The organism is Streptomyces sp. NPDC021115, assembly GCF_044333065.1.
In the GTDB taxonomy this organism is placed as follows: domain Bacteria; phylum Actinomycetota; class Actinomycetes; order Streptomycetales; family Streptomycetaceae; genus Streptomyces.
In genome coordinates this window covers 878162-931782 of the sequence record NZ_JBIRQF010000001.1, presented here as the reverse complement: position 1 = coordinate 931782, position 53621 = coordinate 878162, and the positions used below count along the sequence as shown (strand labels likewise).

General features: G+C 71.7%; 62 protein-coding genes (1 of these 62 cut by a window edge). 29 read left to right on the top strand and 33 right to left on the bottom strand.

The window, feature by feature from the left end:
• Positions 1-110: 110 nt before the first annotated feature.
• Complete coding sequence (locus tag ACH4TL_RS04300; protein WP_398313682.1) at positions 111-2702, top strand: SUKH-4 family immunity protein; 2592 nt, start codon at positions 111-113, stop codon at positions 2700-2702.
• Between the two features lie 210 nt (positions 2703-2912).
• Positions 2913-3848, top strand: coding sequence for a cellulose-binding protein (locus ACH4TL_RS04295; RefSeq protein ID WP_398312388.1), 936 nt, complete (start codon positions 2913-2915; stop codon positions 3846-3848).
• 50 nt (positions 3849-3898) lie between these two features.
• Here the strand turns inward: ACH4TL_RS04295 and ACH4TL_RS04290 are convergent, their stop codons facing one another.
• Positions 3899-5509, bottom strand: a complete 1611-nt coding sequence (locus ACH4TL_RS04290; RefSeq protein ID WP_398313683.1) for an MFS transporter — start codon at positions 5507-5509, stop codon at positions 3899-3901.
• A 487-nt stretch (positions 5510-5996) separates the two neighbouring features.
• Between ACH4TL_RS04290 and ACH4TL_RS04285 the strand changes: the two genes are divergently transcribed.
• Entirely contained in the window at positions 5997-6785 is a 789-nt protein-coding gene (locus ACH4TL_RS04285) for an ABC transporter ATP-binding protein (RefSeq protein ID WP_398312391.1), read from the top strand.
• Complete coding sequence (locus ACH4TL_RS04280) at positions 6782-9352, top strand: ABC transporter permease (protein ID WP_398312394.1); 2571 nt, start codon at positions 6782-6784, stop codon at positions 9350-9352. Before ACH4TL_RS04285 ends, ACH4TL_RS04280 begins: the two co-directional genes overlap by 4 nt.
• 113 nt (positions 9353-9465) lie before the next feature.
• Here ACH4TL_RS04280 and ACH4TL_RS04275 read toward each other — a convergent pair whose 3' ends face one another.
• A complete protein-coding gene (locus ACH4TL_RS04275) occupies positions 9466-9882 on the bottom strand; it encodes an NUDIX domain-containing protein (protein ID WP_398312397.1) in 417 nt (138 codons plus the stop codon).
• A gap of 112 nt (positions 9883-9994) precedes the next feature.
• On the opposite strand from ACH4TL_RS04275, the gene ACH4TL_RS04270 reads away from it, so the two are divergent.
• Positions 9995-10996, top strand: a complete 1002-nt coding sequence (locus ACH4TL_RS04270) for an aldo/keto reductase (protein WP_398312400.1) — start codon at positions 9995-9997, stop codon at positions 10994-10996.
• A gap of 140 nt (positions 10997-11136) precedes the next feature.
• Here ACH4TL_RS04270 and ACH4TL_RS04265 read toward each other — a convergent pair whose 3' ends face one another.
• Positions 11137-12024, bottom strand: coding sequence for a helix-turn-helix transcriptional regulator (locus ACH4TL_RS04265; protein WP_398312403.1), 888 nt, complete (start codon positions 12022-12024; stop codon positions 11137-11139).
• Between the two features lie 177 nt (positions 12025-12201).
• Between ACH4TL_RS04265 and ACH4TL_RS04260 the strand changes: the two genes are divergently transcribed.
• The gene (locus tag ACH4TL_RS04260) at positions 12202-13182 is read left to right on the top strand and encodes an aldo/keto reductase (protein WP_398312406.1); all 981 of its coding nucleotides are present in this window, start codon (positions 12202-12204) and stop codon (positions 13180-13182) included.
• A 55-nt stretch (positions 13183-13237) separates the two neighbouring features.
• Positions 13238-14005 carry a glucose 1-dehydrogenase gene (locus ACH4TL_RS04255; protein WP_398312409.1) on the top strand — a complete coding sequence of 256 codons (768 nt, stop codon included), beginning with the start codon at positions 13238-13240 and terminating at the stop codon, positions 14003-14005.
• A 25-nt stretch (positions 14006-14030) separates the two neighbouring features.
• Here ACH4TL_RS04255 and ACH4TL_RS04250 read toward each other — a convergent pair whose 3' ends face one another.
• Both ACH4TL_RS04250 and ACH4TL_RS04245 read right to left on the bottom strand, forming a co-directional pair.
• Positions 14031-14663 (bottom strand): hypothetical protein, encoded by a 633-nt coding sequence (locus tag ACH4TL_RS04250; protein ID WP_398312412.1) that lies wholly within the window; start codon positions 14661-14663, stop codon positions 14031-14033.
• A gap of 11 nt (positions 14664-14674) precedes the next feature.
• Positions 14675-15730 (bottom strand): MerR family transcriptional regulator, encoded by a 1056-nt coding sequence (locus ACH4TL_RS04245; RefSeq protein ID WP_398312415.1) that lies wholly within the window; start codon positions 15728-15730, stop codon positions 14675-14677.
• 112 nt (positions 15731-15842) lie between these two features.
• Here ACH4TL_RS04245 and ACH4TL_RS04240 point away from each other — a divergent pair, with 112 nt between their 5' ends.
• Entirely contained in the window at positions 15843-16241 is a 399-nt protein-coding gene (locus ACH4TL_RS04240; RefSeq protein WP_398312418.1) for a VOC family protein, read from the top strand.
• Between the two features lie 3 nt (positions 16242-16244).
• On the opposite strand, the gene ACH4TL_RS04235 is transcribed toward ACH4TL_RS04240, so the two are convergent.
• Both ACH4TL_RS04235 and ACH4TL_RS04230 read right to left on the bottom strand, forming a co-directional pair.
• On the bottom strand, positions 16245-16460 hold the full coding sequence (locus ACH4TL_RS04235) for a DUF397 domain-containing protein (protein ID WP_398312421.1): 216 nt from the start codon (positions 16458-16460) through the stop codon (positions 16245-16247).
• Between the two features lie 10 nt (positions 16461-16470).
• The gene (locus ACH4TL_RS04230) at positions 16471-17325 is read right to left on the bottom strand and encodes a helix-turn-helix domain-containing protein (protein ID WP_398312424.1); all 855 of its coding nucleotides are present in this window, start codon (positions 17323-17325) and stop codon (positions 16471-16473) included.
• 182 nt (positions 17326-17507) lie between these two features.
• On the opposite strand from ACH4TL_RS04230, the gene ACH4TL_RS04225 reads away from it, so the two are divergent.
• Positions 17508-17843 carry a hypothetical protein gene (locus ACH4TL_RS04225; protein WP_398312427.1) on the top strand — a complete coding sequence of 112 codons (336 nt, stop codon included), beginning with the start codon at positions 17508-17510 and terminating at the stop codon, positions 17841-17843.
• Positions 17844-17845: 2 nt separating this feature from the next.
• Here the strand turns inward: ACH4TL_RS04225 and ACH4TL_RS04220 are convergent, their stop codons facing one another.
• The 8 genes from ACH4TL_RS04220 to gvpO are packed head-to-tail and all read right to left on the bottom strand — an operon-like array spanning position 17846 to position 21267.
• Positions 17846-18124 (bottom strand): gas vesicle protein K, encoded by a 279-nt coding sequence (locus ACH4TL_RS04220; protein WP_398312430.1) that lies wholly within the window; start codon positions 18122-18124, stop codon positions 17846-17848.
• On the bottom strand, positions 18121-18345 hold the full coding sequence (locus ACH4TL_RS04215) for a gas vesicle protein (protein ID WP_055548419.1): 225 nt from the start codon (positions 18343-18345) through the stop codon (positions 18121-18123). The genes ACH4TL_RS04220 and ACH4TL_RS04215 overlap by 4 nt, the downstream gene beginning before the upstream one ends.
• The gene (locus ACH4TL_RS04210; protein ID WP_398312434.1) at positions 18342-19109 is read right to left on the bottom strand and encodes a GvpL/GvpF family gas vesicle protein; all 768 of its coding nucleotides are present in this window, start codon (positions 19107-19109) and stop codon (positions 18342-18344) included. The genes ACH4TL_RS04215 and ACH4TL_RS04210 overlap by 4 nt, the downstream gene beginning before the upstream one ends.
• On the bottom strand, positions 19106-19438 hold the full coding sequence (locus ACH4TL_RS04205; RefSeq protein WP_398313685.1) for a gas vesicle protein: 333 nt from the start codon (positions 19436-19438) through the stop codon (positions 19106-19108). Before ACH4TL_RS04205 ends, ACH4TL_RS04210 begins: the two co-directional genes overlap by 4 nt.
• A gap of 19 nt (positions 19439-19457) precedes the next feature.
• Positions 19458-19712 carry a gas vesicle protein GvpG gene (locus ACH4TL_RS04200; RefSeq protein WP_398312437.1) on the bottom strand — a complete coding sequence of 85 codons (255 nt, stop codon included), beginning with the start codon at positions 19710-19712 and terminating at the stop codon, positions 19458-19460.
• On the bottom strand, positions 19700-20443 hold the full coding sequence (locus tag ACH4TL_RS04195) for a GvpL/GvpF family gas vesicle protein (RefSeq protein WP_398312440.1): 744 nt from the start codon (positions 20441-20443) through the stop codon (positions 19700-19702). The genes ACH4TL_RS04200 and ACH4TL_RS04195 overlap by 13 nt, the downstream gene beginning before the upstream one ends.
• A 3-nt stretch (positions 20444-20446) precedes the next feature.
• Positions 20447-20914 (bottom strand): gas vesicle protein GvpJ, encoded by a 468-nt coding sequence (gene gvpJ / locus ACH4TL_RS04190; RefSeq protein ID WP_398312443.1) that lies wholly within the window; start codon positions 20912-20914, stop codon positions 20447-20449.
• 29 nt (positions 20915-20943) lie between these two features.
• A complete protein-coding gene (gvpO, locus tag ACH4TL_RS04185) occupies positions 20944-21267 on the bottom strand; it encodes a gas vesicle protein GvpO (RefSeq protein WP_398312446.1) in 324 nt (107 codons plus the stop codon).
• 148 nt (positions 21268-21415) lie between these two features.
• Between gvpO and ACH4TL_RS04180 the strand changes: the two genes are divergently transcribed.
• The 5 genes from ACH4TL_RS04180 to ACH4TL_RS04160 all read left to right on the top strand — a co-directional run bounded on the left by ACH4TL_RS04180 (position 21416) and on the right by ACH4TL_RS04160 (position 26471).
• Positions 21416-21775 carry a hypothetical protein gene (locus tag ACH4TL_RS04180; RefSeq protein WP_123107740.1) on the top strand — a complete coding sequence of 120 codons (360 nt, stop codon included), beginning with the start codon at positions 21416-21418 and terminating at the stop codon, positions 21773-21775.
• Positions 21768-22031: a hypothetical protein gene (locus tag ACH4TL_RS04175; RefSeq protein WP_398312450.1), complete on the top strand. Its 264-nt coding sequence runs from the start codon at positions 21768-21770 to the stop codon at positions 22029-22031. The genes ACH4TL_RS04180 and ACH4TL_RS04175 overlap by 8 nt, the downstream gene beginning before the upstream one ends.
• A 151-nt stretch (positions 22032-22182) precedes the next feature.
• Positions 22183-25719 carry a transcription-repair coupling factor gene (gene mfd, locus ACH4TL_RS04170; protein WP_398312453.1) on the top strand — a complete coding sequence of 1179 codons (3537 nt, stop codon included), beginning with the start codon at positions 22183-22185 and terminating at the stop codon, positions 25717-25719.
• Positions 25720-25800: 81 nt separating this feature from the next.
• A complete protein-coding gene (locus ACH4TL_RS04165) occupies positions 25801-26079 on the top strand; it encodes a hypothetical protein (RefSeq protein ID WP_398312456.1) in 279 nt (92 codons plus the stop codon).
• Entirely contained in the window at positions 26076-26471 is a 396-nt protein-coding gene (locus tag ACH4TL_RS04160) for a type II toxin-antitoxin system VapC family toxin (RefSeq protein ID WP_398312459.1), read from the top strand. The genes ACH4TL_RS04165 and ACH4TL_RS04160 overlap by 4 nt, the downstream gene beginning before the upstream one ends.
• Positions 26472-26790: 319 nt before the next feature.
• Here the strand turns inward: ACH4TL_RS04160 and ACH4TL_RS04155 are convergent, their stop codons facing one another.
• The gene (locus tag ACH4TL_RS04155) at positions 26791-28284 is read right to left on the bottom strand and encodes a helix-turn-helix domain-containing protein (RefSeq protein ID WP_398312462.1); all 1494 of its coding nucleotides are present in this window, start codon (positions 28282-28284) and stop codon (positions 26791-26793) included.
• A gap of 69 nt (positions 28285-28353) precedes the next feature.
• Between ACH4TL_RS04155 and ACH4TL_RS04150 the strand changes: the two genes are divergently transcribed.
• Both ACH4TL_RS04150 and ACH4TL_RS04145 read left to right on the top strand, forming a co-directional pair.
• Positions 28354-28866, top strand: a complete 513-nt coding sequence (locus ACH4TL_RS04150; RefSeq protein WP_398312465.1) for a hypothetical protein — start codon at positions 28354-28356, stop codon at positions 28864-28866.
• 119 nt (positions 28867-28985) lie between these two features.
• The gene (locus ACH4TL_RS04145) at positions 28986-29366 is read left to right on the top strand and encodes a DUF1330 domain-containing protein (RefSeq protein WP_398312468.1); all 381 of its coding nucleotides are present in this window, start codon (positions 28986-28988) and stop codon (positions 29364-29366) included.
• Here the strand turns inward: ACH4TL_RS04145 and ACH4TL_RS04140 are convergent.
• From ACH4TL_RS04140 to ACH4TL_RS04130, 3 genes are all read right to left on the bottom strand, one after another.
• On the bottom strand, positions 29348-31207 hold the full coding sequence (locus ACH4TL_RS04140) for a gamma-glutamyltransferase family protein (protein ID WP_398312471.1): 1860 nt from the start codon (positions 31205-31207) through the stop codon (positions 29348-29350). The genes ACH4TL_RS04145 and ACH4TL_RS04140 overlap by 19 nt on opposite strands.
• Before the next feature lie 86 nt (positions 31208-31293).
• Positions 31294-32169: an alpha/beta fold hydrolase gene (locus tag ACH4TL_RS04135; protein ID WP_398312473.1), complete on the bottom strand. Its 876-nt coding sequence runs from the start codon at positions 32167-32169 to the stop codon at positions 31294-31296.
• Positions 32170-32274: 105 nt separating this feature from the next.
• The gene (locus ACH4TL_RS04130) at positions 32275-32859 is read right to left on the bottom strand and encodes a hypothetical protein (RefSeq protein ID WP_398312481.1); all 585 of its coding nucleotides are present in this window, start codon (positions 32857-32859) and stop codon (positions 32275-32277) included.
• 54 nt (positions 32860-32913) lie between these two features.
• On the opposite strand from ACH4TL_RS04130, the gene ACH4TL_RS04125 reads away from it, so the two are divergent.
• Together ACH4TL_RS04125 and ACH4TL_RS04120 are read left to right on the top strand one after the other, a co-directional pair.
• Positions 32914-33072, top strand: coding sequence for a hypothetical protein (locus ACH4TL_RS04125; RefSeq protein WP_398312484.1), 159 nt, complete (start codon positions 32914-32916; stop codon positions 33070-33072).
• The gene (locus tag ACH4TL_RS04120; RefSeq protein WP_398312487.1) at positions 33069-33461 is read left to right on the top strand and encodes a helix-turn-helix domain-containing protein; all 393 of its coding nucleotides are present in this window, start codon (positions 33069-33071) and stop codon (positions 33459-33461) included. The genes ACH4TL_RS04125 and ACH4TL_RS04120 overlap by 4 nt, the downstream gene beginning before the upstream one ends.
• Before the next feature lie 19 nt (positions 33462-33480).
• Here the strand turns inward: ACH4TL_RS04120 and ACH4TL_RS04115 are convergent, their stop codons facing one another.
• The 5 genes from ACH4TL_RS04115 to ACH4TL_RS04095 all read right to left on the bottom strand — a co-directional run bounded on the left by ACH4TL_RS04115 (position 33481) and on the right by ACH4TL_RS04095 (position 37779).
• Complete coding sequence (locus ACH4TL_RS04115; protein ID WP_398312490.1) at positions 33481-34086, bottom strand: ClpP family protease; 606 nt, start codon at positions 34084-34086, stop codon at positions 33481-33483.
• Between the two features lie 4 nt (positions 34087-34090).
• Entirely contained in the window at positions 34091-34744 is a 654-nt protein-coding gene (locus tag ACH4TL_RS04110; RefSeq protein ID WP_398312493.1) for an ATP-dependent Clp protease proteolytic subunit, read from the bottom strand.
• 134 nt (positions 34745-34878) lie between these two features.
• Entirely contained in the window at positions 34879-35700 is an 822-nt protein-coding gene (locus ACH4TL_RS04105) for an endo alpha-1,4 polygalactosaminidase (RefSeq protein WP_398312496.1), read from the bottom strand.
• Positions 35697-36599: a phosphorothioated DNA-binding restriction endonuclease gene (locus tag ACH4TL_RS04100; protein WP_398312499.1), complete on the bottom strand. Its 903-nt coding sequence runs from the start codon at positions 36597-36599 to the stop codon at positions 35697-35699. The genes ACH4TL_RS04105 and ACH4TL_RS04100 overlap by 4 nt, the downstream gene beginning before the upstream one ends.
• A gap of 43 nt (positions 36600-36642) precedes the next feature.
• Entirely contained in the window at positions 36643-37779 is a 1137-nt protein-coding gene (locus ACH4TL_RS04095; protein WP_398312501.1) for a substrate-binding domain-containing protein, read from the bottom strand.
• 329 nt (positions 37780-38108) lie between these two features.
• Between ACH4TL_RS04095 and ACH4TL_RS04090 the strand changes: the two genes are divergently transcribed.
• The 7 genes from ACH4TL_RS04090 to ACH4TL_RS04060 all read left to right on the top strand — a co-directional run bounded on the left by ACH4TL_RS04090 (position 38109) and on the right by ACH4TL_RS04060 (position 44053).
• On the top strand, positions 38109-40688 hold the full coding sequence (locus ACH4TL_RS04090; protein ID WP_398312503.1) for an ATP-binding protein: 2580 nt from the start codon (positions 38109-38111) through the stop codon (positions 40686-40688).
• Positions 40669-41142, top strand: coding sequence for a roadblock/LC7 domain-containing protein (locus ACH4TL_RS04085; RefSeq protein ID WP_398312506.1), 474 nt, complete (start codon positions 40669-40671; stop codon positions 41140-41142). Before ACH4TL_RS04090 ends, ACH4TL_RS04085 begins: the two co-directional genes overlap by 20 nt.
• A gap of 29 nt (positions 41143-41171) precedes the next feature.
• Entirely contained in the window at positions 41172-41627 is a 456-nt protein-coding gene (locus ACH4TL_RS04080) for a DUF742 domain-containing protein (RefSeq protein WP_398312509.1), read from the top strand.
• A complete protein-coding gene (locus tag ACH4TL_RS04075; RefSeq protein WP_398312512.1) occupies positions 41575-42195 on the top strand; it encodes a GTP-binding protein in 621 nt (206 codons plus the stop codon). Before ACH4TL_RS04080 ends, ACH4TL_RS04075 begins: the two co-directional genes overlap by 53 nt.
• A gap of 57 nt (positions 42196-42252) precedes the next feature.
• Positions 42253-42801: an MBL fold metallo-hydrolase gene (locus ACH4TL_RS04070; protein WP_398312515.1), complete on the top strand. Its 549-nt coding sequence runs from the start codon at positions 42253-42255 to the stop codon at positions 42799-42801.
• Positions 42802-42910: 109 nt separating this feature from the next.
• Positions 42911-43414, top strand: coding sequence for a hypothetical protein (locus tag ACH4TL_RS04065; RefSeq protein ID WP_398312518.1), 504 nt, complete (start codon positions 42911-42913; stop codon positions 43412-43414).
• 180 nt (positions 43415-43594) lie between these two features.
• Positions 43595-44053, top strand: coding sequence for a DUF3515 domain-containing protein (locus ACH4TL_RS04060; protein WP_398312521.1), 459 nt, complete (start codon positions 43595-43597; stop codon positions 44051-44053).
• A gap of 28 nt (positions 44054-44081) precedes the next feature.
• On the opposite strand, the gene ACH4TL_RS04055 is transcribed toward ACH4TL_RS04060, so the two are convergent.
• The gene (locus ACH4TL_RS04055) at positions 44082-45023 is read right to left on the bottom strand and encodes an aldo/keto reductase (protein ID WP_398312524.1); all 942 of its coding nucleotides are present in this window, start codon (positions 45021-45023) and stop codon (positions 44082-44084) included.
• A gap of 46 nt (positions 45024-45069) precedes the next feature.
• On the opposite strand from ACH4TL_RS04055, the gene ACH4TL_RS04050 reads away from it, so the two are divergent.
• Both ACH4TL_RS04050 and ACH4TL_RS04045 read left to right on the top strand, forming a co-directional pair.
• The gene (locus tag ACH4TL_RS04050; RefSeq protein WP_398312527.1) at positions 45070-46476 is read left to right on the top strand and encodes a PLP-dependent aminotransferase family protein; all 1407 of its coding nucleotides are present in this window, start codon (positions 45070-45072) and stop codon (positions 46474-46476) included.
• Positions 46477-46569: 93 nt separating this feature from the next.
• Entirely contained in the window at positions 46570-46938 is a 369-nt protein-coding gene (locus ACH4TL_RS04045; protein WP_398312530.1) for a hypothetical protein, read from the top strand.
• Between the two features lie 59 nt (positions 46939-46997).
• Here the strand turns inward: ACH4TL_RS04045 and ACH4TL_RS04040 are convergent, their stop codons facing one another.
• A complete protein-coding gene (locus tag ACH4TL_RS04040; RefSeq protein WP_398312533.1) occupies positions 46998-47882 on the bottom strand; it encodes an alpha/beta fold hydrolase in 885 nt (294 codons plus the stop codon).
• A gap of 85 nt (positions 47883-47967) precedes the next feature.
• Between ACH4TL_RS04040 and ACH4TL_RS04035 the strand changes: the two genes are divergently transcribed.
• The gene (locus ACH4TL_RS04035) at positions 47968-48495 is read left to right on the top strand and encodes a CGNR zinc finger domain-containing protein (protein WP_398312536.1); all 528 of its coding nucleotides are present in this window, start codon (positions 47968-47970) and stop codon (positions 48493-48495) included.
• Between the two features lie 35 nt (positions 48496-48530).
• Here the strand turns inward: ACH4TL_RS04035 and ACH4TL_RS04030 are convergent, their stop codons facing one another.
• Together ACH4TL_RS04030 and ACH4TL_RS04025 are read right to left on the bottom strand one after the other, a co-directional pair.
• Complete coding sequence (locus ACH4TL_RS04030) at positions 48531-48803, bottom strand: hypothetical protein (RefSeq protein WP_398312539.1); 273 nt, start codon at positions 48801-48803, stop codon at positions 48531-48533.
• Positions 48800-49105 (bottom strand): hypothetical protein, encoded by a 306-nt coding sequence (locus ACH4TL_RS04025; RefSeq protein ID WP_398312542.1) that lies wholly within the window; start codon positions 49103-49105, stop codon positions 48800-48802. The genes ACH4TL_RS04030 and ACH4TL_RS04025 overlap by 4 nt, the downstream gene beginning before the upstream one ends.
• 433 nt (positions 49106-49538) lie before the next feature.
• Here ACH4TL_RS04025 and ACH4TL_RS04020 point away from each other — a divergent pair, with 433 nt between their 5' ends.
• Positions 49539-50909 carry a sporulation protein gene (locus ACH4TL_RS04020; RefSeq protein ID WP_398312545.1) on the top strand — a complete coding sequence of 457 codons (1371 nt, stop codon included), beginning with the start codon at positions 49539-49541 and terminating at the stop codon, positions 50907-50909.
• A gap of 6 nt (positions 50910-50915) precedes the next feature.
• Here ACH4TL_RS04020 and ACH4TL_RS04015 read toward each other — a convergent pair whose 3' ends face one another.
• The 5 genes from ACH4TL_RS04015 to ACH4TL_RS03995 form a co-directional block, all read right to left on the bottom strand.
• Entirely contained in the window at positions 50916-51836 is a 921-nt protein-coding gene (locus ACH4TL_RS04015) for a phosphotransferase enzyme family protein (RefSeq protein WP_398312547.1), read from the bottom strand.
• A gap of 181 nt (positions 51837-52017) precedes the next feature.
• The gene (locus ACH4TL_RS04010; RefSeq protein ID WP_398312550.1) at positions 52018-52371 is read right to left on the bottom strand and encodes a DUF6247 family protein; all 354 of its coding nucleotides are present in this window, start codon (positions 52369-52371) and stop codon (positions 52018-52020) included.
• Positions 52372-52441: 70 nt separating this feature from the next.
• Entirely contained in the window at positions 52442-52798 is a 357-nt protein-coding gene (locus tag ACH4TL_RS04005) for a hypothetical protein (RefSeq protein ID WP_398312553.1), read from the bottom strand.
• 207 nt (positions 52799-53005) lie between these two features.
• Positions 53006-53317 (bottom strand): helix-turn-helix domain-containing protein, encoded by a 312-nt coding sequence (locus ACH4TL_RS04000; RefSeq protein WP_398312556.1) that lies wholly within the window; start codon positions 53315-53317, stop codon positions 53006-53008.
• A 53-nt stretch (positions 53318-53370) separates the two neighbouring features.
• Positions 53371-53621 carry the 3' portion of a GNAT family N-acetyltransferase gene (locus ACH4TL_RS03995; RefSeq protein WP_398312559.1) on the bottom strand. Its footprint extends 241 nt past the window's final position, so only the last 251 of its 492 coding nucleotides appear in the window; its start codon lies off the right edge, out of view; it ends in the stop codon at positions 53371-53373.

Genomic DNA, 53621 nt, shown 5'->3' with positions numbered 1-53621 from the left:
CGCGGGATGCGGTGCCCGCACCGGAGCCGGTGGACGACTGGCCGTCGAGTGGCGTGCCGTCACCGCGAAGTGACGCGCCGGGGTCCCCGTCGACACCCGCGTCCGCACCGGTGGACGACTGGCCGTCGAGCGGTGTGCCGTCGCCACGAAGCGACACGCCCGCATCCGGTTCGGCTTCCGGTTCGGGCGATGAGGGCTGGCGTCAGGCTCCGCCTCCGCCGCCCGCCGGGCCCGCGTCGGGGGGCGGTTGGCCGTCCGACGGCCTGGCGCCGCCGCGGCGGAACAGCGAGGACGACTGGCCCTCGGACGGTGTGGCACGGCCGCTCGCCGACGGGGCCGCGCCACCTCCGCCGTCGCCCGGGAGCGCTGGACCGTGGGCCCCGCCCCCGCCCGGCCCGGCGCCCGCTTCCGGTGAGACGCCGAAGCCTCAGTCCACGCCCGGCGGCGGTACGCCGTGGGCCGACACCAACTCCGCCAGCGACGACGGCGACCGCTCGGTCGCCCCGCCCGCCACGGTGTTCGCCCCGCCGCTCGCGGGCTCGGACGACGAGGACACCCCGCCCCCGGGCGTGCGTGCGGACGCCAAGACCGAGCTGATGTCGGCGGGCAGCGCGCTGCCGCCCACCGCCGTCTCTCCGCCGTTCGACTTCCCCAAGGCCGCGGGCGGTTCCGACGCGTCCTCGGGCGCGTCCTCCGGCTCGGGGGACATCGCGGACGCCGCCACTCACAAGGCGGGCTCGTCGGGCGGTCCGTCGACCCCGCCGCCGCCCGGTCCGTCGACCCCGCCGCCGCCCGGTGCGCCGGGCACGCCCGGCGCCCGGCCGAGCCCGTATGCCCCGGGCGCTCCGGCCGGGGGGTACCTGCCGACACAACTGGTCTCGCAACTCGACGCCGACAGCACGGGCGGCGGCGCCCCGGGCGCTCCCGGTGCTCCCAGTGCCCCCGGTGCGCAGGGCGGTCCGCAGACCCCGCCGCCGCCTCCTTCCGCCCCCGGCACTCCCGCCGGTGGGGTGCACGCGGCGGCGACGATGCTGGCCGGTGGCCCGGGCGCGCCCGCTGCGCCGGGTGCTCCCAGCGCTCCCGGCGCACCCGCTGCGCCCGGCCAGACACCGCCCGGTGGGCAGACCCCGCCGCCTCCTTCCGCCCCCGGCGCTCCCGGTGGTGGCGTGCACGCGGCCGCGACGATGCTGGCGGGCCCGGGTGGCCAGGCTCCGCCGCCCGGCCCCGGCGCCTCCGGCTTTCCGCCGCCGCCCGGCCCGCCCGGTACTCCGGGACAGCCCGGCCCGCCCGGACCGCCTGGAGCACCCGGGCAGCCCGGACAGGCTGGGCCATCCGGCCCGCACCCGCCCGGCCCTCCCGGGGTCCCCGGTGCGGGTGGTCCGCACACGCCACCGCCCCCGCCGAGCCCCTACCCGGGCGCACCCGGTGCCCCCGGCGCCCCGGGCGCTCCCGGTGGTGGGGTGCACGCGGCCGCGACGATGCTGGCCGGTCCGGGTGGTCCGGGTGGCCAGACCCCGCCGCCCGGCCCCGGTGCGCCCGGCGCCCCGGGCGCACCCGGCGTCCCCAACATGCCTCCGCCCTCCGGCCCGCCCGTGCCCGGCATAACGCCGCCGCACGGTGTCGCGCCGCCCGGGACGCCGCCCGGTACGCCGCCGCCCGGCATGCCGCCCGCCCCGGGCGCCCCGGGGGGCGGGTACGCGTACCCACCGCCGCCCACCGGGCTGCCCACGGTCGGCCCCGGCTACATGGCCGTCCTCCGCTACCGCGCGCAGGACGGCTCCGAGCAGCAGCTGATCCGCCGCTCCGCGCCGGGCACGCCGCATCCGGAGTGGCAGATCCTGCACGAGCTGCGCGCGATGAACGTGCCGCCGCAGCAGGTGCTGGAGCTGCACACCGAGCTGGAGTCGTGCGATCTGCCGGGCGGTTACTGCGCGCGGATGATCCGCGAGTCGTGGCCGCAGGTGCGGATCAGCCACACCGCGCCGTACGGACGCGACCACGCGACCCGGCAGCAGGGTGTGCGCCACCTCATCGAGCACCAGGGCGAGCTGCACCAGGTCGCGGACGGCCCGGCGCGCCCGGCGCCCAACCGGGTGCCGCTGCCGCACCCCAGCCAGGTGCAGCCGATTCCGCCGGTGCCGCCGGAGGGCCTCGCCCAGGAGCTGGGCCAGGCGTTCGGGCCGCAGGGCCTCGTCCGGTTCGACCAGCGCGCGGTGTCGCGGCAGGGCGTACCGGACGTGGTGGCGCAGACGCTGGTGTGGGCGGGGCTGCCCGCGGACTTCGGCCCGTTCTTCTGGGCCCAGGCGCAGGCGGGCCGCCCGGTGCCGACGCTCGCCGAGCTGGCGGCGGAGCGCGGCGTACAGCCCGCGGCCGACGCGGGGTCGTACCTGGTGATGGGCAACGACTTCGGCCGTCAGCTGTGCGTCCAGTACGGCACCGCGCACATCGTGGCGGTGCCGCTGGAGGCGGTGCCGCAGCCGGTGCCGCCGCAGTTCGTCAACACCGGTCTGCCGGAGTTCGTGCGCTGCATGGGGCTGCTGGGCCGTATGTGGCGGCTGCGGTACGGACTGACGCCGGACCAGGCGGGCCGCTGGACGGTCGACTTCCAGGCGCAGCTCGCGGCGCTGGACCCGGCCGCGCTGTCCGCGCCGGACAACTGGTGGGCGGTGCTGCTGGAGCAGATGTGGGACGGTCTGCTCTGACTTTCGTCCCGTAGGACCGCCGGAGCGCGCTGAGCGCGTGCCCCATCGAGGCGCCCGACCCCCGTGACGGGGGCGGGCGCCTTGTCGTTGTGGTACCCGGGCGGGCCCCGGCCGGGGAGATGGGCGGAGTGTCGCGTTATGGGCGATAAGACCCCATCCATCAAGATGTGCGCCGGAGCGCGTTGCCTACCGGACTAAGGGGTTCCAAGGATGGGCGCATCGGTGTCACGTCATGGCTTCACCATCGGCGGACGGGGCCGTGGCTACCGTCCCGCGCAGGTCGACCGCTATGTGGCGGAGCTGTCCGAGGCGCGTGACGCGGCGTGGGAACGCGCCGCACGCCTCACCGTTCTCGCCAACGAGCTGGCCGCCGACGCCGAACGGCTGCGCGAGGCGATCGCCCAGCTGGCCCCCCAGACGTACGAATCGCTGGGCGACCGCGCGCAGCTGATCCTGATGGCGGCCGAGGAGGAGGTGGGCTGTCTGCGGGCCGCGGCCGAGGCGGCGGCGCAGGAGGAGTGGGAAGCCGCGCAGATCGCCGCCCGGGCCGTCAGGGACACCGCCCGGGACGAGGCCGAGCGGGTGCGGGAGGCCGCCGAGGCGTCGGCGCGCAGCACCCTGGAGGCGGCTCAGGTGCAGGTGGAGGACCTGCGCGCGGACTCGCGCCGGGACGTCAAGGAGTGGCGCGGCGAGGCGCTGGCGGCGCTGAAGGAGATGCGCGGACGCGTCGCGGCGATCCTCGCCGAGCAGGAGCGGGAGCACGCGGACCGCTGGGAGGCGGCCGGTCATGAGCTGGTCGACCGCGATGCGGCGATGACGGTGCGGCTGGTCCAGCTGGAGGAGCACGCCCAGGCCAGGCTGGCGGAGGCCAAGCGGGAGTACACGATGGCGGAGCAGGCCGCGCGGCTGCGGCAGGAGGACGCGCAGGCGCAGGCGGCGGAGATCATCGCGCAGGCCAGGGCCCGGGAGGAGCGGCTGGCCCGGGAGACGGAGCGGACGCTGCGCGACCATGTGGAGCGGCGCGAGGAGCTGAAGGCGCATCTGGAGCACGTACGCGGCAGCCTGGCGGCCCTGACGGGCAAGCCGGTCACCGAGGACGCCCCCTCCGGTCCGCATCCGCAACCGCGCCCGCACCCCGAGAACTGAGCCCGGGACCTGGGTTCGGGAGTCGAAACCCGAGACCTGAGCCCGGGACCTCAGGTCTCCCGCGCGGGGTTCGCCGTCAGCGGGTCGGCGGCGGATTCCGCTTCCGCTTCCGTTCCGCTTCCCGTCTCCGTACGGACCGGGAAGCGGCGCGGGGCGAGGAACGTCAGGACCAGCAGGGCGAGGACCGCCGCGGCGGCTGCGCCCAGGTAGACGTGGTCGACCGCGGTGTCCACCGCGCGCCGCAGATAGTCGGCGCCCCGGGCGCTGAGCGCGCCGGAGTGGTCGAGGGCGTCGGATACCGAGTCGAGGTCGCCGGGCAGGCCGTCGCGGATGTCGGGCGGGGCGGCGGCGAGCCGGGCGGCGAGGGTCGCGTTGGCGACGGCGCCGAACAGGGCCGCGCCGATGGACTGGCCGACCTGGCGGCAGAAGAGGATCGAGGCGGTGGCGGTGCCGCGTTCGGCCCAGCCGACGGAGGACTGCACGCCGACGATCAGCGGAAGCTGGAAGAGCCCGAGCGCGGCGCCGAGCATCAGCATGATCAGCGCGGGCAGCCAGGCGGCGCCGGGGTAGGGGAGCAGCGGGAAGGCGGCCAGGATGAGCGCGGCGGCGCCGATGCCGATCATGGCGCAGCGCCGGAACCCGACCCGGTTGTAGACGCGGCTGCTGAGGGCGGCCGAGATGGGCCAGCTCAGCGTCATCACGGACAGTACGAACCCGGCGGGTATCGGCCCGAGGCCCAGCACCGACTGGGCGTAGGTGGGCAGGAAGACGGTCGGGGCGATCATGAGGAGCCCCAGCGCGCCGAGTGCGAGGTTGACCGCCGAGATGGTGCGCCGCCGCCACACCCAGCCCGGGATGATGGGTTCGGCGGCGCGCCGCTCGATCCACACGGTCAGCGCCGCGCATCCGGCGCTGGCCGCGAGCAGCGCGAGGGAGGGCGCGGAGAGCCAGCTCCAGGCGACTCCGCCCTGGACGAGCGCGGTCAGCAGCAGTCCGCCGCAGCCGAAGATGGCGAGGGCGCCCGCCCAGTCGATGCGGGCCCTGGCCGACCGCTGCCGGGCCGGTTCGTGCAGATGGCGCACGATGAGGGTGAGCGCGAGCACCCCGATCGGCAGGTTGATGAGGAAGATCCAGCGCCAGTCGGCGTATCCGGCGAGGACCCCGCCGAGCGCGGGGCCCGTCACCGCGGACAGGGCCCACACGGAGGACAGCCGGGCCTGGATCTTGGGGCGTTCCTTCAGCGGATAGAGGTCGGCGGCGACCACCTGGATGGTGCCCTGGAGCGCCCCGCCGCCCAGCCCCTGGATCACGCGGAAGGCGATGAGGGAGGCCATGTTCCAGGCCCCGGCGCACAGCAGCGAGCCGGTGACGAAGACGATGGTGCCCGCGACCAGGATCGGCTTGCGGCCGAAGGTGTCGGAGAGCTTGCCGTAGACCGGCAGGGTGACGGTGACGGCGAGCAGATAGCCGGAGAACAGCCAGGAGAAGACGGAGAAGCCGCCGAGATCGCCGACGATCTGCGGCACCGCGGTCGAGATGATGGTGGTGTCGAGGGCGGTCAGCGCCATGCTCAGCATCAGCGCGGCGACGACGGGGCGGCGGCCGCGGGGCGTGGCGGTGGCCGCCGTATGGGGAGGGGAGCTTTCGGGGAGGGGGGACATCGGGTCCGCGTCAGGTCCTTCTGCGGTGCCGCCCACCGTGGCGCACTCCCTCCGCCGGTCAGCGCCGGCTGGTGTCTCCAGTTCTTGTACGACCCACCATTCCATGCGGGATCGGGGCAGGGGAAGAACGCATCAGGGCTGTTGAGGCGCCGGACTCGCGCCTTCCGCTCCGAATGGGCGCAGGGTCGACCCCGAGACGGGTTCCACCCCAGGGCCTACTCCCCTAGGGGATCGCTCCCCCTTCCTCCTACCCGGGGTTCGTTCCGGGGAAGGACGAGCCGGGGCGTACCGCTCCTTACTGTGGTTACGGCCAGCAGGACCGAGGGGGGTAGGGCTGGCCCCACCCGAAGACGGTGCCGGACCTCATCGTCCCGGCCACCGGACTCCGGGAGGCTGAACGGGCGATCAGCCACGTGTGATCGGACACTTGTGATCGGGCACGTACGACCGCCCCGGGTCCGACATAGCCGAAAAAGAGGAGAACACCGTGACAACCGCCGTATCGATTCCCAAGACCGGGGGCAGCGGAGGACATACGGCCGTCGCTGCCCGCGCACGCCAGGTGGTCAAGGCCTACGGCTCGGGCGAGACCCGGGTGGTCGCGCTGGACCACGTCGACGTGGACATCGCCCGCAGCCAGTTCACCGCGATCATGGGCCCGTCCGGCTCCGGCAAGTCGACGCTGATGCACTGCCTCGCGGGACTGGACACCGTCTCCTCGGGCCAGATCTTCATCGACGAGACCGAGATCACCGGGCTCAAGGACAAGAAGCTCACTCAGCTGCGCCGGGACCGGATCGGCTTCATCTTCCAGGCGTTCAACCTGCTGCCGACGCTCAACGCGATCGAGAACATCACGCTGCCGATGGACATCGCGGGCCGCAAGCCCGACCGGGGCTGGCTGGACCGGGTGGTGCAGACCGTCGGTCTGGCCGACCGGCTGAAGCACCGTCCGAACCAGCTGTCCGGCGGTCAGCAGCAGCGCGTCGCGGTGGCCCGCGCCCTGGCCGCCCGCCCCGAGATCATCTTCGGTGACGAGCCGACCGGAAACCTGGACTCCCGGGCCGGTGCCGAGGTGCTGGGCTTCCTCAAGCGGTCCGTGGACGAGCTGGGCCAGACGATCGTCATGGTCACCCACGATCCGGTCGCCGCCTCCTACGCCGACCGGGTGCTGTACCTGGCCGACGGCCGGATCGTGGACGAGATGTACAACCCCACCGCCGATCTCGTGCTCGAACGCATGAAGCACTTCGACGCGCGCGGACGGGTGTCATGACCGTCCTCAAGACCTCCCTGCGCAACTTCCTCGCCCACAAGGGACGGATGGCGCTCTCCGCGATCGCCGTCCTGCTGTCCGTGGCGTTCGTCTGCGGCACCCTCGTCTTCACCGACACCACCAACGCCACGTTCGACAAGCTCTTCGCGAGCACGGCGTCCGACGTCACGGTCAGCCCGAAGGGCGCCGGGGACAGCGACACCCGGCAGGGCCGGGTCCGCACCCTGCCGGGCTCGGACCTGGCGAAGCTGAAGCGGGTCGACGGCGTCAAGTCGGTGGCCGGGGACGCCACCAGCCAGTCCGTCACCGTCGTCGACCGCAAGGGCGACAGCATCGGGCCCAAGTCCGGTGCCCCGACCGTCGGCACCAACTGGGACAACACCGAGCACCGCTCGGTGAAGCTCACCTCCGGCCACGCCCCGCGCGGCCCCACCGAGGTGATGGTCGACGCCGACACCGCCGACACCAAGCATCTGAAGCTCGGCGACGAGCTGCGGATCATCGCCGTGCCCGGCGAGTTCCGCGCGAAGATCGTCGGCATCGTCACGTTCCAGGTGACCAACCCCGGCGCCACGCTGGTCTACACGGACACCGCCACCGCGCAGCGGAAGCTGCTCGGCGCGCCCGGGACGTACACCAGCTACGCGCTGACCGCCCAGCCCGGCGTCAGCAACGACCAGCTGAAGAAGAGCGTCGTCGCCGACCTCGGCACCGGCCTCAAGGTGCAGACGAAGGCCGAGTCCAGCAAGGAGGCCGAGAGCGACATCGGCTCCTTCCTGGACGTCATGAAGTACGCGATGCTCGGCTTCGCCGGAATCGCCGTCCTGGTCGGCATCTTCCTCATCGTCAACACCTTCTCCATGCTGGTCGCCCAGCGCACCCGCGAGATCGGCCTGATGCGCGCCATCGGGTCGAGCCGCAAGCAGATCAACCGGTCGGTGCTGATCGAGGCGCTGCTGCTCGGCGTCGTCGGCTCGATCCTCGGCGTCCTCGGCGGCGTCGGGCTCGCGGTCGGCCTGATCAAGATCATGGGCAACGCGGGTCTGCACCTGAGCACCGACCAGCTGACGGTGAAGCCCGCCACGCCCATCGTCGGCCTCACCATCGGCATCGTCGTCACCGTCATCGCCGCCTACATCCCCGCCCGCCGGGCCGGGAAGATCTCCCCGATGGCGGCCCTGCGCGACGCGGGCACCCCGGCCGACACCAAGGCCGGATGGATCCGCGGTGCGATCGGCACCCTGCTCACGGCGGGCGGCGCGGCCGCCCTGGTCGTCGCGGGCAACGCCGACAAGGCGGTCGACGGCTCGATGTTCCTGGGCCTCGGCGTGGTGCTGACCCTCATCGGCTTCATCGTCATCGGCCCGCTGCTGGCCGGTCTCGTGGTCCGGGCCCTGGCCACCGTGGTGCTGCGGATCTTCGGCCCGGTCGGCCGGCTTGCCGAGCGCAACGCGCTGCGCAACCCGCGCCGCACCGGCGCCACCGGCGCGGCCCTGATGATCGGCCTGGCGCTGGTGGCCTGTCTGTCGGTGGTGGGCTCGTCGATGGTGGCTTCGGCCACCGACGAGCTGGACAAGTCGGTCGGCGCGGACTTCATCATCCAGTCCGACAGCGGTCAGCCGATCACCCGGCAGATCGAGCAGGCGGCGCACCGGGCCAAGGGGCTCGACCACATCAGCGACGCCAAGATGATCGACGGCGCCAAGATCACCTTGCCGGACGGCAAGACGGTCACCAAGGATCTGTCCGCGGCCGACCCGACATACGCGGAGGACCTGCGGACTCCGGTCGTCGCGGGCGACCTGGCCGCCGCGTACGGCAAGGACGCGATGTCGGTGCCGGAGGGCTTCGCCAAGGACCACGAGGTGAAGCAGGGCGACACCCTGACCGTCGCCTTCAAGGAGGGCCGTACCGCCAAGCTCAAGGTCGCGGCGATCACCTCGGACGACGTCAGCCTGGACAAGGGCGCGCTCTACACCAACATCGCCACCGTCGAGGCTTACGTCCCCGCCAAGCTGATGCCCGCGGACATCATGATGCTGGCGCAGGCGAAGGACGGCCAGGAGGCGGCGGCGTACAAGTCCCTCAAGGCCGAGCTGCACCCGTACCCGTCAGTCAAGGTCCGCGACCAGACCGACTACAAGAAGGAGATGAAGGACCAGGTCGGTCAGCTGCTCAACCTGGTCTACGGGCTGCTGGCGCTCGCGATCATCGTCGCCATCCTCGGCGTGGTGAACACCCTCGCCCTGTCCGTCGTCGAACGGACCCGGGAAATCGGCCTGATGCGCGCCATCGGCCTCTCCCGGCGCCAGATGCGCCGCATGATCCGGCTGGAGTCCGTCGTCATCGCCCTCTTCGGCGCCCTGCTCGGCCTCGGGCTCGGCATGGGCTGGGGCGCGACCGCGCAGAAGCTGCTCGCGCTGGAGGGGCTGAAGACCCTGGAGATCCCCTGGTCGACCATCGTCACGGTCTTCATCGGCTCGGCCGTGGTGGGCCTGGTCGCGGCCCTGATCCCGGCCTTCCGGGCGGCGCGGATGAACATCCTGAACGCCATCGCGACGGACTGACCGGAGCCAGAGCGAAGGAGCGGCTGCCCCTTTCTATGGGGGGAGGGGCAGCGAGGGACCGGCCCGGTGTGCGACGGGGGAGCGCACCGGGCCGGTCCTGTTTTCGTGGTGCGCTACGCCGCCGCCAGCGCGCCCCCGGTGCGGAGCAGGGGCACCACACGGTTGCGGATGGCCGCCGCGAGCCGGATATCGCTCTCGCCGCCCGCGATCCAGCGCATACGGGCCAGCTCGGCCGCAGGGTGGGGCTCCCGGTCGATCCGCGCCTCGAACACCGTCAGCCGCATCGGCACCCGCTCCAGGACGGCCACCCCCTCGACCTCGGCCAGCAGCCGCGGTTCCAGCGGGGCCACGCCCAGCTCCTCGTCCAGCTCCCGGGCCAGCGTCTCCAGCGGGCTCTCGCCCGGGTCCGGCTTCCCGCCGGGCAGATAGAAGATGTCGGGCGCCGCCTTCTTGCTCACCACCAGCAGCCGTCCCCGCTGTACGATCGCGGCCGCCACCACGGTCATGGGCTCTTCGTCCTCGTACGCCATGCGGGTGATTCTGGCAGCCGGGCCCACGCCTCTGGCCAGCGATTTTTCCCGGTTGACTTGGAGTGCACTCCAACTCCTAGCGTGATCGTCACGACCACGAAGGAGGCACCCGATGTCCGATCTGCCCACCAGCCTGCCCACCCGTCACCTGGGCGAACTCACCGTCGGCGCGCAGGGCCTGGGGCTCATGGGGATGAGCCACGGCTACGGCGACTCGGACGACGCGCAGTCGATCGCCACCATCCACCGCGCCCTCGACCTCGGCGTCACCCTGCTGGACACCTCCGACTTCTACGGCTCCGGCCACAACGAGGAACTGCTCGGCCGCGCCCTGACCGGGGCGCGCCGCGACCGGGCGGTCGTGGCCACCAAGTTCGGCTTCGCCAACCGGCTCGGCGAGCCCACCGCGATCCGGGGCGACGCCGCGTACGTACGCGAGGCGTGCGACGCGTCGCTGCGCCGCCTCGGCGTCGACCACATCGACCTCTACTACCAGCACCGCGTCGACCCCGACGTCCCGATCGAGGAGACCGTCGGCGCGATGGCCGAACTGGTCCGGGCGGGCAAGGTGCGCCACCTCGGGCTGTCCGAGGCGAGCGCCGAGACGATCCGCCGCGCCCACGCGGTGCACCCCATCGCGGCGCTCCAGAGCGAATGGTCGCTGTGGACCCGGGACCTGGAGCGGGAGACCGCCCCGGTCTGCCGGGAACTCGGCATCGGCCTCGTCCCCTTCTCCCCGCTCGGCCGCGGCTTCCTGACCGGCCGCTACACCTCGGTCGAGAACCTGCCGGAAACGGACATGCGCCGCACCCAGCCCCGGTTCGCGGACGGCAACCTCGAACAGAACCTGGCCATCGTCGACAAGCTGAACGAACTGGCCGCCGAGAAGGGCGTCACCGCCGGTCAGCTCGCCCTCGCCTGGGTGCAGCACCGGGGCGACGACGTGGTGCCGATCCCGGGCACCCGCCGCGAGAAGTACCTGGAGGAGAACCTCGCCGCGGCCGCCATCGAGCTGTCCGCCGCCGACCTGGCCGCGATCGACGCCGCCGCCCCGGCCGACCAGGTCGCCGGAACCCGCTACGACGAGAAGAGCCTCGCCTTCGTCAACCGCTGACCGCCAGCGCCTCGATCACCGCGCCCAGCGCCTGCTGCTCCCCGTCCGCCAGCCAGTGGGCGGCGTGCACCATGCGCAGCGCGGTGACCAGCCGCTCCCGGTCCTCCGCCGTGCCGAGGTCGCCGATGTGCGCGCGGGGATCAGCCGGCCGTGTTGGGTGTCTGGCCGGGACTGTGCCGGCCGGTGGGGGACGTGCCGGTCCAACTGGCCAGGATGTTGAGGGCTTCAGCAGAGGGTGAGCCCGGTTCCGGGGTGTAGATGACGAGTGTCTGCTCGGGGTCGTCTTCGACGGCGAGGACGACGTAGTCGAGGGTGAGGTCGCCGACGAGCGGGTGGTGCAGGCGTTTGGTGCCGGCGGTGTGGGCGAGGACGTCATGGTCGCCCCACATGCGGCGGAAGACGTCGCTGTGCAAGGACAGCTCGCCGATCAATTCGGTGAGCTGTGGGTCGTCCGCGTGGCGTCCGGCGTACAGGCGCAGGGTGGCGACGCAGTCGGCGGCCACCCGTTCCCAGTCTGCGTACAGCGCGCGGGCGGCTTCGTCGAGGAAGACGAAGCGTGCGGCGTTGCGGTCGCGGTGGGGGCGGGCGTCGAAGTCGGCGATGAGCGCGTAACCGGGCCGGTTGGCCGCGAGGATGTCCATGCGCCGGCCCTGGACGATGGCGGGGACGCTGAGCGCGTCCAGGGCGCGGTAGAGGGCGGGGCGGACCTTCTGCGGGGCGAGGGGCCGCTGACGGCGGCTGCGGCCGGTGGTGGGGCGGACGAGGTCGAAGAGGTGGGCGCGTTCGGTGTCGTCCAGTCGCAGGGCGCGGGCGACGGCCTCCCAGACGACTTCCGAGACGCCCTGGGTACGGCCTCGCTCCAGGCGGATGTAGTAGTCGACGCTGACCCCGGCGAGCTGGGCGACTTCCTCGCGACGCAGTCCCGGGACCCGGCGGGCCCCGGCGTGGGGGGCGAGGCCGGCCTGCTCGGGGGTGATCCGGGCCCGTCGGGTGCGCAGGAACTCGCGGATCTCGCTGCTGCGGTCCATGCCCCCACCGTACGGCGGGCCCGGGTGCCGCTCAGCCTGCGAAGGGGGCACTGGCAGACCCCCGGTGGAGCGGTGCCCCGTACGGGAGCCCGGGCGGGGCTGCCGGGTGGTTGCCTGGATATCGGGCCCCTGAGTCGCACCGATCATGGCGCTCGCCGCCACGACAAGGAGTATCCGATGAAGCACGTATCGCTGGGTGGGCTCGATGTCTCCCGCATCGGCCTGGGAGCCATGACCATGGCCGGCACCTACACCACGGGCGGGGGACTCGATGACGCCGAGTCGATCCGCACCATTCACCGGGCGCTGGACCTCGGGGTCACCCACATCGACACCGCCGAGATCTACGGCCCCTTCCACAGCGAAGAGATCGTCGGCAAGGCCATCAAGGGCCGACGCGACGACGTCGTCGTGGCGACCAAGTTCGGGCTGGTCTCCCACTCCGGTGGCGGTCCCGGGGTCATCGACAGCAGCGCAGACAATGTGAGGACCGCTGTCGAGGGCTCGCTCAAGCGGCTGGGTACCGACTACATCGACCTCTCATACCAGCACCGCGTCGACCCGAACATTCCCATCGAGGAGACCGTCGGCGCGCTGGCCGAGCTGGTCGCTGAGGGCAAGGTGCGCCACATCGGGCTGTCCGAGGCCGGCCCCCGGACGATCCGCCGTGCGCACGCCGTGCATCCGGTGGCCGCGCTGCAGACGGAATACTCGTTGTGGACCCGCGATGTCGAGGCCGAGATCCTCCCGCTCCTGCGTGAGCTCGGTATCGGCTTCGTTCCCTACTCGCCGCTCGGGCACGGCCTGCTGACCGGGCGGATCCGCTCGGCCGACGATTTCCCCGATGACGACTGGCGCAAGACCAACCCGCGTTTCACCGGTGAGAACTTCCAGCGCAACCTGCGCATCGTCGATGAAGTGCAGGCCATCGGCGCCGAGATCGGAGCAACGCCGGCCCAGACCGCGCTGGCGTGGCTGCTGACCCGCGGCGACGACATCGCCCCCATCCCCGGAACCCGGCGGGTCTCGCGCGTCGAGGAGAACACTGCCGCCGACGGCATCGAACTCAGCGCCGCTCAGCTTGACCGTTTGAACAACCTCACCCCGGCCTCGGGCGAACGTCACGACGAGGCGAACATGGCCAGCATCGACCGCTGACCGCCGTCGCCTCCTATTGGGCACACGCCGCACGACGGAGGAAGCCACGCATCCGATGAACATCACCTACAACTTCGAGGGCCAGGTGGCCCTGGTCACCGGCGCGGCGTCCGGTATGGGGCTCGCGACAGCCCAGGCCTTCGCCGCAGCCGACGCCGCCGTCGTACTCGCGGACCTCGACAAGGACGCCGTGCAGCGGGCGGCCGCGGAACTGACCGCAGCCGGTCACCAGGCGATCGGCATCGCGTGCGATGTCACGGACGAGGCGCAGACGGCCGCGATGGTGGAGCGCGCAGTCGCAACCTTCGGCCGCTTGGACATGGCGTTCAACAACGCCGGAGTACAGGCGCCGCCCAGCGACGCGGCCGACGAGCCGGCCGAGAACTTCGACCATGTGAACGCTGTCAACCTGCGCGGTATCTGGGCCGGCATGAAGCACGAACTTCGCCAGATGCGTGAGCAGGGCAGCGGTGCCATCGTCAACTGCTCCTCCCTGGGAGGGCTCCTGGGCATGCCGCAGCGTGCGGCCTACCACGCGTCCAAGCACGGCGTGATCGGCCTGACCAAGAGCGCTGCGGTCGAATACGCCCCCAGAGGGGTGCGCATCAACGCGGTGTGCCCTGGTGTGATCGACACCCCCATGGCAGCGGACATGGTCGAGAACCAGGCCGAAGCCATGGCAGAAATCATGAAGGAGCAGTCCATAGGCAGGCTGGGACGGCCGGATGAGATCGCCGCCGCCGTTCTCTGGCTGTGCAGCCCGGGCGCGAGCCTCGTAGTCGGCGTCGCGCTCCCCGTCGACGGCGGCTTCACCACTCACTGACCAACTGGCCAAGCGGGCGCCTTCGTCAACCGCTGATCAGTTCGTTGATCACCGCGCCCAGCGCCTGCTGCTCCCCGTCCGCCAGCCAGCGGGCGGCGTGCACCATGCGCAGCGCGGTGACCAGCCGCTCCCGGTCCTCCGCCGTGCCGAGGTCGCCCAGGTACGGCGGCAGGATCACCCCGAGCGCCCGCAGCTCGCGGCGGTCGCACAGCCTTCGCAGGAACGCCGCGAGCGGCCCGTCGTCGCCGGTGGTGCCCAGCCCGTCGGCGATGCCGAAGCGGGTCCAGTCCGCGTAAGCCCCGGCCGGTACGTCGCCGATGCGCGCGGCGGCGCGTAGGTAGTGCTCGTGCGCCGTCTCCATGTCGCCGAGCTTCGCGTACGCCCCGCCCATGTTGACGTGCAGCGAGGCGTAGAACCCGCGGACCCTCTCGTCGCCGACGGCGTCCGCGCGGTCCAGGCACTCCTGGTTCCAGCGGAGCGTTTCGGCGGGGGTGGGCTGGTGCCGGGCCAGATAGTGCGCGGCGACGCAGTGTTCGTAGTCGTCGGTGGCGGCGTCCCACGCCTGCTGGAACCGGGCGCGGGCGTCGTCGGCCCGCCCCTCGGCCTCGGCGGCCATGCCCTGCACGCACAGCCGCACCACGGTGTTCTCGGGATCCACGGCGGTCTCCTTCAGCAGCTACGAACGGGCATGACGAGCGTCGTGAAACTGCCCTGATCGGCGGACCGGACGACGACGGGCTCGGCCGCCGAGACGACCTCCAGCAGCACATCGGGCCCCACGCCCGCCTCCAGCGCGGGCAGCAGGACGGCCGGATCGAACGCGATCCGCAGCGGCGGCCCGCTGCACACGGCGGGCAGCACCGGCCCGCCCTCGACCGTCAGCCCGCCGTCACCGGTCCGCAGCACCACCGGCCCGTCACCGTCCCGCCCCGCGACGGCCGCGCACAGCGCCGCCCGGTCAGTGATCACCCGATGCCGGACGGCGCCGAGCCCGTCGAGCACCATGCGGTACGCGGGGAACACCTCGTCCGCGACAGCCAGCACCCGCTCCTCCCCGCCCCCGCGTACGCGTACGTCGTCCCCCTCCACCTCGATCACGACCTCCGCCAGCCCCCGAACCCAGCCCGCGACCTCCCGCAGCGCCTCCACCTCGACCGCCAGCCCGCACGGCTCACCGCCGATCGCGAGCGGCCGCAGCGCCCGTACCGACAGCCGGTAGCGGTCGGTGGCCACCAGCCGCAGCTCTTGGTCGGCGAGTTCGATCAGGACCCGCCCCAGCACCGGGAACTCCTCCCGCACCGCCCCCGCCGCCACTGCCGACCCCACCTGTCGCACCGCCCCCGCCAGCTCCGCCCCGCCGACCCGGACCTCGGCGCGGCGCACCCCGCCCGGCAGCGTGCGCAGCACGTCCTCGATCGCCGCGCGGGCGGCCGCCGCCGACTCCGTACTCCGCCGCAGCTGCTCCCGCAGCACCTCCCGGGCCTCTTCGGGCGGCCCGTCCAGCACCGCAGTCGCCTCGACCAGCGGCAGCCCGGCCTCCCGCAGCCGCCGCAGCAGCGTGGCGCGGGGCGCCTGCTCCGGCGCGTAGTACCGATACCCGGTGGCCGCGTCCACCCGCGCGGGCCGCAGCACCGCGCAGTCGTCGTAGAACCGCAGCGCGCTCGGCGCCAGCCCGACCCGCCGGGCGAAAGCGCCGATGCCCATCAGGGGCTCATCGTCGTCCATGGCCGCCATGCTCGGCGTTCATCCGGCTTGAAGGTCAAGCGGCACCGACCGATGAGTTTCGCCCCGCCCTCCGGTCATATCGGCATAACCCATTACCACCAGGGAGGTCGCCATGACCGACACCGCCAAGGGCACCCGGCTCACCGAGGTCGGCCGGGTCGCCGTCACCGTCGCCGACCAGGACCGCGCGCTCGACTTCTACGTCAACACCCTCGGCTTCGAGAAGCGCGCCGACATCCCCTTCGGCGACGGCATGCGCTGGATCGAGGTGGGCCCGGCGGGCGCCCCGACCGGCATCGCGCTCGTCCTCCCGCGCGAGGGCCAGCAGGCGTCGGCCTACGCGACCGGCCTGATCCTCACCTCCGAGGACATCGACGCCGACCACGCGACCCTGCGCTCCCGCGGCGTCGACACCGACCCGGAGGTCCAGCGCTGGGGTGCCCCGGTCCCGCCGATGTTCAGCTTCCGCGACGCGGACGGCAACGCCCTGATGGTCGTGGAGAACGGCTGAGGCTCAGTCGCTTGCGGTGGGGCGGGCGAGGGAGTCGAACTTGCCCGCCTTCGCCGCATGTATGAAGGCGCCGAAGGCGGCGGGGTGGGTGGCGAGGATGGTGTCGGGTGCGTCGCTCTCGCGTAGTCGGAGGGTGCCGTCGCGGTCGTTGCGTACGTAGACGCAGTTGGCCGCGTTCGGGCTGTACGAGGACTTGCGCCACTTGTGGGTGTTGGGCATGCCGGTTCCTTCAGAGGTCTTGCGCGATCCGGCGGATCGCGTCGCGGGACTCTGCCGGGTCGAGGGCGCACGCTTCCATCCGGTCCACGATGTCCCGGTAGTGGGCCAGTCGAGGCTGAGTATCCAGGAACTCGGAGCCGTGATCTGCGTCGAGTTGAACGGTGTCCAGGCGTGGGGCCTCGCCCCCGAAGTAGATGATGCCCTGCCCCGAGATCGGGAAGATGCCGGTGCCGAATGGAATCACCTTCAGGGTGATGTTTTCCCGTTCGCTCATCTTGAGCAAGTACTCGAGCTGAGCCTGGGACACCGCCGGACCACCGAACCCCATGCGCAGCGCGGCCTCGTGGACGACCGCCGTGAGCTGCGTTGGCTGCTCTCCGTAGAGCACGGTCTGCCGTTTGATGCGGTAGGAGACGCGGTGCTCCACCTCATGCAGGGCCAGCGCAGGCAAAGCATCGCTGATGAGTGCGCGAGCGTGTTCCGTGGTCTGGAGTACTCCGGGCATGTGGAAGACGGAGACGATGCGCATGTACGTCGCGTGGTGCTCCAACTCGGCAAGATCGAGCATCCCGGCGGGCAGGATCTCGCGGTATTCCTCCCACCAGCCCCGCGTCCGGCCGCCCGTCATCCCTGTGAGCGCTTCGATCAGTGCCTCGTCGGTGCATCCGTAGAGTCGGGCCAGGGCCCGTACCCGGTCGGCGCTCACCGCGTAGCCGCCTGCCTCGATGTTGCTGATGCGCGATTGGGTGGCGCCGAATAGCTCTCCCGCCCGAGTAGCGGATAGCTCCGCGTTCTCGCGTAGGCGGCGCAACTCGGCGCCGAGGCGCCGTTGCCGCATGGTGGGCGGGAGTTTGGTCCGGGCCATCGTGCCGTCTCTCCTTGTGTGCGCGTGCATCACCCGATCGGGTGGGGTTGGAATGAAAAGAAGTCGAGTGATGGACTGTAGTCCAACGCGATGGATACCGTGTAAATCACCTGCTGGGACGGGGCGTTGTCCGGATGTGGCACATGAGTCCTGCCCAACTCCACCTTCTGACGGGAGACTCCATGGTCACCGTATCGCCGGACCACTCCGCCTCTGAGCCGTTCGATTTCGACCAGGAAGTGCGCTCGCTCGTCCTCGACACCGCACCCCGCCTCTTCGCCGTCGTCCAGGAATTCGCTCTGGACGACGGCTGGCGGGACGCCGAGGTCGCGGCGTGGGGGATGGCGTACGAGGACGGGCACGCGGATGTGACCAGCATCGACGGGCGGCGGCGGTTCAGCTTGCCCTCGGCCGACCGTGCCATGCGGCACTTCGCGCTGCTGGAGGGCGTCACCGCGCGGCTGGTGTGGCTCACGCCGTCCCGCGCCGCCACTTTCGACCCGGCCGAGGCGGCCTGAGCCTAGTCGCGGGGGAGCAGGGTGCCGAGGGGGCCCAGGTCGAGGTTGAGGTCTTCGAGGGTGAGGCCGTGTTGGTCGCACAGCTCGGTCATGCGGCGGTCCAGGTGCATCAGGGTGGTGCCGATGTCGTCGATCTGGTCGTCGGTGAGGCCGCCCGCGTCGATGCGGCGCAGGGCCTGGCGTTCCATCAGCTGGCGGAGGAGTTCGACCACGGTCAGGACGAGGGCGACCAGGTCGCGGCCCATCGCGTCGGGGTCGAGGTCGACGCGGGTGTCGGTCACAGCGGGCCGCCGTCGGTCCAGGGGGCGGGGACGCGTTCGTTGACGGAGGACAGCAGGGCGTGCAGGGAGAGCCGGATGAGAGGGACTTCGGCGATGGCGATGACCAGGTCGCCGCTGACGACGACCCCGGTGGCGAGCACCCGGTCGAGGAGGTCGACGAGCGGCACGCCGATCGGGCCGTGGGCCTCGGCGGGGACGGTGCCCCAGGCGGCGGTGGTCATGCGAGGGCCTCGGTGTCGGTGAAGGAGTACGGGGCCCAGGGGCCCGACAGCTCGATCTGGATCGCGGGCTCGTCACCGCGCAGGGAGGCCAGAGCGGCGCGGAGTTCGCGTGTGCGGGCGGTGTCGAGGAGGTAGGCCGCGTTGAGGATGTGGGTGCGGTCCTTGCCCGTGACCTCGGCGCCGTGGGGGCGTAGACGGCGGGCGGCGACGGCGAGGCCGCGTACGACCGTGTCCACGCGCTCGGCGGCCTGAAGGGCTTCGTTCTGGCGCTGTTCGCGGCCCTGGTGGCGGGCGCGGGCTCGGTCGAGGTAGGCGCGGCCGGTGAGCGGAGCGGGGTCCGGGGCGGGGGTGGCGGGCGCGGTGGGGGCGTACACCTTGACGCCCCATTCGGCGCGGCCCGCCAGCCGGTCGAGTGCGGCCAGGAAGGCCGTCTCCTGCTCGCGCAGCGCCTCGCGGACCCGTTCGTCGCCTCGGTAGAGGGTGGCCAGGGGGAGGGGGACGGTCGCGGTGACCGACGAGACGGCCGTGATCACCTCGTGGTGAGCGCGGGCGCACCGTTCCAGCTCGACGCGCTCGGACAGCCGCCGCCGCAGGGCCTCTTCGGCGTAGTCGGAGGCCGGTACGTCCTGGACCACGGCGGTGAGCGGGCCCACAGGGAGCGTACGGACGGGGCGGCCCGGGTCGAGCCCGGGCAGCCCCGCTGGGGCGGGGCCGTCGTACGGGCGGCAGACCGCGTACGCGTAGGTGAGGACGGGCGCGGTCATGCGCCGTCGCCTCCCGCGGACGCGGCGGTCAGCTCGCCGGATTCGAAGGCGTCGAGGCGCTCCCTGAGCCGCTCGTTCTCCTCCGCGAGGGCGTCCCGCCTGGCGCGCGAGGACAGCGCGGGATCGGTCTCCCACCAGTCGATCCCGGCCTTGCGGGCCGTGTCCACGGACGCGACGAACAGCCGCAGCCGGATGGTGAGGAGTTCGATGTCCAGCAGGTCGATCTTGATGTCCCCGGCGATGACGATGCCCTTGTCGAGGACCCGTTCCAGGATCTCGGCGAGGTCGGATGTCGGCGGGCCGGTGGTCGGGGGCGGGGTGCACAGCAGGTCGGGATCGGTGCGGTGGTCAGCCACGGCGTTTCCCCTCGCCCCCGGAGGGGTGGCGCTCCAGCAGATCGAGCAGGCGGTCCTCTTCGCGGTCGAATTCCTCGGGGGTGATGGCGCCGGACTCCAGCGCCTCGTTGAGGGCGGCGAGCCGGGCCCGGATCACGGACGGGTGGCACGTCTCGCGTTCGGCGGCGTCCCGCAGGCGCTCCGCGATCCACACCGTGCCCCGTACGGGCGCCAGCGGCAGCAGGGCGATCTCGCTCAGCACGCCCATGCGGGCTCCACGAAGCTGTAGCAGGGCAGCGGGCCGGTCAGGCGGAGTTCGACGTGGCCGCCGTGTTCGGCCGCCAGGCGCTCCACCACGGTGCGGAAGCGCCGCAGCTCGGCCCTGGCGAGGAGGAACGAGGCGTTGAGCACGCAGCCCGGCACCTCAGGCCCGGCCACCCGCTCGTCCGCCACCTCCGACAGCGCGGCCAGCACCGCGGCCGCGGTGGCCGTGGCCCGGCGGGTCAGCCCGCGGGCCACGGCCTCGCCGAGCCGCAGGCTGGCCTCGTAGCCGGGGTTGCCGCGGGCGGCCGCGCGCAGCCGGGCGACCTCCGGGTCCTCGCGCACCAGCGACCGCAGATCGCCCTGGGCGGGGACCGCCTTGAGGTTCATCTCGACCCGGCCGTCGACCCGGTCGAGCGCGGCGAGGCAGTCGCCGTGCGAGGACTCCAGCTGACGCCGCACCACCTCCTCGTCGGGCGCGACCATCCCGAAGCGCATGGGCAGCACAGGCCCGTCCGCCGCGAGCGCCAGGGCCAGTTCCTGGTGGGCGAGGAGGTCGCGCCGCTTGGCGCGCAGCCCCGCCGGGGCGTCGCTGACGACGGCGGCCACCTCACCGGCGCGCAGCGTACGCAGCGGGGCGGGGTGTTCGCCGACGCCCGTGCGGCCGGGCGGCAGGACGCGGCGGGCGTGGACGACGCCGTAGACGTACACGCTGCGGGGCGCGGCGGTCTCGGCCATGGGTCAGTCCTCCTCGGAGCGGCGGCGGGAGCGGGATGCGTCACTGCTGGTACGGCGCCGCGGCCGGGATTCTTCTTCCGGTTCGTCCTCGTCGCCGCCCCCTACGGCTTGCTTGACCTTGTCCTCCACGGCGCCGACCGCCTTCTTGACCTTCCGCTTGCCGAGGCCCTGGGCCACCGCCCCCGCCGCGCTGCCGCCGCCTTCGCCCATGCCGAACAGCTCGGGAACGGTTCGGCTGCTGCGGTCGTGTTCGAGGTCCAGGCGGTTGCAGGCCTCCGCGAAGCGCAGGTAGGTGTCCACACTGGCGACCACGATCCGGGCGTCGATCTTCAGGATCTCGATGCCGACCAGGGAGACCCTGACGAACACGTCGATCACCATGCCGCGGTCGAGGATCAGCTCCATGACGTCGTACAGGGTGCCCGCCCGCGGAACGCAGACGACCTCTTCGGTGTAGGTGGTGGGAGCCATGATCGGAGCGGTCCTTTCAGCGGTGGGGCCTAGCAGTCGTCGGCCGCACCGCGCCGGTAGCGGCGGACCCTCCGGTACTCGCGCAGCTCGCCCCGCTGGTCGACGTCCACTTCGTACGTGGCCAGCAGGCTCGTGGTGTCGGGGATGCGGGCGACCTCCAGCACGTCCACGCTCACCCGCCAGCCGTCCTCGGTCCGGCGCACCGCCGACACCCCCTCGGCGGGGTGGGTGATCAGCGCGCCGAGCCGTTCGCAGGCGTGCCCGGCCACCTGCTCGGGCCCGGGCTCGCGCTCCCGTTCCCGTGTCCTCCGGCTTGTCTCGGCGCCGGATGTGCGCCGCTCTCGCTCTGCCATGTGCATCAGTCTGTTCACAGCCTGTGCCGGGCCGCGCGCGGAGTTGGGCCAGATGCGGGCAGCGTCGTTCCAGGGCATCCGGGCCCTATGGCGCTCTCGCTTGTCGTACGGTGACCGAGGCACTGGCACCTTTGGAGGCAGAGGACACATGACCACGCAGCCGGTCCACGATGGCGGGGCGCTGATCCCCAGACCCGAGAAGACCTTCCCCGCACTGCGCGCCGCTCTGGCGCAGGTCGCGCCCTCCCGCTTGGCGGAGATGACCTCCGAACGGGACACGGTGTTCACCATGGCCACGCAGTCCAACAGCTTCGGGCCGATCGCCATGTTCCAGGTCAAGTGGGCCACGGTGATCGAGATCGAGCGGTTTCCCGAGGTCGCCCGGCGTCTGCACGCCGCCGAGCACGCCGCACAGACGCTCGACAAGGAGGATCCGAAGTGGCAGGCCGCCATGGATGAGATCCGGGAGATCATGCAGGCTGCGCGTGCGCAGATCGGCCATGGGTGACTGGGGCTGGGAGTACAACCCAGACGCTCACCATGTCATCGGCGAATCGCCGAACCTCGCCTTCATCGCGCAGGTTGAAGCGCGCGCGGACGAGCTGGTCCGTGCGGCGGCGGCTCTCTACTTGGACGGCTCCGCCTATCAGGGACAGTCGCCCGGTGTGCAGGAAGAGGTTCTGCCCGGCGGGATGTTCCAGTACCTGACCGTTGTGCGGCAGGAACGCTTGTACATCGTCCAGGTAACTCCCTGGCCGTTGTGATCGCGTCGCCGGTCGGTGCCCGGCACCGTATGACCGGACAAACCGCACCCGGCGGAGGATGTCGGCGCGGGGCCGTACTCTGGAAGACCCCCGGCCCGTGTGACGTGTCGGGTGATTCGCGTTGTCCGCCTCCGGGATGGAATACCCCTTTATGAGCCTCACCGGTCTGCTCGACGCCGTCGTACGGGACCCCGCGCTCGCCGAGGCGGTGCGCGGCGCCGCCGACGGAAACCGCCCCCATGTGGATCTGGTCGGCCCGCCCGCCGCCCGGCCCTTCGCCGTCGCCGCGCTGGCGCGCTCCGCGGGGCGGCCCGTGCTCGCGGTGACCGCCACGGGCCGGGAGGCCGAGGACCTGGCGGCCGCGCTGCGCTCGCTGCTGCCGCCGGACGGGGTGGTGGAGTACCCGTCGTGGGAGACGCTGCCGCACGAGCGGCTCTCGCCGCGGTCGGACACGGTGGGCCGTCGGCTCGCGGTGCTGCGGCGGCTCGCGCATCCGAGCGCCGACGATCCGGCGGCGGGGCCGGTTTCGGTAGTGGTGGCGCCGGTGCGTTCGGTGCTTCAGCCGCAGGTCAAGGGGCTCGGCGAGCTGGATCCTGTGAGCCTGCGGGCGGGGCAGAGCGCCGATCTGGAGGAGGCCGTGGACGGGCTCGCGGCCGCCGCGTACTCCCGGGTGGAGCTGGTCGAGAAGCGCGGCGAGTTCGCGGTGCGCGGCGGCATCCTGGATGTCTTCCCGCCGACGGAGGAGCATCCGCTGCGGATCGAGTTCTGGGGCGACGACGTCGAGGAGATCCGCTACTTCAAGGTCGCGGACCAGCGTTCCCTGGAGGTCGCCGAGCACGGGCTGTGGGCCCCGCCCTGCCGTGAGCTGCTGCTGACCGACGACGTACGGGAGCGGGCGGCGGCCCTGGCCGAGGAGCATCCGGAGCTGGGCGAGCTGCTGGGCAAGATCGCCGAGGGGATCGCGGTCGAGGGCATGGAGTCCCTGGCCCCGGTGCTGGTCGACGACATGGAGCTGCTGCTGGACGTGCTGCCCGCGGGCAGCATGACGGTGGTCTGCGACCCGGAGCGGGTGCGGACCCGGGCGGCGGACCTGGTGGCCACTTCGCAGGAGTTCCTGCAGGCGTCCTGGGCGGCCACGGCCGGGGGCGGGGAGGCGCCGATCGACGTCGGGGCGGCCTCGCTGTGGGGGCTCGCCGACGTCCGGGACCGGGCGCGCGAGCTGGGCATGATGTGGTGGTCGGTGAGCCCCTTCGCGGCCGACGCCGAGCTGGACGAAGACACCCTCACGCTCGGGATGCACGCCCCCGAGTCGTACCGCGGCGACACCGCCCGCGCGCTGGCCGACACCAAGGGATGGCTCGCCGACGGCTGGCGCGCGGTGTACGTGACCGAGGCCCACGGCCCGGCCTCCCGCACCGTCGAGGTGCTGAGCGGCGAGGGGATCGCGGCGCGGCTCGACGCGGACCTCGGCGAGATCAAGCCGTCCGTGGTGCATGTGGCGTGCGGTTCCATCGACTACGGCTTCGTCGACCCGGGCCTGAAGCTCGCCGTCCTCACCGAGACGGATCTGTCCGGGCAGAAGGCGGCGGGCAAGGAGGGCGCGCGGATGCCCGCGCGCCGCCGCAAGACGATCGACCCGCTCACCCTGGAGGCGGGCGACTTCATCGTCCACGAGCAGCACGGCGTGGGCCGCTACATCGAGATGGTGCAGCGCACCGTGCAGGGCGCGACCCGCGAGTATCTGGTGGTCGAGTACGCCCCGGCCAAGCGCGGTCAGCCCGGCGACCGGCTCTACATCCCGACCGACCAGCTGGAGCAGATCACCAAGTACGTGGGCGGCGAGGCCCCCACGCTGCACCGGCTCGGCGGCGCCGACTGGACGAAGACCAAGGCGCGCGCCAAGAAGGCCGTCAAGGAGATCGCGGCCGATCTGATCAAGCTGTACTCGGCCCGGATGGCCGCCCCCGGCCATGCCTTCGGCCCCGACACGCCCTGGCAGCGTGAGCTGGAGGACGCCTTCCCGTACGCGGAGACGCCCGACCAGCTCACCACCATCGGCGAGGTCAAGGAGGACATGGAGAAGTCGGTCCCGATGGACCGGCTGATCTGCGGCGACGTCGGCTACGGCAAGACGGAGATCGCGGTGCGCGCCGCGTTCAAGGCGGTCCAGGACGGCAAGCAGGTCGCCGTCCTGGTGCCGACGACGCTGCTCGTCCAGCAGCACATGGGCACCTTCACCGAGCGGTACGGGCAGTTCCCGGTCGTGGTCAAGGCGCTGTCCCGGTTCCAGACGGACACCGAGGCGAAGGGCGTCCTGGAGGGCCTGCGGGAGGGCTCGGTCGACGTCGTCATCGGCACCCACCGGCTGTTCTCCTCCGAGACCAAGTTCAAGAACCTGGGCCTGGTCATCGTCGACGAGGAGCAGCGCTTCGGCGTGGAGCACAAGGAGCAGCTGAAGAAGCTCCGGGCGAACGTGGACGTGCTGACCATGTCTGCCACCCCCATCCCGCGCACCCTGGAGATGGCGGTCACCGGCATCCGCGAGATGTCCACGATCACCACCCCGCCGGAGGAGCGCCACCCGGTGCTGACCTTCGTCGGGCCGTACGAGCAGAAGCAGATCGGCGCCGCCATCCGCCGTGAGCTGCTGCGCGAGGGCCAGGTCTTCTACATCCACAACCGGGTCGAGTCCATCGACCGGGCCGCGGCGAGGCTCCGCGAGATCGTGCCCGAGGCGCGCATCGCCACCGCCCACGGCCAGATGTCGGAAGGCACCCTGGAGCAGGTCGTGGTCGACTTCTGGGAGAAGAAGTTCGACGTCCTGGTCTCCACGACGATCGTCGAGTCCGGCATCGACATCTCCAACGCCAACACCCTCATCGTGGAGCGCGGCGACAACTTCGGCCTCTCCCAGCTGCACCAGCTGCGCGGCCGGGTGGGGCGGGGCCGCGAGCGCGGCTACGCGTACTTCCTCTACCCGCCGGAGAAGCCGCTCACCGAGACCGCCCACGAGCGGCTGGCCACCATCGCCCAGCACACCGAGATGGGCGCGGGCATGTACGTGGCGATGAAGGACCTGGAGATCCGCGGCGCGGGCAATCTGCTCGGCGGCGAGCAGTCGGGGCACATCGCGGGCGTCGGCTTCGACCTGTACGTACGGATGGTCGGCGAGGCCGTCGCCGACTACCGGGCCACGCTGGAGGCGGGCGACGGCGAGGTGGAGGAGGCGCCGCTGGAGGTCAAGATCGAGCTTCCGGTCGACGCGCACGTCCCGCACGACTACGCGCCGGGCGAGCGGCTGCGCCTCCAGGCGTACCGGGCCATCGCCTCGGCCTCCAGCGAGGACGACATCCGCGCCGTCCGCGAGGAGCTGACCGACCGCTACGGGCCGCTGCCCGAGCCGGTGGAGAACCTGCTCCTGGTCGCGGGCCTGCGGCTGCTGGCCCGCGCGTGCGGCGTCAGCGACATCACCCTCCAGGGTTCCAACGTCCGCTTCTCCCCGGTGGAGCTGCGCGAGTCCCAGGAGCTGCGCCTCAAGCGGCTCTACCAGCGCGCGATCATCAAGCCCGCCACCCAGCAGGTCCTGGTCCCCCGCCCGGCGACGGCCCGCATCGGCGGAAAGCCGCTGGTCGGGCGGGAACTGCTGGCGTGGACGGGCGAGTTCCTGACGACGATCCTGGGGTCGTGACGGGTGCACCTCAGCCCCTGAGGGGCGCGTTCCCGGGGAACCGGGTTGCCCGTGGAGCCGCCGTGCATGGAAAATGCATGCATGGTGGCTCTGCAGATCCGGGACGTACCGGACGAGGTGCGCGACATACTGGCCGACCGGGCGCGCCAGCTCGGCCAGTCGCTCCAGGGATACCTCCTGGAGCTGGTCAAGAGCGAGGCGGAACGGGCGGGCAACGTCGCGTTGCTCCAGCGCTTCGAGGACCGCGACGACGGTGCCGCGAGCACCATGGCGGAGACCGTGCGCGAGCGGGGCACGGAGCGGGAGGCGCGTGACGCCCGGCTCGGCCCCGGCCCGGACGCCCCGGAGGCGACTACGTGATCATCGTGGACGCGAGCGTGCTCACCGAGGCGCTCACGGGGGACGGGGCCGCCGGGAAGGCGGCCCGCGCGCGTCTCGCCCAGGACCCGCACTGGGCCGCGCCCAGCCATCTCGTCGTGGAGACCTTCCACGCCGTACGCGGCCGGTTCCTCGGCGGGAAGATCAGCCCGGCCCGCGCCGAGGACGCCGTGGCGGCCCTGACCGGGGCGTCGATCGAGATGATCGGCGTCCAGCCGCTGCTGATACGGATGTGGGAGCTGCGCGGCAATGTCTCGGACTACGACGCCGCCTACATCGCCGCCGCCGAGGCGTACCGGGCGCCGCTGGTCACCGGCGACGCCCGGCTGAGCCGCTGTACCGTGGCGCGCTGCGCGATCGAAGTGATCGGCTGAGCGGACACCGGCGAGCGCTGCGAACAGGGACGGACGCCACGCGGCACCCCCGTGGTCGCGCGGCGGCCGTCCCCGGATCAGTGGAGGCCGAGGAGGCCGTGGTCTGGGTGGCCCGGTGGGACGGGCCGGATCGGCGGAGCCGTGGGCGGAGGGGCACACCGCGGGCCTCGCCCTGGGGGAGGGAGGCGGTGGGTTTCCGGAGCGGTCCGCCCGGCTCACCCAGGACAGTAGGCGCGCCCGGACGGGGCGGCGAGGAACGAACTGCACAGTGACGGCGCCGCCCGGTTGCCGTTCGAACGGTGACCGGCGGGCCGTTCGCTCAGAGGTCGCCCAACGCCCGCATCGCCAGCCACAGTTCGTACTTCGCGCTCGGCGCGCTCAGCAGCGACCGCCCCAGCGCGTCCTCGGCCTTGGTCAGCCGCTTACGGGCGCCGGGCAGCGAGATCCCGAGGGCGGAGGCGGCCGCGGGCAGCCGGGCGTCGGCGCGCAGCCAGGCCCGTACCGTCTCGGGACCGGCCGTCAGCTTCGCCTGCTCCAGGGGCCGCAGCTGGGCCCGCGCCCAGACCGCGGCGGTGGGCGCGGACAGCACGCCGTCGAGGGTCGCGGGACGCCCGGCCGGGGCCGTGCCGCGGGGTGCCTGGTGCAGCCGCAGCGCGAGCCAGGCGGCCGACTGGGCGGCCAGGCTGCGGCTGACGTCCACGCCGAGCAGCCCGTCGATGTGGCGCACCCGAGCGGCCAGCGTATTGCGGTGGATCTTGAGGTGGCGGCTGGCGGCGGTGCCGAAGCTGAGCCAGGAACCGAGGGTGCCCAGCAGCTCCGCCGGGCCGGGGTCGGCGCGGCGGGTCGGGGCGTACTCCAGGCACGGCGCCAGCAGTTCGCTCGCCCAGGTGTGCCCCTCCGGGCTCGCCAGCACCGTCACATCGCTGTGCCCGCCGAAACCGGCGGACCGCTGCGGCGCGTTACGGGCCACCGCCAGGGCGTGGAACGCCTGCTCGTAGCCGACCGGGGTGTCCCGCAGCGCGATCTCCGCGCTCACCCCGACCCGGCACTCCGTCTCCTGCCGCGTGATCAGCCGGGCCAGCGGTTCGCCGTCCGGCGCGACCGGCTCCCCCTGGGAGGGGACCAGCGAGATCAGGTGGTTGGGGCGCACCGGACACGGCACGACCCACGCCCGGCCGCGCACCGAGTCGTGGATGCGGGACGCGATCTCGCGCCGCCGGTCGACCGGGCACTCGATCACGTACACCTGGAGCACCGCGGGCAGCACCGGGCGCAGCGCGGCGGCGATCCGCTGGGCAGCGGGCACGCTGCCGACCATGAGGAGGTGCAGCACCGCCTCCCGGCTGTACGCCTCGGCCGACTCGATGCGGCGGCGGGCCCGTTCGGCCTCCTCGGCCCGCCAGCTCAGGCCGAGGGTGCGGGACGCGTCGGCGAGCAGCAGCCCGCAGCGCGGTTCGGAGGGCGCGACGACGGCCAGATACGGCGCCGGGTCCCGCGCCTCCGGGGACCCGGGGAGCGAGACCAGGTGGACGGGGCGCGCCTCGTCCCCGCCGAGCACCCCGGACGGCGCCCCGCGGCGGTGCAGTGCGACGGCCGCCTCGGCGGCGAGCCGCCGCAGTGACGCGGCGGGCCGCGGGTCGTCCGCCGTGGCCAGTACGGAACCGTCGGCTCCGATGAGCATGGCGGGGCCGCCGGTGCGCCGGGTGAGCCAGTCGAGCATGGCCCGTACCGCCCCGCGCCGGGCGGAGAGCCGGGCGAGGGCGAGCACGTCGTCGGCGCGCCGGGCTCGCGCTTCCGAGGTCGAGGCTGCCATGGGTCGCACCTTAGTTCGTTCGGTCCGGCGCTGGTGAGGCCCCTTTCGGCGGTCGTTAGGGTCGATGCCGTGTCCGCCGTCATAGCCGCCATGATCACTGCCGTCGTCGGTGTCCTCGGCACGCTCTTCGCGCCCCTGCTGCACCAGAGGTTGACGACGCGTCAGCGCGCGGAGGAGGCCCTCGCCGAGGACCGCCGCCGCGGTTTCCAGGAGCGCCGCGCCGCCTACACCGCCATGAACCGCGCCTCCCGCCAGTTCCACACCCTCCTCAAGGACGCGCTCCACCGCATCCGGGACGGCGTCTACGCGGACGACGACCGCGAGCGGCTGGAGGAGGCCCGGCGCGACTACCGGGACCAGTACGCCGAGGCGCAGATGATCGTCCCCGAACGCGTCCTCGCCGCGTCCCGCGACCTGAACACGGTCCTCGCCGGGATCGACGCGATGGCCAAGCGCATCGACCGGGGGCTGGCGAGGGAGGGCGAGACGGCCGCGGTCGCCCTGCTGGAACTGAAGGACGCCGAACCCCGGCTGTCGGCGCTGCGGCGCGTCATGCGGGAGGACCTGGGACTCACGGACTGAGACGGCGCCTCACGCGCCGCTTTACGTCCCGGGTAATCGACGGCTTCTCGGGGTCCGGGCGAGGGTGGTCCCACGTCGGCGGCACCACGACAGCCGCCACGAAGCCGCCGGGAGGAACCATGACCGCCTATGCCCTGGCCCATCTGCGAGGCCGCAGCCCGCACCCGGACATCGTCACGTACCTGGAGCGCATCCAGGCGACCCTCGATCCCTTCCACGGCCGCTTCGTCATCCATGGCGGCCCGGCGGAGGTGGTGGAGGGCGCGTGGCCGGGCAGCGTGGTCCTGATCGGGTTCCCGGATGTGGCGCGGGCCCGGGAGTGGTACGCGTCGCCCGCCTACCAGGACATCCTGTCGCTGCGGACGGACCACATCGACGGGGACGTGATCCTGGTGGAGGGTGTGGGCCCGGACTACGATCCGGTCGAACGCGCTGACAAGCTCCGCGCGGCGAACCCCCACGGGTACCGCGCGGACTTGGGTCAGCGGCCCACCGCGTAGCCCTGGGCGCCTCGGGGGTTGGCGCCGGCCAGCAGGACGCCTGTCTCCGGGTCGCGGGCCACCGCGCACAGCCGACCCTCCGACCACGGTTCGCCCACCGCCACGTCGTGGCCGCGCCGCCGTAGTTCGGCGACCGTCGGCTCGCCGATGCGGGACTCCACGACCACCCGTCCCGCCGTCATCGCGCGGGGGTGGAAGGAGCCGGGGAAGCTCTCCTGGTGCCAGTTGGGGGCGTCGATGGCGCCCTGGAGGTCGAGCCCGGAGCGTACGGCCGCGCCGCGCAGCGCGACGTGGAGGAAGAAGTGCACGCTCCACTGGTCCTGCTGGTCGCCGCCCGGGGTGCCGAAGGCGAGGACCGGGGTGTCGCCGCGCAGGGCGAGGGAGGGGGAGAGGGTGGTGCGCGGGCGGCGCCCCGGGGTCAGGGAGTTCGGCAGGCCGGGGTCCAGCCAGGCCATCTGGAGCCGGGTGCCGAGCGGGAAGCCGAGCGCGGGGATGACGGGGTTGGACTGGAGCCAGCCGCCGCTGGGGGTGGCGGCGACCATGTTGCCCCAGCGGTCGACGATGTCGAGGTGGCAGGTGTCGCCCCGGGTGACGCCGTCCGCGCCGACGTCCGCGCTGACGGCAGGTTCGCCGCCGGTGGTCGGCGCGCCGCCGACGGTCGGTTCCCCGCCGCCGGGCCCGGCGGCCGGGCCCGTGGCGCCGGACGCCGCGCGGGCGACGGCGGCCAGTGCCTGCTTGCTCAGCCGGGGTTCGCGGCCCCCGGGGTGCCCCGGGCGCAGCTCGTACGAGGCGTGCTCGCCCACCAGCGCCCGCCGCGCCTCCGCGTACGGGCGGGAGAGCAGATCCGCGAGCGGTACGTCGGCGGCGTCCCCGTACCACGCCTCCCGGTCGGCCATGGCCAGCTTGCTGCCCTCGATCAGGGTGTGCAGCAGCCCGGGCGTGCCCAGGTCGGCGGCGGCCAGCCCGTCGGGCAGCAGGGCGAGTTGCTGGAGGAAGGCCGGGCCCTGGCTCCACGGCCCGGCCTTGCACACGGTCCAGCCGTTCCAGGCGTACCGGGCGGGCTCCTCGTACGTGGCCTCGAAACCGGCGAGGTCGTCGCCGGTGAGCGTGCCCGCGTGGCGTTCCCCGGAGGAGTCCATCGCGGGCCGGGCCGCGGCGGCGGCCAGCTCCTCGGCGATGAAGCCCTCGCGCCACACCCGGCGGGCCGCGTCGATCTGCGCCTCCCGGCCCGGCCCGGCCGCCTCCGCCTCGGCGATGAGCCTCCGCCAGGTGGCGGCCAGCGCGGGGTTGGTGAGCAGCCGCCCGGGGGCGGGCGACCGCCCGCCCGGCAGATACAGCTCGGCGGAGGCCGTCCACTCCGTCTCGAACAGCTCCCGCACGGTCTCGACCGTCTCGCCGACCCGCTCGACGGCCGGATGGCCGTGCTCGGCGTACCCGATCGCGTAGCGCAGCACCTCGGCGAGGTGCCGCGTGCCGTGGTCGCGCAGCAGCAGCATCCAGGCGTCGAACGCGCCGGGGACGGCCGCGGCCAGCGGTCCTGTACCGGGCACCAGGTCGAGGCCGAGCCCGGTGTAGTGGTCGATGGTGGCCCCGGCGGGGGCCGGGCCCTGTCCGCACAGCACGGTGGGCGGGGAGCCCGCCGGGGCGAGGATGACCGGCACCTCACCCGCGGGACCGTTGAGATGCGGCTCGACGACGTGCAGTACGAACCCGGCGGCGACGGCCGCGTCGAAGGCGTTGCCGCCGTCCTCCAGGACGGCCATGGCGGACTGCGAGGCCAGCCAGTGCGTGGACGACACCATGCCGTACGTGCCCTGGAGGGTGGGCCGGGTGGTGAACATGCAGCTCCCTGGGGTGCGTGGACGAGCGCGGCCGAGGTGTGCCTCAGGATCGCGCACGGCGCGCGCACCGGTCCACGGTGCATCGGTCAGCCCCTCAGGGTGTGCCCCAGGATCGCGTCGGCGAGCGGCCCCAGCACCTGGCGCGGCAGGGCGTGGCCCATGCCGGGGATCTCCACCAGCCGGGCGCCGCCGATGACCTGGGCCAGATGCTGCGGATGCGGCAGCGGGAACACCGGCTCGGCGGTGGGCGCGAGGACGAGGACGGGCACCTCGTTCGCGGCCAGGGCGTCGGTGCGTACGAGCCCGGACTGATCGGCGCGGGCATGGGCGCCGGAGACGTCGTAGCGCCCGGCGTGCTCGACGATCCCGCGCTCCAGATCACGGAACCACTCGGCCTCGAAGGGGATCTGGTCCCCGTTCAGCAGCCTCCAGTGCCTGACCCGCCGGTCGAGATCGGCCTCCAGCCCGTGGTCCTCCACCGGCCGCGCCCACTCCTCAAGAATCCGCGGGTCCACCCCGGGCAGCTCCTCGACGGGGACGCGGCTCCCGTCGGGCGCGACGTACGGGGCGGTGCTGCACGCGGTGGTGCCGAGCAGCGTGGCGCTCAGCACCCGCTCCGGGTGGTCGGCGAGGACGAGTTGGGTGAGCATGCCGCCCAGCGACATCCCGACCAGATGCGCCCGCTCGACGCCCAGCCCGTCCAGCACCGCGACCACGTCGGTGGCCAGATCGGCGATCCGGTAGGGGGCTTGCTCGTAGGACCAGGTGGAGCGGCCGGTGTCGCGGTGGTCGTAGCGGATGACGCGATGGTGCTCGGCCAGCGCCTCCACCAGCGGCTCGGGCCACCCGAGCCCGGCGGCCTGCGCCCCCATGACCAGTAGCAGCGCCGGAGCGTCCGCGTCCCCGCGCGCTTGGGTCCACAGCCGCACTCCGGGCGCGGCCTCGATGTACGCGGTGTCCATGAGCGTGATCCCCTCGACGCGAGCGAGTAACTAAACGATACGTATCGTCTCGTCAATCGAACCGCGCGGTCAAGCGGTTTGTCGAGGGGGCGGGCCGGGCCGCCGTCAGCCCGTGGGCTTCGTGCGGACGAAGTGGTCCGGGGTGCCGGTGTTCCAGTTGAAGGCGAGGTTCTGGCCGTTGTTGCTGACCACGGCCCGGCCGGAGGCCGACTCGCCCTGGCAGGTGCTGGTGATCGCCAGGTCGGCGGTGATGGTTCCGGGGCAGGAGGAGCCGTTGTAGGAGAGCGTCCACGAGGTGCCGCTGACGGTCAGTACGGCCATGCCGTTCTGGCCCTGCGCGCCGTAGTACCAAGTGCCCTGCACGCTCGAAGCGGCGGCCGGACGGGTGGGGGAGGGCGGTGCGGTGCTGGTGCGCGGGGCGGCGGGAGTCGTGGCGGGGCGGGTCGAGGCCGGGCCGTCGGGGCGGGCACTGTCCGTACGGGGACGCTTCTCGGTCTTGTCCGTACGACTCGGGGTGGCGCTCGGGCCGCGGGTGGCGCTGGCGCTGGCGCTCGGGGACGAGGGCGTGGCGGCCGCCTTGTCGGAGGTGCCCGACGGTCCCGAACCCTTCTCGTCGTCGTTGCCGCAGCCGGTGAGAGTGAGCGCCAGAACCACGACAGCGGTGGCCGCGAGAGGAGTTGCTTTGTGCACGAGTAATTCCCGTTGATGACTTGATCATGTTCTGTTGGGGAGGGTGATCGTGGCATGCGGCGCACGAAAAGCGCCATGCTTTCCGGAAATGTTCTGGAGAAGAACTGCGGTGATATGCAGATGATTTCCGTCGGCCTCCGCCCCGGGATTTCGCCGCAGGCAGAGCGGATTCCGCTGACGGGCGGGCGCGGCGCTTCTACGCTGAGGGGATGAGCAGCCACGCGCCGAAACCAGCCCGCGTCATCCCCCTGCGCCCCGTCGTTCCCGCGGCCAAGGAGCCACTGTGGCGGGACGTCGTCGGCGATGTGCTGCGGCGGGAGCGGCTGGCGCAGCAGCGCACGCTGAAGGACGTCGCCGACGCGGCGCGGATCTCGATGCCGTACCTCTCCGAGCTGGAGCGGGGCCGCAAGGAGGCTTCGTCGGAAGTCCTCGCGGCCGCCGCTCGCGCCCTCGGTCTGGGGCTGGCCGATCTGCTCGCGCTCGCCCAGGGCGAGATCATCCGGCTGACGGCCGTGGGGGCGAGGGCGCGGCTGACCTCGCACCAGGGGCATCAGGGCCATCAGGGCCATCAGAGCGAGGCCCGGCTGCGGCTCGCGGCCTGACCCCGCCCCGCAACAGGCGTCAGGCGGCGCGTACCAGCCGCCTCGACAGCACCTCGTCGGCCAGCCCGTACGCCACCGCCTCCTCCGCCGTGAACACCTTGTCGCGGTCCATGTCCGCGCGCAGCGTGGCCACGTCGTGCGGGGTGTGACGGGACAGCACCTCCTCGACCTGGGCGCGGATGCGCAGCATCTCCTTGGCCTGGAGGCTGAGGTCGGACACCGTGCCGCGCGTCCCGCCGGTCGCGGGCTGGCCCAGCAGCACCCGGGAGTGTTCGAGGACGAACCGCCGCCCGTGATCGCCCCCGGCCAGCAGCACCGCCGCGGTCGAGGCCGCCTGGCCGACGCAGAACGTCGAGATGGGGGCGGTCACGAACGTCATCGTGTCGTAGATCGCCATGAGCGAGGTGTACGAGCCGCCCGGCGAGTTGATGTAGATCGCGATCTCCTGCTCGGGACTCGACGACTCCAGGTGGAGGAGTTGCGCGATGACGACGTTGGCGACGCCGTCGTCGATCTCCGTGCCCAGGAAGATGATGCGCTCCGACAGCAGCCGGCTGTAGATGTCGTACGCGCGCTCGCCCTGTGTGGTGCGCTCGACGACGGTCGGAATCGTGTACTGGCTCATGTCCTCAGATCCCCATCCGTCGCCGCGAACCGCCCGGGCGCACATCGCTCAGCGCCTCCACGACGCGGTCGACCATCCCGTACTCCTTCGCCTGCTCCGGCGTGAACCACCGGTCCCGGTCGCCGTCGCGGGAGATCGTCTCCCGGGTCTGGCCGGTGTGCTCGGCGGTGATGCGCTCGATGGCCTGCTTGGTGAACTCCAGGTTCTCGGCCTGGATCGCGATGTCGGCGGTCGTCCCGCCGATCCCGGCCGACGGCTGGTGCATCATGATCCGCGCGTTGGGCAGCGCGTACCGCTTGCCCGCCGCCCCGACCGTGAGCAGGAACTGCCCCATGCTCGCCGCGAACCCCATGACGAGGGTCGAGACGTCGTTGGGGATCAGCCGCATCGTGTCGTAGATCGCCAGCCCGGCGGTCACCGAGCCGCCGGGGCTGTTGATGTAGAGGCCGATGTCGGTGCGCGGATCCTCCGCCGACAGCAGGAGCAGCTGTGCGCAGACCCGGTTCGCGGACACCTCGTCGACCTGGGTGCCGAGGAAGACGATCCGCTGGGTGAGGAGCTGCGCGGCCAGGTGGTCGTCGAAGCGCGAGGGCGGCGTGTCGCCCTCCTCGGCGCGGGGGCTGAGGGCTGGGTCCCAGCCGGTGATGGGTGCGCGCATCGGGCCTCCCGTGGTGACCGTGGTGCTCCGCGGCGTACTTCGCCGCGGTCACTTCACTGTCGGTCCGGGACGGTCGCCGGGGGAGGTTTCTCTGCCCGCGGCAGATGCGCCGTCAGCAGAGGCGCGGCAGGAGTTCAGCACACCTCACGGACGTAACCGTCGTCGTCCGGGGTGGAAACATCCTGGTCACGGCGTACGACGGACAGCCGGTCACCGAAGCCGTCGCAGGCCCTCGCCATCCCCTCGTCCTCGTACTCGACGACGACCACCCGGTCCCGGTACGGCTTCGCGAACGCCCCGCACTCGTCGTACCGGCCGCACTCCTCCACGACCGCGAAGTCCAGCCCCGTCGCCGCGCGCCGCGAGGCCAGCGGCCCGGTGTTCTTCTGCGCGATCGCCAGCCCCAGGGCGTGGGCGCGCTTCGACAGCAGGGACACGTACGCGGTGGCCTGGTCCGCGGTCAGCAGGCCGGGCCAGCGGGTGAACGTGTCGAGGTTGTCGGGCTCGACGGCGTCGAAGCCCTTCTCGGCGCACTCCTCGAACCACGCCCCGACCCGCTCGGCCGCCTCCTCGCGCTTGGCGCGCGTGGTGATGTCGAGCACCGACTCCCCGTCCCATTCGGGGTCCTCGACGACCTTGCCCTTCGCGTCGTGGAGCAGCAGCCGGGACGGCCACTTCTCGTCCGGCTGGGTCTGGAAGGCGTTGACGTAGCAGACGTTGTAGAGGCCGGGCGCCGGATCGTCCGCGCGGTCGCGGCTCACGATCTCCACGCCCTTGGGCGGTGTGTACGCGCCACCGATCTGGTAGTCCCATGCGGCGCCCACCGGCGGGAGTTCGATGTCGGCGGTCTTCTTCGCCGGGGTGGAGGAGCCGCACGCGGACAGCGCCATGATGGCCAGGGCTAAGGCGAGGGCGGACCGCATGCGGGCGGTGGTGGACGATGTGAACACGCTCATGCCTCCTGCGACACCCGCGCCTTGCCGCGGAAGACCTGTTCCGTATGCCAGTCGACGTTCTCCGCCGCGACCTTGGCGCTGCCGCTCTGCGGCCCGAGAAGCGTACGGTCCACCAGGTCCAGCACCTGCGCCCGGGCCGCCTCACCGCGGCCGGTGAACTCCCGGGAGACGATGACGCGTCGGGTGCCGTCCAGGCCCAGCACCCCTCGGTCGAACAGCTTGTGGTGCAGGGAGCACAGGCACAGCGCGTTGGACAGATCGTCCGCGCCGCGGAAGGCCCACCACCGCACATGCGCGGCCTCGAGCCCCACCGGAACCCGGCCGATCGCGCCGTCGAACCCGCAGAAGGCGCACCGGTATTCGTAGGCGATCAGCACCTCCCGCCGCAGCTCGGCCGCGCGCCGCCGGTCGCGTGCCGTGACGGTCCTGCGGACCGCTCCGTCCGCCGCCTCCAGATCGAGCCCGACCGCGGCGGCGATGTCGGGGTGGAGCGAGGGCGGGAAGTGGGTGTCCAGCAGCAGATGCGCCAGCCGTCCCAGCAGCTCCGGCTCCGTGGACAGCGCGGACCGCAGCCCCGGCACGAGCCGCCCCTCCGCACCGCTCGCCCGCAACTGCCCCACGCCGGAACCGGGACTGGAGCCGCCGTCGGCCGTGCGCACCTCCCACACCCCGTCATTGGTGAGGTGGTGGAAGGGGTACGAGGGCGAGGTGTCGCGCGGAGGCCCGTAGTCCCGCAGCAGATCCTTCAGGTCCCGCTCGACGTCCGAGTAGCGGAGCGCCCGGTCGGGCCCCTGCTGGAACCGGCCGAGGGCGTACAGCATCAGCAGCGGCTTGTGCGGTGCGCGCACCCCGTTGCTGGTCCACTGCCGCAGATTGCCGACCCGCTCGATCCAGTCCATGTGACGGACTGTATGACGGGGGATGCCGCGCGGAGACGGCAGGTCACTTGCCCCAGATCTGCCGGTAGGCCTGCCGGTAGCCCTCCGAGTTCCACGACAGCGCGCCGCCGCTGTTGTCGGCGGTGGTGATGTGGACGGGGGCGACGTATCCGCTGGCGGGGCTGCCCGCGAAGGCGCGGTTGAACTCGTCGACGATCTGCCAGCCCTGTTCGGAGAGCGGCTCGGGCACGGTGGCGGCCTGGAACTGCCTGCTGTTGATGCGCTCGAAGGCCGACGGGTCGCCGTCACCGGCGCCGATGGTGTACGGGGCGCCGGCCCCGTCCTTGCCCGCGGCGCGCAGGGCGGGGGCGGTGTGCTCGAAGTACAGGTCGTTGATGGCGGCGGAGTAGGTCCACTTGTCGCCGTAGCGGGCGAGCAGCGAGCGAACGGCCCCGATGGCGCGGCGGTTGACGTCGGGTATCGGGATGTTCTGGTAGCTCAGCAGCTTGACGTCGGAGCAGGTGGCCAGCTCCTTCTTGATCAGGTCCGACTTGCGCTTCGCGAACGGCACCGTGCCGTCGGTGAACAGCACGACTCCCGCGTGGCCCTCCGACCGGGCGATCATCCAGTCGGCGCTGATCTTCGCGACGTCCTCGACCTTGGAGGTGATGTTGGTGAACAGTTCCGGCTTCTTGCTGGGCCCTGGGGCGTCGGCCGCGTGCCAGCCGATCACCGGAATCCCCTCCGCCTTGGCCTGTTTGGCCTCGTCCGCGACGGTCGCGGGGTCGAAGCCGCCGATGACGATGCCGTCCGGCTTGAGGTCGAGGGCCTGCTTGAAGGCGGACCGGATGCCGCTCGGCGTGCCCTGGCCGTTGATGGTGCGGGCGTTCCAGCCGACGATCTTGGCGGCCTCCTGGACGCCCTGGGCGACTCCGGCGGGCCCGGGGTTGGTGATGGTGTGGGGGATGAAGACGATGCTCTTCCCGTGACGGGCCTTCGGTCCGGTCGTAGGGCCCTTCCACGGGGTGTCCACGTCTTCGGCCTTCGCGACCGCCCGCTTGGCCTTGGCGAGGGTGGCGGGGCAGCCGGGCTTGGCCGGGCGCGGATGCGTGGCGGCGGTGCCGGATCCGGGTTCGCAGCCGGTGGTGGCCACGGCCAGGAGCGCGGCGGCTGTCAGGACCGACTTGCGGGTGGCGTGCACGGGTCTCCTCGCGGGGCACGGAAATGTTCGAGCCAGGGTGGGAAGACAGGTTACGGGTGACCGCGCCCCGCGGGGCAGCCCCCGGGGGCGAGCGGAAGGCAACGGGGCAGTGGCCCAAACCTGACAAGCGTGGATCTTCGGTAACCATTGCCGGTGGATGCCTTGCATGCGTGCGCACACACGGTAATGTTCACGGCCGGTTGGACGTGTGGCGCAAACTAGTCGCTCACATGGGCGCGAACGTCGCCGGCGTCACGCTCCCCGGTCGTCGGCGGTCGGCAACAACGACACCTCGGTCACCGCTCAGGAGCACATCGAAGGAGGCCCGGGTGTCTGTGGACACAGAGGACCCGCCACGCGAACCGGATCCGTCCGGGCGCGCCCCGCGGGAGCCCCGGTTCCGCTGGACGGCAGACTCCCGGAGATCGGACGCCCGCAGGGCGGACGCCCTGCTGCGCGCGGAGGCCGTCCTCGACCGGTGGCCGTTCCGGCGGAAGCTCAACGTCCTGGTGGTCGTGCCCCTCGTGGTCGTCGGCGTGCTGCTGGGCGCCGGCGCGTACGACCAGGTGCAGCAGGCCCGGGACGCCGACCGGACCGCGCAACTGGTGCGCGACAGCGAGCAGGTCACCCGGCTGATCAACGACGTCCAGGCCGAACACCGGCAGGCGCTGCTGCTGGTGGTGGAGCAGGGGGCGGCCGGGCCCGGCGCCGACCTGCCGTCGACCGTCGACTACCGCCGCACGCAGCGCGCCACCGACCGGCAGGTCAGCGCCGTGCGGTCCGCGTTCGGCGCGGGGCTGGCCAAGGAGGAGGACCGGGCCCTCGGTTACGTCCACAGCCTCGGCGTCCTGCGGGACAAGGTCGAGCGGGGTTCGGTGCCCGCCGCCGGTATCGACCCCGCGTACGCCAATGCCGTCGGCTACCTCATCGACGGCCTCGGGCTCGACCGCTACTCCGGCTCCTCGTCGTCCTCGGTGATCGAGCTGCTGGACACGGTGCTGCGCGCCGACGCCGCCCACGCGGCCTTCGAGAGCGGTGTGTTCTCGGCCCAGACCGAGGACGCCAACGCCCTCACCGAGTACACCCGCGCGGCCGGTGCCCACCGGGTCTACGAGGAGCAGACGGATCGTTTCGGCAGAATCGCGGAACCGGACCAGGTCCTGCGCCTGGAGGGCATCGAGCGCAGCGCCGAGGAGAACGGCTTCGACGCCAAGTTCGCGGAGCTCCAGATCGACCCGTCCTCCCTCCAGGGCCAGTCGCCGGACTCGCTGCGCAAGGCCATCGGCGCGGGCACCCGGCAGGCCGGGGACCGCCTCGCCATCACCCGCTCGCTGACCGGCCAGATCGCCGACCGGGCCGAAAGTCTCTCCCAGGACGCCCTGAACAAGGCCGTGGCCATGCTCGGCCTCGCCGTCCTCGGCTTCGCCGCCTGGCTGGGCTTCTCCTTCCTGGTCCGGCGCTCGGTCGTACGCCCCCTGGCGGCCCTGACCGGCGCCGCGCACCAGGTCGTCGAGGTGGCGGGCGAGGAACTGGCCCGCGTCGAGGACGACGACTCGCCCGACAGCGCCCCGCTGCGCCCGCGCCCGATCCCCGTCCCGGTGCGCGACGAGATCGGCGACCTGGCCGAGGCGTTCAACCAGGTGCAGGTCACCGCCGCGGCGCTGCTGGAGCGGCAGGTGCTCAGCCGCCGCAACGTCGGCGAGATGTTCGGCAACGTCGGACGCCGGGTCAGCAACCTCACCACCCGCCAGCTCACGCTGATCGACGCCGTCGAACGCGAGGAGCACGCCCCCGACGTGCTCGAACGGCTCTACCGCATCGACCACATCGCCGTACGCCTCCAGCGCAACGCCGACAGCCTGATGCTGCTCGCCGGAATCCGGGAAGCCGAGCTGGACGCCCAGCCGACCGCGCTCGCCAACGTCATCCGGGCCAGCCTCGGCCGCATCGAGGGCTTCCAGCGCGTCGCCCTGCGCTCCGAAACCGAGGTCACGGTCGCGCCCGACATCATCGGCGACCTGACGCTGATGGTCGCCGAACTGCTGGAGAACGCGGTCGCGTTCTCCCCGTCCGACACCCCCGTCGAGGTCGTCGTCCGCCCCGGCACCGACATCACCGCGGACGGCGGGGCGCTGATCGAGGTCATCGACCACGGGCTCGGCATGAGCGCGGAACGCCTCGAAGAGGAGAACGCCCGGCTCATCCGCCGCGAACGGCTCGACCTCGTCCCCACCAAGGTGCTCGGCCTGTTCGTCGTCGGAAGTCTCGCCCGGCGCTGGGGCATCCGGGCCACCCTGAGCCGTACGCCCGGCGGCGGGGTCACCGCCACGGTGTGGATTCCCGCCGCGCTGCTGATGGCGGTGCGCGCCGGGGACACGGCGGCGCCGTCGCCGGTGGTCACGGAGCTGGCCCGTACGCCGTCGCCCGGGCGCGGGCCGGGCGCTGGTTCCGCCGAACCCGCCGGGGCCACGCCGCTGCCCGTACGGACCCCCACTCCCAAGCCCGAATCGCGCGAGGCGCCCCCGGCGCAGCCCGGCGGCCTGCCGCGGCGCATCCCGAACCGCACGGGCGCGGAGCCCGCTGCCCCGGAGCCTTCCGCCGAGCGGGAACCATCCGCCGGGCAAAAACCGTCCCCCACCGGGGAGAAGCCGTCCGCCGCGCCCGGCTCCCGTCCGCTGCGGCGGCGGGTACGGGGCGCGACGCTCGACAAGACCACCCCCGCGGCCGACCGGGGTATCGCGGCCGTCCGCGCGCCCGCCGACGCCGACGCCGTCCGGTCGGAACTCGACGAGTTCGAGGCCGCCGTACGCAGGGCACAGCAGGACAGTGCCACCACCCCGACCGAACCCACGCCATTGCCGCATCAGCAACCCCGGAAGGAGTCGGGCAGTGACCACGCCGACAGGTAAGAGCGGTCCCGCTGGGCAGGAACCCACCGATCTGCGAGCAGCCGCGGCCGACTTCACCTGGCTGCTCGACCGGTTCGCCACCGACACCGCCGGTGTCGTCGACGCCATCGCCGTGTCCTCCGACGGCCTGCTGATCGCCGTTTCCGAGCTGCGCGAACAGGCCGACTCCGAGCGGCTCGCCGCCATCGTCTCCGGTGTCACGAGCCTCGCCGCCGGAGCCTCCGGCAACTACGGCCTCGGCGGCCTCAACAAGGTCATCATCGACCTGGAGGGCGGCCATGTGCTGGTGTCCGCCATCGGCTGCGGCGCGGTCCTCGGCGTGGTGACGTCGAAGGAGGCGAAGCTGGGCAACATCGCGTACGAGATGACCCTCTTCGCCAACCGGGCCGGGGCGGCCCTCACCCCGCAGCTCGTACTGGAGCTGAAGAAGAACGCCGGCACCCCCATCGGCTGACACATGCGCACATTCAGAAGGGGGGCGTGATGGAGACCGACGGCCCGGAACCACCCGAGACGCCGGAGGACGCGGACACCACGGAACGTGCGGCCGACGAGCCGACCGGCCGCGCCTCCGCGATCCGGCCGTTCCTGCTGACCGCCGGACGCGTGGCGGGCGGCGGCACCGCGCCCCCGCTCCCGGTCGAGGCCCAGGTCGTGGCGACGTCGGACGGACTCTCCGCCCTGCGCGCGCTCGCCTTCGAACGCCACGACATCGTCGCCGCCTGCCGACGCCCGCAGTCGGTGGCGGAACTGGCCGCCCGGCTCCGACTGCACCTCAACGTGGTGCGGGTCCTGGCGGAGGACCTGTGCACCGCCGGACACCTGGCGGTCCACGTGCCGGACGCCAGGACAGTCCAGGACATCTCCGTACTGCGAAGGGTTATCGATGGTCTCCGTGCCGTCCCCGACTCACGGGGCACACTCCGCGACAGCAGCTGAAGCCGAACAACCACCGCTGCCGGTCAAGCTGGTCATCGCGGGCGGCTTCGGAGTGGGCAAGACCACGGCCGTGGGCGCGATCTCCGAGATCCGCCCGCTGACCACGGAGGCCGCCATCACGGAGGTCGCGGCGGGCGTGGACGACCTCACCCACACCCCCGGCAAGACCACCACCACGGTCGCCATGGACTTCGGCGTCCTCACCATCGACCCGACCCTCAAGCTCTACCTGTTCGGCACCCCCGGCCAGGACCGGTTCGGCTTCATGTGGGACGACGTGGTCGAAGGCGCCCTGGGCGGCCTCGTCATCGTGGACACCCGCCGCCTGGACGACTGCTACGCGGCCGTCGACTACTTCGAGCACAAGGACATCCCCTTCGCCGTCGCCGTCAACGCCTTCGACGGCGAGGTCCAGCACGACCTGGACGAGGTCCGCTGGGCCCTCGACGTCTCCGACCACATCCCGCTCACCGTCTTCGACGCCCGCGAGACGGGCTCGGTGCGCGACGCGCTGCTGGTCGTCCTGGACGTGGCCCTGGCCAGAGCGAAGTCGGCCGAACCGGCCTGACCGCTTGTAGACCGGACCCCTGCTCACCGCCGGGGAACGGCGCTAGGGTCCCGTGCCATGCGACTGGCCGTTCTCGGCGGCTGCGGCGCCTGGCCCACCGCCGACCAGGCATGCAGCGGCTACCTCGTCGACCACGCGGGATTCCGCCTGCTGATCGACCCCGGATACGCCACGCTGCCGCGCCTGCTCCGGCACGGCACCGTCGACGCGGTCGACGCCGTGCTGATCAGTCACGGCCACCCCGACCACTGCGCCGACCTCAACCCCCTGTTGCGCGCCCGGGGTCTGAGCGACGACCCGCCGCCGCCCCTGCCCGTCCACGCCCCGCACGGAGCGGTCGACGCCGTCCTCGCACTCGACAAACCACGCATGCTCGCCAATGCCTACCGCCTCCACGAGTTCACGCCCGGCGACCGTTTCGACATCGGCCCCTACACCGTCGACACCTGGCTGGCCGGTCACTACGCCCATCAGGCGGGCGCCGCCCGGCTCATGCTCACCCACCTCTGGCCGGGGACCGCCCCCGCGGCCGCCCGGGAAGCGGCGGCGGAGACCTTCGCGCACCCCATCGCCATCGCCGCGCCCGGCGTCGTCACCCACCTGTGAACGCGGCGCCCCGGTCCAGGCCTCGACAAGACGATCTCGTGGCCGTCGTTGCCATTCGCCTCTGGCTCGCTCTCGTCACCCGCCTGACAGCCCTTTACGATGTTTGATCATGTTCATTCCGCCCAACGCACTCAGCGGCTCCCGTCGTCACCGCCTCATCGTGGGAGGGATGCTGACGTCCTTCATGGCTCTGATGGGGGTGACACTTTCCATCGTGGCCGCGAACACCACCGACAGCCCTCTGCCCATGAGCGGCTTCGCCGCAGTCGCACTTTCGGCCTTCGCGATCGCCTGGTGGTGCGCCCGCTACTGGTACGCGGCTCTCCGGGGGACCCCTGAACCCCAAGAGTCGTGGCCATGGCTCCTGCTTCCGCTCGTATTCGTCGCGATCTTCGTCGTCTCCGGCATCGGCGCGCTGCAGGACGGGAAGCAGTCGGCGGCTATTTTCATGCCGGTGATGGCCGTCCTGTTCTCCTTGCCGTTGGCCGCAGGGTGGCTAGCGGGCCTGATGGTTCATCGCAAAGACCGTTCCGGCAGGCGGCAGGGACCTGCCCCGGTCCAGAACACCCCCGAGCCGCAACGGCCGTACCGGGCCTGGGGACCGATCGACTGAGGACCGGACCGTGTCCTGACGATGCCCGCGGCGTCGAGCCGGCCGTACGCCCGGGAGCCCGCGGTCCCCGCCACAGGGTGGAGCGCGGCGTGAGGGTAAGGTGCGAGTCAGGTGTCGAGGGAATAAGTGGGTCCGATGCGGTTCAGGTCATGGAGCAAAAAGGCCCGCCTCATCTCCGGGGTGTGCGTCGCGGCGGCCATCGCGGCCGCGGTCGCCTCGTATTTCCTGTTCTTTTCGAAGGAATCCGTCGAGCCCGGCCCCTACGCCGACAATCCGAAATGCGCGGATGTCATTTCCCGGGCGCCTGAGACCGTTCTCTCGAAACACCGCGACGACATCACCGGAAAGGGCGCCGCGGCCTGGGGCGACGGCTCGGTCGTCCTGCGGTGCGGGGTCACCCCGCTGAGGCCGACGACCAACCTGTGCGTCAACGTCGACGGCGTCGACTGGGTGCTCGACGAGAAGCGGGCGCAGAAGGACGGGGTGCAGGCCCTGACGACGTACGGCCGCGATCCCGCCGTAGAAATCACCGTCCAGGGCGACGGCCCCCAGGCCGGAGACGCCTTGGTCGACATGAGCCGGGCCGTGCGCGGAATTCCTCAGACGTCGAAATGCCTCTCCTTGAGCGACACGCTCTGAGTTCTCGGCTGGTGCCTTTCGGCGGGTGTCACACCACCGAATCCAGGCGTTCGCGCTGCTCCGCGGTCAGCTCCAGCGACACCCCCGCGAACGCCTCCTCCAGCTGCTCGGCCGTGCTGACGCCGACGATCGGCGTGGCGGCCGGGCGTCCGCCGGTCAGCCACGCCAGCACCACCCGGTTGCGGTCCGTGCCGGTCTCGGCGGCGATCTCGTCGAGGACCGCGAGGCGGGCGGCGGTGCCGGGGTGGTCGTACTCCTGCGGAAGCGGCCGGTCCATGCGGGTGTAGCGGCCGCTCAGCAGCGGGGTGTAAGCCCATAGCGCGAGGTCCTGGTGATGCTCCAGGTAGTGGATCACCTCGTCGGTGACCGCGGCGAACCGGTGCGAGAGGAGGGGCTGGGCCCCGGGGCGGGGGCGCAGATACGTGTGGTGCTGCTGCACCGCCGTGAACCCCGCGCCGCCGCGCGCCCGCGCGATCTGCCGGGCCCGTTCCAGCTGCCAGACGGGGTAGTTGGAGCAGCCGAGGCGGCCGACCGTCCCCGCGGCGACCAGCTCGCCGAAGGCGGTCACCGTCTCCTCCAGCGGTGTGGCCTCATCGGGCTTGTGCGCCCAGTACAGCTCGACGTGATCCGTACCGAGGCGCCGGAGACTGCCCTCGATCCCGCGCTTGATCACCCCGGCCGCCAGACCCTCGGCCGTCTCCGGGAAGCGTCCGGGCTCGGTCGGCTCGCAGCCCACCTTGGTGCTGATCTTCACGCGGTCACGGACGCCCGGGCGGCGCGCCAGCCAGTGCCCGAGCAACGTCTCGCTCTGCCCGCCGAAGCCGGTCGGGTCCGCCCAGAACGCGTAGCAGTCGGCGGTGTCGATCCAGACGCCTCCGGCGTCCACGAAACGGTCCAGGATCGCAAACGATCGACGTTCGTCCAGAACCGTGCCGAACAGCATGGCGCCCAGCGCCAGATTGGTCGTCATGCCGATCACGGTAGGCGGATTCGGATCGGCGGTACGCTCCAATCTTGTGGCGATTCCCCGGACCAATTCCGCGTGGGCGACGCTCCTGGAGATCGGCGCTCCGGGGCCTGACCGCCGACGTCTCCGCGACCGCCTCGCCCGCGCGCTGCGCACCGCCATACGGGACGGCAGGCTCGCGGAGGGCGCCGCCGTGCCGCCGAGCCGGGCGCTCGCCGAGGAGCTGGGCTGCTCCCGCTGGGTCGTGACGGAGGCGTACGGGCAGCTCGTCGCGGAGGGCTACCTCGCCGCCCGGACGGGTTCCGCCACCCGCGTCTCGTGGTCACCGGACACCGCACCGCCGCGGCCCCGCGCCCGGCCCGTACCGGCGCCGCCACCGGTCCGGTACGACCTCGCGCCCGGCCTGCCCGACCTGCGGGCGTTCCCGCGCCGCCGCTGGGCGGAGGCCGTCCGGGCGGTCACCGGCTCGGCCGTCCACTACGACCTCGGCCTGCCCGACCCCGCCGGGCACCCGGACCTGCGTACCACCGTCGCGCAGTATGTGCGGCGCTCACGCGGCGCGGACGCCCACGCCGCGGCCGTGACCGTGTGCGCGGGAGTCACCGACGGCCTGGTCCGCACCTGCCGGGCGCTGCGCGCCCAGGGGATCACCGACCTGGCCGTGGAACACCCCGGCTGGGAGCGGCTGCGCACCGCCGCGGCCAGCACCGGCCTGCGCCCGCACCCGGTGCCCGTGGACCACGACGGCCTCCGCGTCGACGCCCTCGCCCGCACCCCGGCCCGGGCCGTCGTCGTCGGCGCTGCGCACCAGTTCCCCACCGGCACGGTGCTGTCCCCGGCCCGCCGGGCCCGGCTGGTGCGCTGGGCCCGCGAGGTGGACGGCTACGTCATCGAGGACGACTACGACGCCGAGTTCCGCTACGACCGCCACCCGGTCGCCGTCATGCAGGGCATGGATCCCGGCCGGGTCTTTCTCCTCGGCACGGTCAGCAAGACGCTGTCCCCGGCCCTCGGTCTGGGCTGGCTGGTCGCGCCCACCGCGCTGACCCCGGCGCTCCGCGCGGCGAACCCCGTGGCCGCCGCGCCCCCGGTCCTCGACCAGCTCGCCCTCGCCACCTTCATCGACCGCGGCTGGTACGACGCCCACCTGCGCGCGGCCCGCCGCCGCTTCCGTACCCGCCGCGACATGCTGATCCGCACGCTCGTCACCCAGCTGCCGGAGGCCCGCGTCTCCGGCACGGCCGCCGGGCTGCACATCCTGCTGCACCTGCCGGACGGCACCGAGGTGCGGGAAGCGGTCCGCACCGCGGCCGCCGCCGGGCTGCGCGTGGCGGACCTGGACGACTACCGCGTGGAGGATGCGGCGGACCGCGCGCTCGTCCTCGGATACGGCAACATCAGCGATACGGAGATCCCGGCGGCCGTAGCGCTCCTGCGCGAAGCGCTGGCGGCGTAGCGCCGTCGACGGCTCCTCAACCGTGCGCTCTAGCATCTGCGGAGAGATCACTGCTACGTGGTCATGCCAAACAGAACAGAGAGAGCAACGCGCATGCACAAGTCCATACGCCGGGCCCTGATCGCCGCCCCCCTTTCCGCCGCCGCTTCCCTCGGCCTCGTCCTGACGATCGGCGCGGGCACGAGCTGGGCCGACACGAGCCAGCGGTACGCCCAGGGCTCCCTGTCGTACAACTCCTTCACCGACACCATCACGGTCAAGGACCTGAAGGCGGACGGCCGCACCTTCGCCGTCAGCCTCTTCGGTCCCGCCTCGGACAACGTCCGCGTGTGCAAGGTGGGCGGCAAGGGCAAGTCCAAGACCTGCGACTTCAACTTCAACAGCGGTCGGCTGAACGTCCTGGTCTTCAGCGAGCGGGGCAGCCAGCACTGGGACATCGACAAGTTCCACATGGACGCCTGACCCACGGCCCCACAGCCCCGGGCCGTCGCGGCGGCCCGGGGCCCGGCGGCCCGGGGGCGTCACCCGAGGGGCGCGTGTTCGCCGTACGCCCGCTCGCGGAAGGCGAGGATCGCCTGTGCGACCTCGTCGAGATGCGTTTCCAGGAGGAAATGCCCGCCGTCGAGGAGCAGGATCTCGGCATCGGGCGCGTCACGGCGGAACGCCTCCGCCCCCGCGGGACCGAAGATCTCGTCGTTACGGCCCCAGACCGCGAGAACCGGAACGCGGCGGGAGCGCAGCCAGTCCTGCACGGCCGGGTACAGGTCGCGGTTGGTGGCGTAGTCGCCGAACAGGGCGAGCTGCGCACGGTCCACACCCGGACGGGCCAGCAGGGCCAGGTCGTGCTCCCAGGCATCGGGGTCGACCAGGGTGCGGTCGGCCACCCCGTGGGTGTACTGCCACTCGACGGCCTCGCGCCCGAGGGCGGGCCGCAGTCGCTCCTCGTTCTCGGCGCTTCGATCGGCTCCGTAGGCCCAGATCGGCGCCCAGAATTCGGGTACGAACCCTTCCTCGTAGGCGTTGCCGTTCTGCGAGACGACCGCGACCACGGCATCCGGATCCGCCAGCGCGAGTCGCCAGCCGATGGGCGCCCCGTAGTCCTGGACGTAGATCGCGTAGCGGTCGACGTCGATCGTGGCCAGAAAGCGGCGGGTGACCTCGGCGAGCGCGTCGAACGTATAGGGGAACTCCCCGACCCTCGGCGCCGACGACCTCCCGAAGCCGATGTGGTCGGGCGCGATCACCCGGTAGGGCCCGGCGAGGGCCGGGATGAAGTGACGGAACATGTGCGAGCTGGTCGGGTACCCGTGCAGCAGCACCAGCACGGGAGCATCCGCCGGACCGGCCTCCCGGTAGAAGACCGTCAGCCCGTCGACCTCGACGGTGCGGTGATGAACGGCGACCATGGCAATAACCCCTTAAATGAATTTAACTGGTTAGGCTATGGTGAGTGTTCGTGGCCTGGGGTGTGTTTGTCAAGGAGGAGCCGGGATGGTCGAGGGTGAGGAGCTGCTGCTCGCGGTGCTCAACAGCGCTCCGGTGATCGACGGCACGCCCACGGACGCGCTGGAGCGGCCAGACGAAGCGTCGCGCTGGCTCCGCGCACTGGGAGGGCTCGGAACGGCAGCCGAGCGCGAGGCGGTGCGCGCCGTGCGCGACACCCTGCACCGGCTGATCCGCGGGGCCACCACCGACCTGGATGCCCTCGACGCCGTCCTGCGACAGACCTGCTCGCGCCCCACGGCCACGAACGAGGGCGTTCAGTGGCAGCTCGAAGCCGCGCCCGATCAAAAACTGGCCGCCCGCGTCGTCCTCGCGTGGTCGACGGTCCGTGAAGAGCTACCGGGACGCCTGCGGCCATGCGCGAACGAGGCATGCAATCTGTTCCTGGTCGACCACAGCCGCCCCGGTACGGCCCGCTGGTGCTCCATGGCTACCTGCGGCAACCGAATAAAGGCCCGCAACCACGCCCGAAGGCAACGCACCGGCGCCCCGGTCCTCCCGGCCGATCCGAGCTGACCCCGGCCCCGGCTGCGGCCGACGGAGCGCCGACCTCAGTACCGCTCCCGCCCGCCGGGATACCGCACCGTCCTTCGGCACTCGGGCGCGTCCGCTCCCGCAGGCTCCGGGCCGAGCGCGAAGCACAGGCCCGCATGGAGCTGTTCCGACTCGTCCAGCGTCAGCACCAGCGGGGCGAGGGCCACGGACTCACCCCGCCGGACGACCCGAAGCGTCAGCGAGAGCTGGTTCCCCTCGCGACGTACCCGCAGCCCCACCGGAGCGGCCTCGATGCTCCACTCGGGCTGAGCACGACGGTCCGGGTTCATCCGCACACCCCCTTCTCCTCCTGCACGGGAAGCCGCCGCCCACGGCTCTCCGCGACCCGGAGCGCGTCGTACAGCGCCTCGACCAGTCGATTCGACAGAAAGCGAAGCTCTCCGGCCTCCGCCTTGGGATTGCCGAGCATTTCGCGAGCGTGGCCCAGGAGTTCAGCACCCATGCGGAGCTGCACCGCTTCCATCTCGTCGGCGAGCCGCGACAGATAGCCCTTGCCGTCCTCATCGGCGACGAGATAGCACGGCTTGCCCGCCTCCCCGTTCCACGGCAGCAGGCGCGGTTGCGTGCTCACCGGACCACCACCATCCCGTGTGGAGCGCACAGCAACTCCACGCGAGGCGGGCCGGATGCCGGACGCTCGACCGGAAGCCGTAGCGTTGGAGTATCGCCGCAGGTGGCCGGGGGGTTCGGCTCGCCTCTTCCTTGCCTCGCCAAACCGGACCGTAAGGCTTTCGCCACCCGTTCGAAGATCCTGCCGATACAGTTCCGCATGTCGACCTGCTTTCCTCAGGTTTGGCCATGCCCCGGGGTGCCGCACGCGCCGCCGGGGTCTTTCCGTTCGTCACAGTCAACGACTGCCGCGAACCGGAGGGCAGTGTTCACGAGGGGGTTCACCTGCACACGGATGGGTTCGTGGAGTAGGCAAAGGGGGTTCGTGCGTGAACCCCCGGGTCTAAACTGCTGTGATCTGCACCACCTAGCGCGGCGTCAGGACGACAGCACAGATGAGCAGAGAGCCGAACCACCGGTTGGCCGCATTGATGGCCGAAGCCGGAGTGTCGAACAAGGGTCTCGCCCGGCGAGTGCGTGATGTGGGCCAGCGGCACGGCGCGGACATCAGGACAAGCCACGTTGCCGTTCAGCGTTGGCTGCAAGGTGGTGGCATCCAGCCTCAGACGGCTGCATTCGTGGCGGAAGCGCTGAGCGGGAAGTTGTGTCGCAAGCTCACGCTGTCAGATCTGGGTTTCGTGGAAGCGTCGCCGGAGGTGTCGATGATCGGCACCGGTTACGACGCGTCCCTCTCCGAAACCTTGACGATGTTGCTCGGCATCGCCCAGTTCGCCCCGGACGACAGGCAAACGGACACCATCCTGTTATCGGAGAGCGAGGTCAATTCGGCCGCATTCACTTGGTTGGTCTCGCGCCCTGATGACTTGATCAGCGACTCCGCGGCTACGCGGCGCGTCGGCGTGACGGACGTAGCCGCGATGCGCACTGTCGCCGACACCTTCACCCAACTTGACTTCCTGTACGGCGGGGGCCACGGGCATGCAACCCTTCGGCACTATTTCCAGCACGAAGTCATTCCGCTGCTCAAAGGGAGTTTCACCCCCGACGTCGGCAGGGCGTTGTTCGGTGCGGCAGCAGAGACACTGTCGGTGTTGGGGTGGAGCGCTTACGACAGCGGGCACCACACCGTGGCGAACAGGTACTTGCTCTCGGCCCTCCGACTGGCCCAAGCCGCCGGCGACCGGATGCTGGGCGCATGCGTGCTCGCCAACCTGAGTCACCAAGCCAACTACCTGGGGCAGGCGTTCCGCGCCGTGCAACTCGCCCGTGCCTCCGTCGAAGGTGGAAAGGGAGGTTCCACACCACGCGGCATGGCGCTGTTCCTCGCCCATGAGGCGCGAGCACTGTCAACGGCCCAGGACTACACAGGTGCCGTCCGGGCTATGAACGAGGCGGAGAAGTGCTTTGAGCGAGTGGGCACCGCCGACGATCCCAAGTGGCTCTCCTACATGGATGAAGCGGAGCTTGTCGGCGAGTTCTGTCACTGCTTCCGCGACCTCAAGCGCGGTTCCGAAGCCGTACGCTTCGCCGAGCGTGCCGTAGCACTCACCGACCCCAAGTACGCACGCACCTTGGCTTTCGTGCGTATGGTCCTGGCCCAGAGCCAACTGCTCAATGGCGAGCCTGAGGAAGCGGCCACTACGGCAGTGCAGGCTGTGGAGGCCGCCGAGGCGCTTCAGTCCGTACGGTTCCAACGCTACGTCGAGAACTTCCAGCGTGAGATCTCTCCGTATGCGGGAAGCCCGGTCGTTGAACAGTTCAACGAGCGAGCTCGGGAAGCGATGGTCCGCACCGGCGCCGAATGAACCCCGTCAGCCCGGCTGCCAATCACGGGGAGCGTCGTCGTCGCGCAGGGAAGCGATACGCCGAGCGTACTCCTCTGCCACGTCCGTGTTTTCGTTGACATTCTGCATGAGCCATGTGGTCATCTTGAACTCTTGGATCGCTCGCAGGGTCGCAAACCCTGGCCACTGTCGTAGATCCCAGCCGTACGCCTCGACAAAGGCCCCGTAATCAGCGTCACTTGCCCAGCCCATGCTGTCGTACTCTGTCGCTGTGACCATCAGATCCCATTCCGGATGATCGCAGCAGAAGTTCTCGAAGTCGATCAGGACGGCGTTCCCGTTCTGGTCGACCATGAGATTGTCCCCGTGTGCGTCTCCATGTACGGGCCCTCTGGGTAGCTCAAAATGGAGACCGGCAAGCCGCTCACGCAATTCCGTGCTCCTCTTGCGCAGGAACGTACGGTCATCATCCGGGATGCCGGGTACCTTTTCGATGCGCAGATCGGAGCGGCCGAAGGCGTCGAATCTGGGAAGGCTGAGATGCATCGGCGGGCGCAACGAGTGGAGTTCACGAAGAACCGCACCCAACTCGCCGTAGGTTGCCTTGCGTTCCGACTCCTGAATTAAGTGCCAGAAGGTCACCGGGCAGTCATCCACGACCAGTGGCTGTTCCAGATCCTCCACGACACGTGCGGCAGGAAACCCTTCCCGCGCCAGCCAGCGCGACACCTCGACCTCGTTCCGCACGGAGGGCAGATAGTCCGCTGTCCGGGCCACCCGCACGATCACGGGGCGCAATGCCAGTCGGAAGAGCGCGTTCTCGCCGAAGCGGATCAGCTTCGCGCCTGCACTCTCGAGTCGCACTCGTCGGCATGCAGCAGCCATCACCTGGGCAGCTCCCGCCGACGTGAACCCTTCCGCTGTCCCCGGCGCACTGCCAGACGGCATGCCCGCACCCACCCTCTCCGATCGCGACGACCCGCGCACCGCCCAGACGCACAGCAGCGTGCAGTTGACATCGTCAGGACCGTACCCAGGGCCGGGCGACCGGCACGAGGTGTGAGCGTGACGATCAACGCCCCCGTTCAGCGCATCGCCTTCGAGAAGAGCAGGTGTCAGCTCTCGGCACTTACCGCGGCGCGAGGCCGAGCGCGGCGTGCGTATCGTCCAGGATCTTGCCCAGGGCGGACGCGGCGCGTCGGGCCTGCGCTGCATCACCGGTCTCCGCGAGGTCTTCCCAATGACGGAACTTCTTCGCAAGGCTCGGCTGCCGCTGAATGTGGACGTAGACGGCCCACTGGGCGATGAACCGCTGGAGCGGGGAAAGGTCGGAAGCCTGGCGGGACTGGTCGGCGGCCTGATCCAGCTCCCGGGTGAAGGCAGGCAGAGCGGCGGGGGTGATCTGCGCGACGGCCTGGCGGAGGGCCATGACGGTAGCGAGCGGCTGAGGGATGAGTGGCTGCCCGGCGGCGGAGGTGGTCATTGTTGCTCCTAGGGGCGAGATTCCCTGGGAGCAGCCTATCGAGTGCGGACCGGACCACATCGCCCGAACATCAGCGAGCGACGCCCGGGATGAGAGCGACGAGGCCAGACAGGAAGCTGCCTACACCGGCCAGCGTGACGATGGTCGCCTTGCCGTCCGTGAACAGTCCTGAGCAGAATTCCCGGAGGCGTCGGCGAACGATGAGCATCTTGAGCTTCTCCCATCGGTGCTGCCGGATGTGACAGCCCAGCAGCAGCCCCGATGCGTTGTTGCGACAGCCATCCGCGCGCCCCCGTACTGGAGCGCCACAGGTGACGGGTGCTTGAAAGAAGCACCACGCCGCCGTGGCAGCGGAGAGGGCGACAACGACTGCCGGTCCGGCAGCGTTGTTGATCCATGCAGCGATCAACAACGCTCCGGCCAACACGCCCCACCACTGTCCAAGTCCACCGAGCGCAGCTGTCCCCCGAGTACTCATGAAGTGGAAGATCCCGCTCGATGGTCACCGTCATGCGTTTCTGGGGTGTACATGGCCGGATGTTGCCCCACAGGGGCTGAGGATGGCCGCTTGACGCCTTGCTGATCTGAACGACAGGCAGTCCACACAACCGTCGGCCTTGCACGGGTGAGCAGGTCAAGCGGCGTGCGGCACAAACGAGACACGGGTCTCTTCCGTGTCGATCGACACGTCCAGCGCGGCATCCAGTGCCTTGGCCAAGGCGCGCAGGAGTGGGAGGGCGGGGGCGATGCCGCCGCCTTCGAGGCGGTCGATCTCGTCCACGGTCAGGCCGGTTCGCTCGGCGAGCAGGGCTTGGCTGATGCCCAGGGCCGTACGGCGGTCGTAGACGGCCTGGCCAAGCGCGATGGCGGCGCCCGCCTCGACGTACGCCGGATCGACTCGGTGCTCCTCGGGGACCGTCCGTGAGGTGTGGGAACCCCTGCTCACGGTGACTCCTCCAACGTCCGGTGGCGGTCATCCGACTGGCTGACCGCAGTGGGTCAGGTGCCCAAGCTGTGATACATGACGTGCAGCCCGACCGGACCCAGCGCCGGATGGCGAAACGCGCCCGGGACGGTCCCGATGATGGTGAACCCGAGGCGCTCGTACAGCCGGACAGCAGGCGTGTTCGAAGCCGCGACGGCGTTGAACTGCACACCGGCGAAGCCGGAGGTCGAGGCCCAGTTGAGCAGATACTCGCCCAGCGCTTGACCGACACCTCGGCCGCGCGCCTCGGACACCACCATGAAGT

Bases quoted from the DNA above. Each gene is read 5' to 3' on its own strand.
- ACH4TL_RS04010 (WP_398312550.1), bottom strand. From the start codon at position 52,371: ATGACCACCTCCGCCGCCGGGCAGCCACTCATCCCTCAGCCGCTCGCT.
- ACH4TL_RS04105 (WP_398312496.1), bottom strand. From the start codon at position 35,700: ATGAGCGTGTTCACATCGTCCACCACCGCCCGCATGCGGTCCGCCCTC.
- ACH4TL_RS04030 (WP_398312539.1), bottom strand. From the start codon at position 48,803: ATGAACCCGGACCGTCGTGCTCAGCCCGAGTGGAGCATCGAGGCCGCT.
- ACH4TL_RS04115 (WP_398312490.1), bottom strand. From the start codon at position 34,086: ATGAGCCAGTACACGATTCCGACCGTCGTCGAGCGCACCACACAGGGC.
- ACH4TL_RS04145 (WP_398312468.1), top strand. From the start codon at position 28,986: ATGACCGCCTATGCCCTGGCCCATCTGCGAGGCCGCAGCCCGCACCCG.
- ACH4TL_RS04215 (WP_055548419.1), bottom strand. From the start codon at position 18,345: ATGACCACCGCCGCCTGGGGCACCGTCCCCGCCGAGGCCCACGGCCCG.
- ACH4TL_RS04230 (WP_398312424.1), bottom strand. From the start codon at position 17,325: ATGGCCCGGACCAAACTCCCGCCCACCATGCGGCAACGGCGCCTCGGC.
- ACH4TL_RS04020 (WP_398312545.1), top strand. From the start codon at position 49,539: ATGAGCAGAGAGCCGAACCACCGGTTGGCCGCATTGATGGCCGAAGCC.
- ACH4TL_RS04070 (WP_398312515.1), top strand. From the start codon at position 42,253: ATGCGACTGGCCGTTCTCGGCGGCTGCGGCGCCTGGCCCACCGCCGAC.
- ACH4TL_RS04240 (WP_398312418.1), top strand. From the start codon at position 15,843: ATGACCGACACCGCCAAGGGCACCCGGCTCACCGAGGTCGGCCGGGTC.
- ACH4TL_RS04135 (WP_398312473.1), bottom strand. From the start codon at position 32,169: ATGGACACCGCGTACATCGAGGCCGCGCCCGGAGTGCGGCTGTGGACC.
- gvpJ (WP_398312443.1), bottom strand. From the start codon at position 20,914: ATGGCTCCCACCACCTACACCGAAGAGGTCGTCTGCGTTCCGCGGGCG.
- ACH4TL_RS04140 (WP_398312471.1), bottom strand. From the start codon at position 31,207: ATGTTCACCACCCGGCCCACCCTCCAGGGCACGTACGGCATGGTGTCG.
- ACH4TL_RS04195 (WP_398312440.1), bottom strand. From the start codon at position 20,443: ATGGCCGAGACCGCCGCGCCCCGCAGCGTGTACGTCTACGGCGTCGTC.
- ACH4TL_RS04055 (WP_398312524.1), bottom strand. From the start codon at position 45,023: ATGACGACCAATCTGGCGCTGGGCGCCATGCTGTTCGGCACGGTTCTG.
- ACH4TL_RS04255 (WP_398312409.1), top strand. From the start codon at position 13,238: ATGAACATCACCTACAACTTCGAGGGCCAGGTGGCCCTGGTCACCGGC.
- ACH4TL_RS04015 (WP_398312547.1), bottom strand. From the start codon at position 51,836: ATGCCGTCTGGCAGTGCGCCGGGGACAGCGGAAGGGTTCACGTCGGCG.
- ACH4TL_RS04175 (WP_398312450.1), top strand. From the start codon at position 21,768: ATGGGTGACTGGGGCTGGGAGTACAACCCAGACGCTCACCATGTCATC.
- ACH4TL_RS04280 (WP_398312394.1), top strand. From the start codon at position 6,782: ATGACCGTCCTCAAGACCTCCCTGCGCAACTTCCTCGCCCACAAGGGA.
- ACH4TL_RS04210 (WP_398312434.1), bottom strand. From the start codon at position 19,109: ATGACCGCGCCCGTCCTCACCTACGCGTACGCGGTCTGCCGCCCGTAC.
- ACH4TL_RS04080 (WP_398312509.1), top strand. From the start codon at position 41,172: ATGGAGACCGACGGCCCGGAACCACCCGAGACGCCGGAGGACGCGGAC.
- ACH4TL_RS04035 (WP_398312536.1), top strand. From the start codon at position 47,968: ATGGTCGAGGGTGAGGAGCTGCTGCTCGCGGTGCTCAACAGCGCTCCG.
- ACH4TL_RS04040 (WP_398312533.1), bottom strand. From the start codon at position 47,882: ATGGTCGCCGTTCATCACCGCACCGTCGAGGTCGACGGGCTGACGGTC.
- ACH4TL_RS04165 (WP_398312456.1), top strand. From the start codon at position 25,801: ATGGTGGCTCTGCAGATCCGGGACGTACCGGACGAGGTGCGCGACATA.
- ACH4TL_RS04110 (WP_398312493.1), bottom strand. From the start codon at position 34,744: ATGCGCGCACCCATCACCGGCTGGGACCCAGCCCTCAGCCCCCGCGCC.
- ACH4TL_RS04075 (WP_398312512.1), top strand. From the start codon at position 41,575: ATGGTCTCCGTGCCGTCCCCGACTCACGGGGCACACTCCGCGACAGCA.
- ACH4TL_RS04235 (WP_398312421.1), bottom strand. From the start codon at position 16,460: ATGCCCAACACCCACAAGTGGCGCAAGTCCTCGTACAGCCCGAACGCG.
- ACH4TL_RS04270 (WP_398312400.1), top strand. From the start codon at position 9,995: ATGTCCGATCTGCCCACCAGCCTGCCCACCCGTCACCTGGGCGAACTC.
- ACH4TL_RS04200 (WP_398312437.1), bottom strand. From the start codon at position 19,712: ATGGGCGTGCTGAGCGAGATCGCCCTGCTGCCGCTGGCGCCCGTACGG.
- ACH4TL_RS04245 (WP_398312415.1), bottom strand. From the start codon at position 15,730: ATGGACGACGATGAGCCCCTGATGGGCATCGGCGCTTTCGCCCGGCGG.
- gvpO (WP_398312446.1), bottom strand. From the start codon at position 21,267: ATGGCAGAGCGAGAGCGGCGCACATCCGGCGCCGAGACAAGCCGGAGG.
- ACH4TL_RS04275 (WP_398312397.1), bottom strand. From the start codon at position 9,882: ATGGCGTACGAGGACGAAGAGCCCATGACCGTGGTGGCGGCCGCGATC.
- ACH4TL_RS04295 (WP_398312388.1), top strand. From the start codon at position 2,913: ATGGGCGCATCGGTGTCACGTCATGGCTTCACCATCGGCGGACGGGGC.
- ACH4TL_RS04260 (WP_398312406.1), top strand. From the start codon at position 12,202: ATGAAGCACGTATCGCTGGGTGGGCTCGATGTCTCCCGCATCGGCCTG.
- ACH4TL_RS04045 (WP_398312530.1), top strand. From the start codon at position 46,570: ATGCACAAGTCCATACGCCGGGCCCTGATCGCCGCCCCCCTTTCCGCC.
- ACH4TL_RS04125 (WP_398312484.1), top strand. From the start codon at position 32,914: ATGCGGCGCACGAAAAGCGCCATGCTTTCCGGAAATGTTCTGGAGAAG.
- ACH4TL_RS04065 (WP_398312518.1), top strand. From the start codon at position 42,911: ATGTTCATTCCGCCCAACGCACTCAGCGGCTCCCGTCGTCACCGCCTC.
- ACH4TL_RS04225 (WP_398312427.1), top strand. From the start codon at position 17,508: ATGGTCACCGTATCGCCGGACCACTCCGCCTCTGAGCCGTTCGATTTC.
- ACH4TL_RS04155 (WP_398312462.1), bottom strand. From the start codon at position 28,284: ATGGCAGCCTCGACCTCGGAAGCGCGAGCCCGGCGCGCCGACGACGTG.
- ACH4TL_RS04265 (WP_398312403.1), bottom strand. From the start codon at position 12,024: ATGGACCGCAGCAGCGAGATCCGCGAGTTCCTGCGCACCCGACGGGCC.
- ACH4TL_RS04120 (WP_398312487.1), top strand. From the start codon at position 33,069: ATGAGCAGCCACGCGCCGAAACCAGCCCGCGTCATCCCCCTGCGCCCC.
- mfd (WP_398312453.1), top strand. From the start codon at position 22,183: ATGAGCCTCACCGGTCTGCTCGACGCCGTCGTACGGGACCCCGCGCTC.
- ACH4TL_RS04180 (WP_123107740.1), top strand. From the start codon at position 21,416: ATGACCACGCAGCCGGTCCACGATGGCGGGGCGCTGATCCCCAGACCC.
- ACH4TL_RS04290 (WP_398313683.1), bottom strand. From the start codon at position 5,509: ATGTCCCCCCTCCCCGAAAGCTCCCCTCCCCATACGGCGGCCACCGCC.
- ACH4TL_RS04100 (WP_398312499.1), bottom strand. From the start codon at position 36,599: ATGGACTGGATCGAGCGGGTCGGCAATCTGCGGCAGTGGACCAGCAAC.